This window comes from Micromonospora sp. NPDC005215 (assembly GCF_040607915.1).
GTDB lineage: Bacteria > Actinomycetota > Actinomycetes > Mycobacteriales > Micromonosporaceae > Micromonospora.
Genome location: NZ_JBEXHQ010000061.1, coordinates 1 through 40532, shown reverse-complemented (window position 1 = coordinate 40532; position 40532 = coordinate 1). Strand labels below are relative to the sequence as shown.

Annotated in this window: 40 protein-coding genes; 19 read left to right on the top strand and 21 right to left on the bottom strand. The window is 71.7% G+C overall.

The features are described 5' to 3' along the window. Window positions 1-560, top strand: a 560-nt coding sequence (locus tag ABZU25_RS30920) for a sigma-70 family RNA polymerase sigma factor (RefSeq protein WP_025620284.1), incomplete at its 5' end; no start/stop codon positions are given. A gap of 245 nt (window positions 561-805) precedes the next feature. After that, window positions 806-1039, top strand: a complete 234-nt coding sequence (locus ABZU25_RS30915) for a hypothetical protein (RefSeq protein ID WP_007456919.1) — start codon at window positions 806-808, stop codon at window positions 1037-1039. 355 nt (window positions 1040-1394) lie between these two features. On the opposite strand, the gene ABZU25_RS30910 is transcribed toward ABZU25_RS30915, so the two are convergent. From ABZU25_RS30910 to ABZU25_RS30900, 3 genes are all read right to left on the bottom strand, one after another. Beyond that, entirely contained in the window at window positions 1395-3128 is a 1734-nt protein-coding gene (locus tag ABZU25_RS30910) for a DEAD/DEAH box helicase (RefSeq protein WP_355032872.1), read from the bottom strand. A gap of 168 nt (window positions 3129-3296) precedes the next feature. Continuing rightward, window positions 3297-3959, bottom strand: a complete 663-nt coding sequence (locus ABZU25_RS30905) for a trimeric intracellular cation channel family protein (RefSeq protein WP_355032871.1) — start codon at window positions 3957-3959, stop codon at window positions 3297-3299. A 40-nt stretch (window positions 3960-3999) separates the two neighbouring features. After that, window positions 4000-4218, bottom strand: a complete 219-nt coding sequence (locus tag ABZU25_RS30900) for a DUF3039 domain-containing protein (protein ID WP_007456912.1) — start codon at window positions 4216-4218, stop codon at window positions 4000-4002. Window positions 4219-4306: 88 nt separating this feature from the next. Here ABZU25_RS30900 and ABZU25_RS30895 point away from each other — a divergent pair, with 88 nt between their 5' ends. Then, on the top strand, window positions 4307-5242 hold the full coding sequence (locus tag ABZU25_RS30895; protein ID WP_355032870.1) for a pseudouridine-5'-phosphate glycosidase: 936 nt from the start codon (window positions 4307-4309) through the stop codon (window positions 5240-5242). Beyond that, a complete protein-coding gene (locus tag ABZU25_RS30890) occupies window positions 5239-6138 on the top strand; it encodes a PfkB family carbohydrate kinase (protein WP_355032869.1) in 900 nt (299 codons plus the stop codon). Before ABZU25_RS30895 ends, ABZU25_RS30890 begins: the two co-directional genes overlap by 4 nt. Before the next feature lie 27 nt (window positions 6139-6165). On the opposite strand, the gene ABZU25_RS30885 is transcribed toward ABZU25_RS30890, so the two are convergent. Beyond that, entirely contained in the window at window positions 6166-6525 is a 360-nt protein-coding gene (locus ABZU25_RS30885; RefSeq protein ID WP_355032868.1) for a DUF3099 domain-containing protein, read from the bottom strand. Window positions 6526-6629: 104 nt separating this feature from the next. Between ABZU25_RS30885 and ABZU25_RS30880 the strand changes: the two genes are divergently transcribed. Next, entirely contained in the window at window positions 6630-6929 is a 300-nt protein-coding gene (locus ABZU25_RS30880; RefSeq protein WP_355032867.1) for a hypothetical protein, read from the top strand. A gap of 2 nt (window positions 6930-6931) precedes the next feature. Beyond that, the gene (locus ABZU25_RS30875; protein WP_355032875.1) at window positions 6932-7243 is read left to right on the top strand and encodes a hypothetical protein; all 312 of its coding nucleotides are present in this window, start codon (window positions 6932-6934) and stop codon (window positions 7241-7243) included. A 9-nt stretch (window positions 7244-7252) separates the two neighbouring features. On the opposite strand, the gene ABZU25_RS30870 is transcribed toward ABZU25_RS30875, so the two are convergent. Next, window positions 7253-7843: an HhH-GPD-type base excision DNA repair protein gene (locus ABZU25_RS30870; RefSeq protein WP_355032874.1), complete on the bottom strand. Its 591-nt coding sequence runs from the start codon at window positions 7841-7843 to the stop codon at window positions 7253-7255. Window positions 7844-7938: 95 nt separating this feature from the next. Between ABZU25_RS30870 and ABZU25_RS30865 the strand changes: the two genes are divergently transcribed. Both ABZU25_RS30865 and dtd read left to right on the top strand, forming a co-directional pair. Continuing rightward, window positions 7939-9423, top strand: a complete 1485-nt coding sequence (locus ABZU25_RS30865) for a methyltransferase (protein ID WP_355032866.1) — start codon at window positions 7939-7941, stop codon at window positions 9421-9423. Next, window positions 9423-9845: a D-aminoacyl-tRNA deacylase gene (gene dtd, locus ABZU25_RS30860; RefSeq protein ID WP_355032865.1), complete on the top strand. Its 423-nt coding sequence runs from the start codon at window positions 9423-9425 to the stop codon at window positions 9843-9845. Before ABZU25_RS30865 ends, dtd begins: the two co-directional genes overlap by 1 nt. Before the next feature lie 105 nt (window positions 9846-9950). On the opposite strand, the gene ABZU25_RS30855 is transcribed toward dtd, so the two are convergent. Then, window positions 9951-10739, bottom strand: a complete 789-nt coding sequence (locus ABZU25_RS30855) for a sporulation protein (RefSeq protein ID WP_355032864.1) — start codon at window positions 10737-10739, stop codon at window positions 9951-9953. Between the two features lie 241 nt (window positions 10740-10980). Here ABZU25_RS30855 and sigB point away from each other — a divergent pair, with 241 nt between their 5' ends. Together sigB and ABZU25_RS30845 are read left to right on the top strand one after the other, a co-directional pair. Further along, entirely contained in the window at window positions 10981-11985 is a 1005-nt protein-coding gene (gene sigB, locus ABZU25_RS30850) for an RNA polymerase sigma factor SigB (RefSeq protein WP_355032873.1), read from the top strand. A 101-nt stretch (window positions 11986-12086) separates the two neighbouring features. Beyond that, window positions 12087-12494 (top strand): VOC family protein, encoded by a 408-nt coding sequence (locus tag ABZU25_RS30845; RefSeq protein ID WP_355032863.1) that lies wholly within the window; start codon window positions 12087-12089, stop codon window positions 12492-12494. Between the two features lie 10 nt (window positions 12495-12504). Here the strand turns inward: ABZU25_RS30845 and ABZU25_RS30840 are convergent, their stop codons facing one another. Genes ABZU25_RS30840 through ABZU25_RS30830 form a run of 3 tightly spaced genes read right to left on the bottom strand, consistent with a single transcriptional unit; the run spans window position 12505 to window position 17175 of the window. Next, window positions 12505-15060: a GNAT family N-acetyltransferase gene (locus ABZU25_RS30840; RefSeq protein WP_355032862.1), complete on the bottom strand. Its 2556-nt coding sequence runs from the start codon at window positions 15058-15060 to the stop codon at window positions 12505-12507. Between the two features lie 24 nt (window positions 15061-15084). Next, the gene (locus ABZU25_RS30835; RefSeq protein WP_355032861.1) at window positions 15085-16266 is read right to left on the bottom strand and encodes an acetoin utilization protein AcuC; all 1182 of its coding nucleotides are present in this window, start codon (window positions 16264-16266) and stop codon (window positions 15085-15087) included. A 48-nt stretch (window positions 16267-16314) separates the two neighbouring features. After that, on the bottom strand, window positions 16315-17175 hold the full coding sequence (locus ABZU25_RS30830) for a sulfurtransferase (protein WP_355032860.1): 861 nt from the start codon (window positions 17173-17175) through the stop codon (window positions 16315-16317). Window positions 17176-17349: 174 nt separating this feature from the next. On the opposite strand from ABZU25_RS30830, the gene ABZU25_RS30825 reads away from it, so the two are divergent. After that, window positions 17350-18039 (top strand): metal-dependent transcriptional regulator, encoded by a 690-nt coding sequence (locus tag ABZU25_RS30825; protein ID WP_355032859.1) that lies wholly within the window; start codon window positions 17350-17352, stop codon window positions 18037-18039. 19 nt (window positions 18040-18058) lie between these two features. Here the strand turns inward: ABZU25_RS30825 and ABZU25_RS30820 are convergent, their stop codons facing one another. Together ABZU25_RS30820 and ABZU25_RS30815 are read right to left on the bottom strand one after the other, a co-directional pair. Further along, window positions 18059-18607, bottom strand: coding sequence for a hypothetical protein (locus ABZU25_RS30820; RefSeq protein ID WP_355032858.1), 549 nt, complete (start codon window positions 18605-18607; stop codon window positions 18059-18061). Window positions 18608-18705: 98 nt separating this feature from the next. Beyond that, entirely contained in the window at window positions 18706-18960 is a 255-nt protein-coding gene (locus tag ABZU25_RS30815; RefSeq protein WP_355032857.1) for a DUF5522 domain-containing protein, read from the bottom strand. Window positions 18961-19119: 159 nt separating this feature from the next. Here ABZU25_RS30815 and ABZU25_RS30810 point away from each other — a divergent pair, with 159 nt between their 5' ends. Beyond that, on the top strand, window positions 19120-19683 hold the full coding sequence (locus tag ABZU25_RS30810; RefSeq protein ID WP_355032856.1) for a dihydrofolate reductase family protein: 564 nt from the start codon (window positions 19120-19122) through the stop codon (window positions 19681-19683). Window positions 19684-19730: 47 nt separating this feature from the next. Beyond that, entirely contained in the window at window positions 19731-20672 is a 942-nt protein-coding gene (locus tag ABZU25_RS30805) for a MerR family transcriptional regulator (RefSeq protein WP_355032855.1), read from the top strand. 34 nt (window positions 20673-20706) lie between these two features. Here ABZU25_RS30805 and ABZU25_RS30800 read toward each other — a convergent pair whose 3' ends face one another. Further along, entirely contained in the window at window positions 20707-21642 is a 936-nt protein-coding gene (locus ABZU25_RS30800; RefSeq protein WP_355032854.1) for a DUF2332 domain-containing protein, read from the bottom strand. 137 nt (window positions 21643-21779) lie between these two features. Here ABZU25_RS30800 and ABZU25_RS30795 point away from each other — a divergent pair, with 137 nt between their 5' ends. Continuing rightward, complete coding sequence (locus tag ABZU25_RS30795) at window positions 21780-22892, top strand: FAD-dependent monooxygenase (RefSeq protein WP_355032853.1); 1113 nt, start codon at window positions 21780-21782, stop codon at window positions 22890-22892. A 43-nt stretch (window positions 22893-22935) separates the two neighbouring features. Here the strand turns inward: ABZU25_RS30795 and ABZU25_RS30790 are convergent, their stop codons facing one another. Both ABZU25_RS30790 and ABZU25_RS30785 read right to left on the bottom strand, forming a co-directional pair. After that, complete coding sequence (locus ABZU25_RS30790; RefSeq protein WP_355032852.1) at window positions 22936-23901, bottom strand: CU044_5270 family protein; 966 nt, start codon at window positions 23899-23901, stop codon at window positions 22936-22938. Between the two features lie 17 nt (window positions 23902-23918). Continuing rightward, window positions 23919-24488 (bottom strand): sigma-70 family RNA polymerase sigma factor, encoded by a 570-nt coding sequence (locus ABZU25_RS30785; protein WP_355032851.1) that lies wholly within the window; start codon window positions 24486-24488, stop codon window positions 23919-23921. A 73-nt stretch (window positions 24489-24561) separates the two neighbouring features. Between ABZU25_RS30785 and ABZU25_RS30780 the strand changes: the two genes are divergently transcribed. Then, window positions 24562-24900: an NIPSNAP family protein gene (locus ABZU25_RS30780; protein ID WP_355032850.1), complete on the top strand. Its 339-nt coding sequence runs from the start codon at window positions 24562-24564 to the stop codon at window positions 24898-24900. Window positions 24901-25111: 211 nt separating this feature from the next. Next, window positions 25112-26005 carry a bifunctional 5,10-methylenetetrahydrofolate dehydrogenase/5,10-methenyltetrahydrofolate cyclohydrolase gene (locus ABZU25_RS30775; RefSeq protein ID WP_355032849.1) on the top strand — a complete coding sequence of 298 codons (894 nt, stop codon included), beginning with the start codon at window positions 25112-25114 and terminating at the stop codon, window positions 26003-26005. 667 nt (window positions 26006-26672) lie between these two features. Here the strand turns inward: ABZU25_RS30775 and ABZU25_RS30770 are convergent. Together ABZU25_RS30770 and nrdR are read right to left on the bottom strand one after the other, a co-directional pair. Continuing rightward, on the bottom strand, window positions 26673-29570 hold the full coding sequence (locus tag ABZU25_RS30770) for a vitamin B12-dependent ribonucleotide reductase (protein WP_355032848.1): 2898 nt from the start codon (window positions 29568-29570) through the stop codon (window positions 26673-26675). 34 nt (window positions 29571-29604) lie between these two features. Continuing rightward, the gene (gene nrdR, locus ABZU25_RS30765; protein WP_355032847.1) at window positions 29605-30105 is read right to left on the bottom strand and encodes a transcriptional regulator NrdR; all 501 of its coding nucleotides are present in this window, start codon (window positions 30103-30105) and stop codon (window positions 29605-29607) included. Between the two features lie 541 nt (window positions 30106-30646). On the opposite strand from nrdR, the gene lexA reads away from it, so the two are divergent. Continuing rightward, window positions 30647-31432, top strand: a complete 786-nt coding sequence (lexA, locus tag ABZU25_RS30760; RefSeq protein WP_030489395.1) for a transcriptional repressor LexA — start codon at window positions 30647-30649, stop codon at window positions 31430-31432. 68 nt (window positions 31433-31500) lie between these two features. On the opposite strand, the gene ABZU25_RS30755 is transcribed toward lexA, so the two are convergent. Together ABZU25_RS30755 and hflX are read right to left on the bottom strand one after the other, a co-directional pair. Then, a complete protein-coding gene (locus ABZU25_RS30755) occupies window positions 31501-33246 on the bottom strand; it encodes a hypothetical protein (protein WP_355032846.1) in 1746 nt (581 codons plus the stop codon). A 50-nt stretch (window positions 33247-33296) separates the two neighbouring features. After that, the gene (gene hflX / locus ABZU25_RS30750) at window positions 33297-34751 is read right to left on the bottom strand and encodes a GTPase HflX (RefSeq protein WP_355032845.1); all 1455 of its coding nucleotides are present in this window, start codon (window positions 34749-34751) and stop codon (window positions 33297-33299) included. Between the two features lie 183 nt (window positions 34752-34934). Here hflX and ABZU25_RS30745 point away from each other — a divergent pair, with 183 nt between their 5' ends. Then, the gene (locus ABZU25_RS30745; protein WP_355032844.1) at window positions 34935-36401 is read left to right on the top strand and encodes an NAD-dependent malic enzyme; all 1467 of its coding nucleotides are present in this window, start codon (window positions 34935-34937) and stop codon (window positions 36399-36401) included. Between the two features lie 138 nt (window positions 36402-36539). On the opposite strand, the gene dapF is transcribed toward ABZU25_RS30745, so the two are convergent. Genes dapF through ABZU25_RS30730 form a run of 3 tightly spaced genes read right to left on the bottom strand, consistent with a single transcriptional unit; the run spans window position 36540 to window position 39089 of the window. Beyond that, the gene (dapF, locus tag ABZU25_RS30740; protein ID WP_355032843.1) at window positions 36540-37394 is read right to left on the bottom strand and encodes a diaminopimelate epimerase; all 855 of its coding nucleotides are present in this window, start codon (window positions 37392-37394) and stop codon (window positions 36540-36542) included. Window positions 37395-37401: 7 nt separating this feature from the next. Beyond that, window positions 37402-38325, bottom strand: coding sequence for a tRNA (adenosine(37)-N6)-dimethylallyltransferase MiaA (gene miaA / locus ABZU25_RS30735; protein ID WP_355032842.1), 924 nt, complete (start codon window positions 38323-38325; stop codon window positions 37402-37404). Beyond that, window positions 38322-39089: a class III extradiol dioxygenase subunit B-like domain-containing protein gene (locus ABZU25_RS30730; protein WP_355032841.1), complete on the bottom strand. Its 768-nt coding sequence runs from the start codon at window positions 39087-39089 to the stop codon at window positions 38322-38324. The genes miaA and ABZU25_RS30730 overlap by 4 nt, the downstream gene beginning before the upstream one ends. 150 nt (window positions 39090-39239) lie before the next feature. Between ABZU25_RS30730 and ABZU25_RS30725 the strand changes: the two genes are divergently transcribed. Continuing rightward, window positions 39240-40448, top strand: a complete 1209-nt coding sequence (locus tag ABZU25_RS30725; RefSeq protein WP_355032840.1) for a DUF349 domain-containing protein — start codon at window positions 39240-39242, stop codon at window positions 40446-40448. The last annotated feature ends 84 nt before the right edge of the window (window positions 40449-40532 follow it).

Here is a 40532-nt window from a genome sequence, read left to right as displayed (position 1 = left end):
TCTCCACGTACGCCACCTGGTGGATCCGGCAGGCGATCACCCGCGCGATGGCCGACCAGGCCCGCACCATCCGCATCCCGGTGCACATGGTCGAGGTCATCAACAAGCTCGGCCGCATACAGCGCGAGCTGCTCCAGGATCTGGGTCGCGAGCCCACTCCGGAGGAGCTGGCCAAGGAGATGGACATCACACCCGAGAAGGTGCTGGAGATCCAGCAGTACGCTCGGGAGCCCATCTCTCTGGATCAGACCATCGGTGACGAGGGCGACAGCCAGCTCGGTGACTTCATCGAGGATTCCGAGGCTGTGGTCGCGGTCGACGCGGTCTCGTTCTCGCTCCTGCAGGACCAGCTCCAGCAGGTGCTGCAGACGCTCTCCGAGCGTGAGGCGGGTGTGGTACGCCTGCGCTTCGGCCTGACCGACGGCCAGCCACGGACGCTGGACGAGATCGGCCAGGTCTACGGGGTGACCCGGGAGCGGATCCGGCAGATCGAGTCCAAGACGATGTCCAAGCTGCGTCACCCGTCCCGGTCGCAGGTCCTCCGGGATTACCTGGACTGAGCGGGTTTCGTCAACCGAACGTGTCGTTTTGATCACCTGGTGTGCAACGCCAGATGGTGATCGTCTGGATGTACGAATGTGATCGTTGACGTGGCACCCTGGGTGCACGGCACACTGTCCCTGCCAGGTGTGACCTCGGTCCCCCGCGGGCACACAGGGAAGGCACTGCCTAGTAAGGGTGTTGCACGATAGGTGAGCAACGACCGAAGAGATTGTTCATCGGTGACGACCAGAGGAGGAAGGCGATGAACTCGACCCTCACGCCGCCGCCCGAGACGGTGGCGCCCCCAGCCGCCGATGAACGGTGCGACCGCTGCAATGCTGCCGGCAAGCTCCGGATCACCCTGGTGGGTGGGAGCGAGCTGGTGTTCTGCGGGCACCACGCGAACAAGTACGCGGAGGATCTCGTGAAGATCACCGAGCGGTTCGCAACGGAGCCCGATTTCAGCTGGCGTGGCGCCGATCTGATGGCGAACTAAATCCGCAAACCGACATAGCCGACCGGAGACACCCCGAGGGTGTCTCCGGTCGGCTTTTTCCTGTCCAAACGCCCCACGCCAAACGCCCCACGCTCCCTGCCCCGCAAGCCCGCCCTGCACCTACCGCCAGCCCGGTGCCGACCCCGGGTGCACGCGCCGCCTGAGGTTCGCCAAGATCCGCGCAACTTCGGTGATGTTGCTGCCTCAGACGCCGGCGAGGCAGCAACATCCCTGAAACTGCGCGGAGCGCCCGCGTCCCGCGTCCCGCGTCAAGGCGCGATCTTGGCGCATTGCAGGCGACTTGGCGGTCGCGGTGGCCCGGGGCCAACGGCGTGTGCCGGTGCGGCTCGCGAGGTCAGAGGGTCTGGACGGTGGCGATGCGTTCCTCGAGCTGCTCGATGGTGGCCTGGGCACTCGGTGGGCCACCGCAGAGTCGGCGCAGCTCGGCATGGATCTTGCCGTGCGGCTGGCCGGTGCGGTGGTGTCGGGCAGCCACCAGAGCGTTCAGTTGGCGCCTGAGCGCCACGCGACGCTGGGCGGCGCTCATGGGTGCCGGTGGTGCCGCGGTGGGCGCAGCGGCCGGCTGAGCGGCCGCGTCGGCGGTACGGCGGCGTTGGGCGGCAAGTTGGGAGGCCTGCCGCTTGGTCAGCAGCAGGGAAACCTGGTCGGCGGTGAGTAGGCCGGGCAGGCCGAGGTATTCCTCTTCTTCGGGGGTGCCGGCCTGGGCCGCGGTGCCGAACGACGCGCCGTCGAAGATCACCTGGTCCAGCTCGGCGGTGGCCGACAGCGCGGCGAACCGCTTCTCCAGCTCGCCGCTGGCCTGGTCGTCGCGCTGCGCCCGTTCCAGCAGGTCGTCGTCGAAGCCGTCGGATTCCTTGGGTTTGCCGAGCACGTGGTCCCGCTCGGTCTCCATCTCGCTGGCCAGGCCGAGCAGGTGCGGCACGCTGGGCAGGAACACCGAGGCGGTCTCCCCGGGCCGGCGGGCCCGGACGAATCGCCCGATCGCCTGGGCGAAGTAGAGCGGCGTGCTGGCGCTGGTGGCGTAGACCCCGACCGCGAGCCGGGGGATGTCCACCCCCTCGGACACCATCCGCACCGCCACCAGCCAGCGCTGGTCAGACGCCCCGAACGTCGCGATCCGGGCGGACGCGCCCTGGTCGTCGGAGAGCACCACGGCGGCCTTCTCGCCGGTCACCTGCTCGATCAACTTGGCGTACGAGCGGGCGGTCTGCTGGTCGGTGGCGATGATCAGACCACCGGCGTCGGCCATCCCCGCCTTGCGGAGCACGGTGAGTCGGGCGTCGGCGGCCCGCAGCACCTGCGGCATCCAGTCCCCGGCCGGGTCCAGGGCGGTACGCCAGGCCTGCGCCACCAGATCCTGCGTCATGGGCTCGCCGAGGCGGGCGGCCAACTCCTCCCCCGCGTTGGTCCGCCACCGGGTCTCTCCCGAGTACGCCAGGAAGAGCACCGGCCGGACCACGCCGTCGCGCAGCGCGTCGGAGTAGCCGTACACGGAGTCGGCGCGGGAGCGCAGCAGCCCGTCCCCGCCCCGCTCGTAGCTGACGAAGGGGATCGGGTTGTCGTCGGAGCGGAACGGTGTCCCGGTGAGCATCAGCCGGCGTACGGCGGGTTCGAAGGCGTTCTTCACGCCGTCGCCCCAGGACCGGGAGTCGCCCGCGTGGTGGATCTCGTCGAGGATGACCAGGGTGCGCCGGGTCATCGTGCGTCGGCGGTGCACCTGCGGGGCCATGCCGACCTGGGCGTAGGTGACCACCGCGCCGTGGAAGTCGGCCGCGGAGTGCAGGTCGGCGTTGCGGAAGGCGGCGTCGAGTTGGATGCCCACCCGGGCCGCGGCGTCGGACCACTGGTTCTTCAGGTGCTCGGTCGGGGCGACCACGGTGACCGCCTCGATGGTGCCGTCGGCGAGCAACTCGGCCGCGATCCGCAGGGCGAAGGTGGTCTTGCCGGCGCCTGGCGTGGCGACCGCAGTGAAGTCGTCGGTACGCCGACGCAGGTATTCCACAAGGGCCTTACGCTGCCAGGCGCGTAGTGCCGGGAACGTCTCGAGCACCGGCGTCCGGGCTGCCACGCGAAGCTCCTCTCCGACCGCACGATGGCGGACCCCGGGCGAGGGCCACGAGTCCCGCCGCCCATGAAAACGCCTCCGCGCAGTAGCTGCCGCGAAGGCCGACTCAGCATAACCAGCGCGGGCCCCACGGCCCAGGCGACGCCACGCCTGTCACATCCGCCGACCCGTTCACCACTGCCGGTCGGTACGCGGATCCGCCCCACCGGTGCGCGGCGGGCGCAGCGTCGCCACCGGGGCGGACCAGCGTCGACGCAGGGCGATCAGGCGCAGCCCGAAGACCAGGACGGCGGCGGCGGTGAGCGGCGCGGGTCCGGTCTGCCCGGTGACGTACAGCAGCGCCACGGTGACCGAGCCGGCCAGCGCGGCCAGCGCGTAGATCTCCCGGCGCAGTACGACGGGAATCTCGGCGGTGAGCAGGTCGCGGGCGAGCCCGCCGCCGATCGCGGTGAGCATGCCGATGAGGCAGGCGCCGACGGCCGGCACCCGGGCGTCGAGCGCCTTGAGCGTGCCGGTGACGGTGAACAGCGCGAGGCCCGCCGCGTCCAGCACCAGCACTGTGGTGCGCAGTCGGGCCAGTTGTGGGTGCAGCCAGAAGACGGCGAGCGCGGTGATCGCGGCGGTGGCCACGTACCGCCAGTCGGCGAAGGCCAGCGGCGGCACCTCGTCGATGACCAGGTCCCGGAAGATCCCACCGCCGAGGGCGGCCACGAACCCGACGAACGCGACGCCGAACAGGTCCAGCCGTTTGGCCACCGCCGCCGAAGCCCCGGAGGCGGCGAACACCGCGACGCCGGTCAGGTCGGCGAGGAGCAGGGCGGTGGAGGTGGTCACCGCCGCAGGCTACGTCGCCGGCCGGGACGCCAGCCGAGGTTCACTCGCGGTACGAGTCGTAGATCTCCTTGCACTTGGGGCAGACCGGCGAACCCGGCTTGGCCGCCTTGGTGACCGGGAACGTCTCGCCGCAGAGCGCGACGACGAAGGTGCCCATGACGGCACTCTCGGCGATCTTCTCCTTGCGGACGTAGTGGAACATCTCGGGACCGGTGTCGGCGTCCTTCAGTTCTGGACGCTCGAGAACCTCTGTGCTCACGTCTGCACCTCCAACCGTCAAGTTTGGCAGGTCATCACGGCCGGGTCCACCTGAGGCCGACCGCAGCCCGACCCCGTACGGTGCCCGGGTGACTGACTTTCACCTCAGCTACGGCACCGAGGTCACCGAAGCCCTGCGCGACGGCCGGCCCGTCGTCGCACTGGAGAGCACCATCGTCTCGCACGGGCTCCCCCGGCCGGAGAACCTGCGGGTGGCCAGGGAAATCGAGCGGGCGGTCCGGGACGCCGGGGCCGTTCCCGCGACGATCGGCATGATCGGCGGCAAGCTGGTGGTCGGCCTGGACGACGCGCAGCTGACCCGGCTGGCCACGGTCGACGGAGTGACAAAACTCTCCGTCCGCGATCTCGCGGTGGCGGCGGCGACCGGCGTCGACGGCGCCACCACGGTTGCCGCGACCAGCGCCGTGGCCGCCGCGGCCGGAATCGGGGTGTTCGCCACCGGCGGGTTGGGCGGGGTGCACCGGGAGGCCACGCACACCTTCGACGAGTCGGCCGATCTGGTCACCCTGGCCCAGACCCCGATCGTGGTGGTCTGCGCCGGCGTCAAGTCGATCCTCGACGTGGGCGCGACGTTGGAGCGCCTGGAGACCCTCGGGGTCGCCGTGCTCGGTTACCGCACCCGCCGGTTCCCCGGTTTCTATCGCACCGACGCCGGCTTCGACCTGGACTGGTCGGTGGACTCGCCGGAGCAGGTCGCCGACGTACTCGCCGCCCGGGACGCGCACGCGCTGCACACCGCCGGCCTGCTCGTCGCCAACCCGCTGCCGGTCGACGAGCAGCTCGACCCGGAGCTGCACGACCGGACGCTCGCCGACGGTCTGGCCCTGCTGGAGCGGAACGGGATCACCGGAAAGGCCGTCACCCCGTACCTGCTGGCGCACTTCCACTCGGCCACCGACGGCGCGAGCCTCACCGTCAACGTCCGGATCATTCTGCGCAACGCGGACCTGGCCGCGCGGATCGCGGTGGCCGTGGCGGCCCGCGACACCGCCGCCGCGGTATGACCCGACCGGCCCGGGTGGTCGTCGTCGGGGACGTGATCACCGATGTGGTCGCCGTGCTGTCCGGGCCGCTCGCGGCCGGCTCGGACACCGGAGCCGCGATCAGTGTCGGCGGCGGCGGTCAGGCGGCCAACACCGCCGCGTGGGTCGCCGCGCAGCGGGTCGACGTCACGCTCGTCTGTGCCGTCGGTGACGACGACGCCGGGCGGGACCGGGTGGCCGAGTTGGAGCGGGCGGGTGTCGACTGCGCGATCGAGCGGGTCGAGGACGTGCCGACCGGCACGGTGATCGTGTTGGCCACCGACGACGAGCGCACCATGGTCAGCCAGCGGGGCGCGAACGTGCGGCTGAGCGTCGCGCACGTCGAGCGGGCCCTCGCGGCGGTGCCCGACGCCGGGCATCTGCACCTGTCCGCGTACACCCTGCTGGACGCCGGGTCGCGCGACGCCGGGCTGCGGGCGTTGGCCGCCGCCCGCGAGCGTGGGCTCACCACAAGCGTCGACGCGGCCTCCGCGGCGCCGCTGCGGCGGGTGGGCGCGGCGGCGTTCCTGAGTTGGGTACGCGATGTCGACCTGCTGCTTGTCAACGCGGACGAGGCCACGGTGCTGGCCGGCGGACTGGACCCGGCGGCGCAGGGGCGGGCGCTGTCGGCGACGGCCTGGCGGGTGGTGGTGAAGCGCGGCGCGGCCGGCGCGGTCTGGGTCGACCGCAGCGCGGCGGTCTGGGTGGCTCCGGCCCGGCGGGTGGCGGTGCGGGACGTCACGGGGGCGGGCGACGCCTTCGCGGCCGGCCTGCTCACCGCCTGGCTCGCCGGCGCCACCCCGACCGTGGCGCTGAACCGCGCCACCGACCTGGGGGCGCTGGCCGTCTCCACCGTCGGCGCACGGCCACAGCCGTGACCGGTCGGACCCCGGCCTGCCCGCGGGTCAGGGTTCGGCGTCGATGACCTTGTGCGGGCGCTCCTCGGCGGTGAGGCTCATCGGCGGGGTGTCGTCCTGGTGCCGAGGGTGGAACCGGTTGGCCAGCCGGTGCTCCTCCTTGGGCGGCCGGTCGTTGGCCAGCAGCACGGCCAGCCAGGGGATGAGCACCATGCCGAGGGCGCACAGCGGCAGCCACAGCCAGAGCAGTGGGGCGTTCGCACCGACCAGGATCGCGCCGACGATGATGCACAACACCCGGATGCCCATCATCAGGACATAACGGCGCTGGCGACTGGTGAGCTGATCGTCCTGGCTGCGCGAGGCGTCGGTGATCAGAAGCGGCTGGTAGGCCTGACGCTTCACCATGGACCTCCTCGAGGGGATTACGCCTCATCCTGTCACCGCAGGGCCGTGATCAGCGAAATTCGACTCATCCCATTACGTGTTACGCCCGTGGTACGCTCCGCGACGTGGGCAGCAGGTTCAGCTTCACCGACGAGGCGTTGGCCAACCTGAGGGTCTACGACGTCACGCCCGGGGAAGTCTGGGAGGCGCTGCACAGCGCCCGACGGGTCATCCGCCACCTGGGCGACGACGTCATGGTGGTCTACGCCGCCGCCCGTCGGGGCCGCCGGCTGGCGGTGCTGCTCGCCGAGGCCGATGGCACCGACAACGACTGGGACATCCTCTCCGCGCGCGAGTTGAGCGACGTCGAGTCCAAGCGCTACGACGAGGCCGTGCGGAGATCTCGGGAGATGAGGAGGCCGTGACGATGCACCGTGACGACGCGACCAAGCAGTTCCACAACGGCGGCGACCGGCTCGCCGAGCTGATCGACGAGAGCCCGGCGGTGGATCTCCCCACCCCCGACACCGACGTGCCGATGGTGAGCCGATCGGTCCGGCTGCCGCTGGAGACCTATGAGCGGGTGCGGGCCGCCGCCGACGCCCGGGGCATCGGGGTTACCACGCTGATGCGCCAGTGGATCGAGGCCGGTCTGGCCGACCTGGACGATTCGGCGACCGTCTCGCTGGCCGACGTCCGGCGCGCGCTGGCCTCGCTGGCGCACCCCACCGCCGCCTGACCGAACGGGTCAGCTGCCGGTGGCCTTCGCCTTGGCGGCCGCCTTCACCTGCTGCTTGAACTCCCGCACCCGACGCAGCGAGTCGGCGTCGGTGACGTCGGCCACCGACCGGTACGCGCCCGGGTCGCCGTAGTCTCCGGCCGCCTTCCGCCAGTCCTGCGGGGTGACCCCGAAGCGCTTGCCGAGCAGGGCCACGAAGATCTGCGCCTTCTGCCTGCCGAAGCCGGGCAGCGCGGAGACCCGGCGCAGCAGCTCCGGCCCGTCGGCGACCCCCGACCAGAGCAGCGCCGCGTCACCGTCGTAGCGCTCCACCAACACCTGGCAGACCTCCTGCACCCGGGCCGCCATCGCCTTTGGGAACCGGTGCAGCGCGGGCGGCTGGGCGAAGAGCGCGACCAGTGCCTCCGGGTCGTACCCGGCCAGCTCCGCCGCGTCCAGCTCATGGCCGAGCCGCTGCGCCAGCACGTACGGCGAGGAGAACGCCTTCTCCATCGGAATTTGTTGATCAAGGACCATGCCGAGGAGCAGCGCCAGCGGGCTGCGCTCCAGCAGCCGGTTGGCCTCCGGGTCGATGGGCAGCACAAGCGTCATGCGGACCATCCTGCCTGGCGCGCTGATCCGGGCGGACACCGACGCTCCGACACCAACCGGCGGGTGACGCTGACCCGGGACGCAACGGGGGGCAGGATGTCGGGGTGGACGAACACGACATGCTGCTCTCCCCCGCCGGCGTCGACGCGCTGCGCACCGCGCTGACCCGGACCGGTTTCACCAGCCAGGGCATCGCCCAGCGGCTGGGCGCCCAGGCGACCACCGCGGTCGCCCGCAACGACTACCGGGCGGCGCTGCGCGCCACCGGGGACGGCGACCCGCTCGGCACCCTGATCCGGGTGTTCATCTGCGACCAGACCGAGTCGGAGGCCGCGGTGGCCGCCGCGCTGGCACCGCTGAGCCTGGCGGAGGCGCTGGCCGGCGGGCTGGTCGAGCGCTACGGCGACGGCCTGCGTGCCGGCGTCGACCTGGAGCCGTACGGCGAGGACTGGTGGGTGCTCGCCGACGTGTCGGCGAGTGCCCGCCCGGGTCGCCCGCTGCACGCCGAGCACGTCCTCGGCATCGGCGGGGCCACCCAGACCCTGATCGGCGCGACCATGCGCCGTCCGGTCGAGACCGCACTGGACCTGGGCACCGGCTCCGGCGTCCAGGCCCTGCACCTGGCCACCCACGCCAGCTCGGTGACCGCCACCGACCTCTCCGAGCGGGCGCTGCGGTTCGCCGCGACCACCGCCGCCCTCAACGGTCAGGACTGGGAGCTGCTCCGCGGCGACCTGGTCGCCCCCGTGGCCGGTCGACGGTTCGACCTGGTGGTGAGCAACCCGCCGTTCGTTGTCGGCCCGGGCACCACCACGCACGTCTACCGCGACTCGGGTCGGGTCGGTGACGCGATCGGCGCCGAGCTGGCCGCCGCCGCCCCGGGCCTGCTCACCGAGGGCGGCACCATGCAGTACCTGGCGAACTGGGTGCACGTCGCCGGCGAGGAGTGGGACGAGCGGGTGGCCGGCTGGTTCGCCGGGTCCGGCCTGGACGCCTGGGTGATCCAGCGCGAGGTGGCCGACCCGATGGCGTACGTCGACCTGTGGCTCACCGACGTCGGCGAGACCCCCGACCCGCAGCGGATGGCCGTCTGGCTGGACTGGTTCGACGCGCACAAGGTGGAGGGGATCGGCTTCGGCATCGTGTCACTGCGCCGAAGCGGGCACGCCGACCCGGTGGTCCGGGTGGAGGACCTGCGCCAGCGGGTGCAGCCACCGCTGGGCGACCACATCGCCGCCTGGTTCGACCGCCAGGACTTTCTCCGGGTACGCGACACCGAGGCGTTGCTCGCCGAGCGCTACCGGGCCGCCGAGGGCCTCCAGCTGCGGCAGGAGGCAACAATGGGTGACGAGGGCTGGGCGGTGGACCGGCAGGTCCTGGCGATGCCGCACGGCCTGCGCTGGACCGAGGAGATCGACCCGCTGGTGCTGGCGCTGGTCGGTGGCGCCGACGGCCGGCTGCCGCTGCGTGACCAGCTCGCCCTGCTCGCCGCCGCGCACGACGTCGAGCCCGACGAGATGGCCGAGGCCGCCGGCCCGATCGTGGCGCACCTGGTGGAGCGCGGCTTCGTCGAGCCGGTGACCGCCTGATGCGGGCGGTGGTGCAGACCGTCGGGCGGGCCAGCGTGACAGTGGACGGCGAGGTGGTCGGCGCGATCGAGAACGGACTGCTGGTGCTGCTCGGAGTGACCCACAGCGACACCGCGGAGACCGCCCTGACGATGGCCCGCAAGGTGCATGAGTTGCGCATCCTGGACGACGAGCGGTCCGCCGCCGACACCGGCGCGCCGATCCTGGTGGTCAGCCAGTTCACCCTTTATGGCGACGCGCGCAAGGGCCGTCGTCCAAGCTGGACGGCAGCCGCCCCCGCCGAGGTGGCCGAACCACTGGTGACCGCCGTCGTCGACGCGCTGCGCCAGCGCAACGCCCCGGTGGAAACCGGCCGCTTCCGCGCCCACATGCTTGTGGAAAGCACAAACATCGGCCCCCGAACCCTCCTCCTGGACCTCTAACCCCCACCCATCCCAGTGGTGATCAAGAGGTTGGCGTCAAAATTCGGCCTCTCCATGACGCCAACCTCTTGATCACCGGGGAGGGTGGGAGGGGGTGGGGTGGGGTTAGGAGAAGAGGCCTCGGCGGGACAGGGACTGGCGGAGCCAGTTGTCGAGTTCGGCGGTCCAGTCGGTGCGGTCGGCGGTGGCGTGGTCGACGGTGAACCGGCCGAAGGCGTCCCGCCCCTCGCTGAAGACACCGCCGCGCTTGTCGACCTCCAGCACCACCTGCATCTGCTGCGCGTCGGCGATGAAGGTGACCTCCAACTGGTTGATCGAGCGGGCGTACTGCGGCGCGGGGCTGAACTCGATCTCCTGGTAGAACGGCAACGTCTGTCGTACGCCGTAGATGTGCCCACGCTCCACATCGGCACGGGCGAACCGGAAACCCAGTCGCAGCAACGCGTCCAGTAGTCGTTCCTGGGCGGGCAGCGGGTGCACCGACACCGCGTCCAGGTCGCCCTTGTCCACCGCGCGGGCAACCTCCAGCTCGGTACGCAGCCCCATCGTCATGCCGTGCAGGTGCTGCCCGTACAGCTCGGTGACCGGTGTCTCCCACGGCACGTCGAAGCGGAACGGGATGTCGTGGCGCTGCCCCGGCTCCAGCCGGAACGCGCCGGTGACCTGCTGGCGGTGGAACTCCTGGGTGGTGTCGTAGTCGTTGTCGCCGCTCTCGACCTCGACCCGGGTGACCAGGCCCAGGGCAACGTGGTCGATGTCGACCTGGTGGTCACCGCCGACCACCTGGATGCGGCCCTCCAACTGCCCGCCCGGGCGGCAGTTCGGGTTGGCAAGCACCGTCTCCACCGACGGGCCACCGACCCCCATCGCCTTCATGAGCCGCTTGAAGACCACGCCGTCCTCCAACTGTGTCAGTGCCGGCCGAGGTGGCCGACCGTCCGCAACGTAGCTGTGGCGGGCAAGCACAGACCGGGACGACACTCCGCACAAACGATCCGACCAATTCCTGTCGGGTGCCCGATCGCCTCACTCCCGTTTTACGCCCTGCCCGCCAAGCTGTGTCTCACACCGGCACCACTGGGCCGGAGACACGGCACAGACGTGGAAACGGGGAGAGACAGAGATGGTCCTGCAGATGACGGAACACCGGATGCGCCCGGCCACCACGACCGACACCGACGGGACCTCCGAGGTCCTCGCCGACCTGGACGCCACCGACGAGCGTGGCATCTCCACCGACCTGGTCCGGGCGTACCTCAACGGGATCGGCCGGACGAAGCTGTTGACCGCCGCGCAGGAGGTCGATCTGGCCCGGCGGATCGAGGCCGGCCTGTTCGCGGACGAGAAGCTGGCCACCTGCACCCCGGTCTCCGAGGAGTTGCGGGCCGACCTGGAAGTCGTCGTCGCGGAGGGCCGGGCGGCCAAGGACCATCTGCTGGAGGCGAACCTGCGGCTGGTGGTCAGCATCGCCAAGCGCTACACCGGACGCGGCATGGCGTTTCTCGACCTGATCCAGGAGGGCAACCTCGGCCTGATCCGGGCGGTGGAGAAGTTCGACTACGCCAAGGGCTACAAGTTCTCCACGTACGCCACCTGGTGGATCCGGCAGGCGATCACCCGCGCGATGGCCGACCAGGCCCGCACCATCCGCATCCCGGTGCACATGGTCGAGCAGGTCAACCGGATGGTCCGGGCCCGCCGCGAGCTGGCGGTGACGCTGGGCCGCGAACCGACAGTCGCCGAGGTCGCCCGCGCCCTGGAAATCCCCGAGATCCAGGTCATCGAGCTGATCTCCTACGACCGGGAGCCGGTCAGCCTGGACCAGGCCGTCGGCGACGACGGGGAGAGCGCGCTCGGCGACTTCGTGGCCTCGGTGGATCCGCGCACCGAGCCGGCCGACGCCGCCGCCCAGGGCGAGCTGCGCAACGAGGTCAGCATCGTGCTGGCCACCCTGTCCCAGCGGGAGCAGGCGGTCATCCGGTTGCGGTTCGGTCTGGACGATGGCCGGCAGCGCACGCTCGACGAGGTCGGCCGGGAGTTCGGCCTGTCCCGGGAGCGGATCCGGCAGATCGAGAAGGTGACGCTGCTGAAGTTGCGCGCCCCGGAGCGGGCGCAGCGCCTGGAGGCGTACGCCTGCTGACGCACCCGGTTCCCACGGAAGGCCCTGGCGGTTCGCCGGGGCCTTCCGTGCTGTAGTGGTGCTGCGTGCTGTGATCGGTGACGACAACGAGGAGAGCGACAATGAACTGGACGTTGGAAGTGGTGATCGTGCCGGTCTCCGACCTGGACCGGGCGAAGGCGTTCTACGCCGGCCAGCTCGGCTTCAATGTCGATCACGACACGGTGATCAACGACGAGGCGCGGATCATCCAGCTGACCCCGCCCGGCTCCGGCTGTTCGATAGTGATCGGCAAGGGCGTGGTCCCGGACATGCCACCGGGCTCACTCAAGGGCCTGCAACTGGTGGTGCCCGACCTGGAGCGGGCTCGCGAGGAGCTGATCGAGCGGGGTGTGGACGTCAGCGAGATTCAGGTGGTGGGTCAGAACCCCCGGCCGGTGCCGGACCCGCTGGACAACGTCGGCTTCGTCTTCTTCACCGACCCGGACGGCAACTCGTGGGGCGTCCAACAGATTTCCAGCCGGCCCTGACCGGGCACCCTCAGAGGCGGCGGGGGCCGGTGTCCGGGCGGGCAGCCACGCCGCCCACCTGGACCTGGGCGTGCAGGACCGCGATGCCGTCCGGACGGGCGAGCACCGGGTTGAGGGTCAGCGACCGTACGCGAGGCTGTTCGTCGGCGAGCTGGCCCACCCGCAGCAACAGGTCGGCCAGGGCCGTCCGGTCGACCGGGGCGGCACCCCGGTGCCCGCGCAGCAGCGGCGCCGCCCGGGGCTCGTCGACCAGCTCGGCCGCGTCGGTGTCGGTCAGCGGCACCGCCCGCCAGGCCCGGTCGCCCAGCAGTTCGGTGGCGACCCCACCGAGACCGAAGCCGACCACCGGCCCGAACGCCGGATCCTCCACCAGCTCCACCACGCAGGCCACCCCGGGCGGGACCATCGGCTGGACCAGCGCGTCCGCGCCGAAGGCCGTGGCCAGCTCGGCGTACGCCCGGCGGAGCGCCGGCTCGTCGGGCACGGCGAGCCGGACCGCGCCGAGGTCGAGCCGGTGCCGCAGCCCGGGGGCAGCCGCCTTGAGCGCCACCGGGTAGCCCAGCAGTGCCGCCGCGCCGACCGCCGCGCCGACCGAGTCGACGGGCACCGACGCCACCACGTCGATCCCGTACGCGGCCAGCAGCGCACCGGAGTCGGTGGTGTCGGCACGGAACGCGGCCTGCGCGGCGACCCGATCGATGCCGGGCAACTCGGGCACCACCCCGGGCGGGCGGCGTAGCCACTCGGCGTACCGGTGCACCCGGGCGAGAGCCCGCACCGCCTCCTCCACTCCCCCGTACGCAGGCACGCCCGGCGGCAGCCGCCCGACCAGAAACGTCGCCACTGTCGGCTTGCCCAGCGCGAGGGCCGCCGGCAGGGCGGCGGTCACGTCGGCGTCCACATCGGTCCGCTGGCCGGGCAGCGGCGGGGCGAAGACCACCACCAGGGCGTCCACCTGGTCGTCGCGGGCCGTGTCGGCGAGAGCGGCGGCGAACTCGGCGGCACCGGCGCTCGGCCCGACGTCGCGGGGATAACCGTCGGCAACCGTCAGGCCCTGCCCGACGCACGCGGTGGCGGCCAGGCCGGTCAGGGCCGAGGAGTTGCCCACCACACCGACCCGGCCGCCGACCGGCAACGGCTGGTTGGCCAGCAGTACACCCACGTCGAGCAGCTCCGGCACGGTGTCCACCCGGATCACCCCGGACTGGGCGAAGAGCGCGGCCACCGCCACCTCGTCCGGCCCGGCGGTGTCACCGACCCCCACCGGGCGGGCCGGCGAGGCGAGCGCGACGACCGGTTTGGCCCGGCCGATCCGCCGGGCCAGTCGGGCGAACTTGCGCGGGTTCCCGAAGGTCTCCAGGTACAACATGATCACGTCGGTGCCGGGATCGTCCTGCCAGAACTGCAGAAGGTCGTTGCCGGAGACGTCGGCCCGGTTGCCGGCCGAGACGAAGCTGGACAGCCCGAGGCCACGCCGGTCCGCCTCGGCGAGCAGCGCCACCCCGAACGCTCCGGACTGGCTGAAGATGCCCACCCGGCCCGCCGGCGGCAGTGCCGGGGCGAGGGTGGCGTTGAGGCGTACCGTCGGGTCGGTGTTGGCCACGCCGAGACAGTTCGGGCCGACCACCCGCATGCCCGCGGCGTGCGCCGCGCGGACCAGCGCCCGCTGCGTGGCAGCGCCCTCGGCCCCGGCCTCGGCGAAGCCCGCCGAGATGACCACCAGACCGTGCACCCCCGCGGCGGCGGCGTCGGCGACCACCGCGGTCGCCGCCTCCGGCGGGACCGCCACCACCGCCAGGTCCACCGGCGTGCCGGCGTCGACCGCCGACGGGTACGCGGGCAGGCCCGCCACTGTCGACGCGCTCGGATGCACAGGCACCACCGCGCCGGTGAAACCGCCGTCCCGCAGATGCCCGAGCACCGCCGCGCCGACGCCCTGGCCGGTGGCGCTGGCACCGTAGACGGCGATGCCACGTGGGGCGAGCAGCCGGGCGATCGAACGGGCCTCGGTGCGGTGCTCCCGGCCACGCTGCACCTCCAGCGTGGCCTCGGTGGGCGCGATCGGGAAGCTCAGGTGCACCACACCGTCGGCGTACTCGCGCTGGACCTGGTAACCGAAGTCGGCGAACACCCGCAACATCGTCCCGTTGGTCGGCAGCACCTCGGCGACGAAGCTCATGATGTCGTTGCGGCGGGCGGTGTCGGCCAGGTGCTCCATCAGCACCGAACCGATGCCCCGGCCCTGGTAGGCGTCCTCCACCACGAAGGCCACCTCCGCGTCCGGCGCCTGCGGGCCGAGCCGCTCGTACCGGCCGACCGCGACGATCCGGTCGGCGGCCAGCACCACGAACGCCTCCCGGTCGTGGTGGTCGACGCTGACGAACCGGATCAGGTCCCGTTCCGGGATACGCGGGTACGGCGAAAAATACCGGAGGTAACGGGTGCGCTCGGAGAACCGGCTGTGCATCGCCACGATGCCCGGCGCGTCAGCCGGCTCGATCGGACGCAACTGGACGGTGCTGCCGTCGCTGAGCAGCACGTCCACCGGCTGGCCCACTGTCGTCACCGGCGCAGTCCTCCCCCGCCCGGCTCAGTCCCGCGGATCGTGCGGATCGAGCCCGAGCAGCGGAAAGACCGCCTTGCGGGTGGCCACGATCGCCCGGTCCACCGCGTTCGGCTCGCCGGTCGGCTGCCACGGCTCGTACGACGGGTCCGCGTCGTCGGTCATCCGCAGCGGCACCTCCCGGCCCAGACGGCGGGAGGCGACCAGCTCCCGCCAGGCCGGCGGGGTGAGCGTGGCCGGGTCGATGGGGTCACCGGTGGCCACGGCCAGCAGGTGACTCCAGGCCCGGGGCACCACCTCGACCAGCGCGTACCCGCCGCCGCCGGTGGCCACCCAACGGCCGTCGCACAGCTCGTCGGCGAGTGCCCGCATCGCCAGGTAGGTGGCCCGCTGCCCGTCCACTGTGAGGTTGAGGTCGGCGAGCGGATCCAGTCGGTGCCCGTCGGCGCCGCACTGGGTGACAAGCACCTGCGGTCGGAACGCACGCAGCACCGACGGCACGATCGCGTGGAACGCCCGCTGCCAGCCGGTGTCGTCGACACCCGGCGGCAACGGCATGTTGACAGCGGTGCCCTGCGCGCCCGGCCCACCCGTCTCGTCCGGGAAACCCGTGCCCGGGAAGAGCGCCAGCGGGGTCTCGTGCACGCTGACAGTGAGCACCCGGGGGTCGTTCCAGAAGATCTGCTGCACACCGTCGCCGTGGTGCACGTCGACGTCCACGTACGCGATCCGCTCCGCGCCCAGGTCGAGCAGGCGGGCGATGGCCACCGCGGGGTCGTTGTAGACACAGAAGCCGGACGCGCGGGCGGGCATCGCGTGGTGCAGGCCGCCTGCGACGTTCACCGCTCGCCGGGCGTCGCCGCGCCAGACCGCCTCGGCTGCGGCCACCGTCGCACCGGCGATCAACGCGCTGGACTCGTGCATCCCCTCGAAGATCGGGTTGTCGGACGTGCCCAGCCCGTACCCGGCGAAGAGCGGATCGCGGGGCGCGGCCCGCACCGCGGCCAGGTAGGCCGGGTCGTGCACCCGGGTGAGCAGGGCGTCGGCGGCGGGCTCCGGCTTGACCATGCGCACCCCGGGCCGATCCAGGATGCCCAGCTCGCGGGCCAGTGCGACGGTCAGCTCCACCCGAACCGGGTCGAGCGGATGGTCACCCATGTCGTAGGCGAGCAGCGACTCGTCCCACACCACCACCGTGTCGTCGGACATGAGCCCATCGTCGCACGAGGATCGTCGCCGACCCACCGCACGCGCTGGTCAGTGCCCAGATGTCGGCCCGGGGGCGACCGGGCGCGTCGGGTCGGCCACCCAGTTGCTCCACGATCCAACGTAGAGAGCCGCGTCCGTGCGACCGGCCAGGTGCAGCGCGAGCACCGCCTGCGCGGCGGTCACCCCGGAGCCGCAGTACGCCCCGACGGCCCGCGCGCCGGTCACCCCGGCGGCGGCGAACCGTTCACTCAGCGCGTCGGCGGCCAGGAAGCGTCCGTCCGGGCCGACATACTCTCCGGCGGGCAGGTTCGCCGCTCCCGGCACGTGCCCGGCGACCGGGTCGATCGGCTCGACCTCGCCCCGGTAGCGAGGCGCCGCCCGCACGTCGAGCAGCACCGCGTCGTCCGCGGCGGCCAGTTCGGCGGCCTGTCCCGCGTCGAGCACCGGAAGATCGCCGGGGCGGACCACGACATCGCCGGGCGTCGGGGCGGGCGCGTCGGTGCAGACGGGCCGGCCGGCGGCGACCCAGGCCGGGTAGCCACCGTGCAGCAGGCGCACCGGTCGGTGCCCCGCCCAGCGCAGCGTCCACCAGGCCCGTGCGGCGGCCAGGCCGTCGCCGCCGTCGTACACCACCACTGGGTGATTGGCGCGGACGCCGGCGGCCCGCAGCGCGGCCTGCAACGCGGCCGGGTCGGGCAGCGGGTGCCGGCCGCCGGCGCCGGGCGGCCCGCAGAGCGCGGTGTCCAGGTCGACGAAGACCGCGCCGGGCAGGTGGCCGGCGCGGTAGTCGTCACGGCCGGGTGGGCCGACGAGCCGCCAGCGAACGTCGAGCAGGGTGGGCGGATCGGCCTGGTCAAGCTCGGCGGCGAGCCGATCGGCCTCGACCAGCGGCTCCTGGGTACCGGACATGGCGACCATCCAACACCATTCGCGTCGACGGCACGCGGTTCGGCGTCGGCCGCCGGCCACCGCCCGAGGTACCATCGTGCACCGGAGGGCCGCTGACGTTATGAAGTCTCACGACCTGGTCGACACCACTGATCGCGAAGCTACCTTCGCTGCCTTCGGAAAAAGGGGGCGAAAGTGAAAAGCCATGATTTGGTGGACACGACCGAAATGTACCTGCGCACCATCCTCGAACTGGAAGAGGAAGGTGTGCCGCCGCTGCGCGCCCGGATCGCCGAACGGCTGCAACAGAGCGGCCCCACCGTGAGCCAGACCGTCGCCCGGATGGAGCGCGACGGCCTCCTCACCGTCGAGGGCGACCGACACCTGACACTCACCGTGCAGGGCCGAGGCAGTGCCGTGTCGGTGATGCGCAAGCACCGCCTCGCCGAGCTGCTGCTTGTCAACGTCATCGGGATGCCCTACGAGGAGGCCCACGAGGAGGCCTGCCGCTGGGAGCACGTGATGAGCGACGCGGTCGAGAAGCGGGTGTACGACCTGCTCAACCGGCCGACCCGCTCCCCGTACGGCAACCCGATCCCGGGGCTACAGGAGCTGGGCTCGCCGGCGGCGGAGGCCACCGAGGCCGTCGAGGGCGAGCGCAACCTGGCCTTCCCCGGCCTCTCCGGGCCGGTCGTGGTGCGCCGGATCTGCGAGAGCGTGCAGAAGGACGCCGACGTGCTGCGTCAACTGCACGCCGCCGGTGTCGACCCGGGCGCCACGGTGACCGTGGCGCAGGAGCGCGACGGGGTGTCGATCGACCGGTCGGGCGACCGGGTGCGACTGCCCCGCGAGGTCGCCTCCCGGGTCTTCGTCGCCGCCAACTGACCAACCGGCCACCCGGGCGTCACAGCGCCCGGGTGTCCACCTTCTTGGCCAGTGCGGCCAGGTCCCCGGTCACCTTCTCCGCCGCCGTGCGTTCGCTGCCGCGCGCACCGGTCCAGCTCAACGTGGCCAGCCGCCCGTCGGTGGCCAGCCAGCCCACCTCGGCGACCGGCCCGTGCCCGCTCGCCGCGGCGGTGGTTCGCCGGTACGCCTGCTGGCCCAACCCGGTGATCTTCGCCGCCTTGTCCGGCACCACGTCCGCGCCGAAGGTGGTCTTGTCGATCGTGGTCACGGACACACTCAGCGTCAGCTCCGGCAACGCCGCGCCTCCGGTGCGCACCACACAGGTGTGCGTGTCGCCCTGCTCGCTGGCCGCCGCCACGTCGAAGCGCACCTGCACCAACTCTTCGATCACCGCGAAGTCCAACAGCCGGCAGGCGCCGCCCGAGGAGGCCGCCGCCACGTCCACCGCGATCGGCACCGGCGGCGGCACCGCCACCGGCTCGGCCTCGGCGGCGCAGCCGCTCACCAGCAGCCCCGCCAGCCCTCCGACCACGATCCGCCCGCGCACGCTCCACCCTCTCGCCGACCGACGGCGGAAGGCGCCCGCCGGATGTCCGTCGGAAACCGTACGGGGTGTCGGTGTCGGGCGAAAGCCCTCGCTGACGCCTATCCGGACGGTGGATCGTCCACGTACGGGCAGTGTCGACAACCGCGCCCGCAGCAGGTGCCGCGCCGGGCCAGGAAACCGGCGCTGAGCACGAAGAGGCCCGTCGCCGGGTCGAGGTAGCCGGCTTCGCCGGCGGTCAGCGCTTCGGCGTGCCTGGCGAGGATCCGGGCCCGGTCGGGGTGCGCGGGCGACAGCCGGGACGGGTGCGGCTCGGTGAGCGGCCGATCGGCAAGGGGTCGTCGCTCTCCGGTCACCCGCAGCAGTCTAGGGACGACCTGCGGCTGCGGCTCAACCATGCCGGACCAACGCCGGTCTGCTCCCCGCTGCGGCGAATGCGGGACACGCCGCCGGTTTCGTCGTAGGGTCCGACGATGCTCGGGATCGATCGCTGTGACGAGCACTGAGGAGACGCGATGCGGAAGATCGTTGTGCAGATGAGTGTGTCGCTTGACGGGTTCTTCGAGGGCCCGGGTGGCGACATCGGCTGGCACCAGGTCGACGAGGAGCTGCACAGGCACTTCAACGACGTGATCGCCCCGATGGGCGGGTTCCTCAGCGGCCGCGTCAGCCACGAGCTGATGGCCGCGTACTGGCCGACCGCCGACCAGGACCCGACCGCCAGCGACCCGGAGCGCGAGTTCGCCAGCATCTGGCGGGACATGCCGAAGATCGTCTACTCCCGCACCCTCGAGCACGCCGACTGGAACGCCACTGTGATCCGCGAGGTGGATCCGGAGGAGGTACGGCGACTCAAGGCCGAGCCCGGCGGTGACCTGGCGCTCGGCGGGGCCGACCTGGCCGCCACCTTCGCCCGGCACGACCTCGTCGACGAGTACCGGATCTACGTCAACCCGGTGCTGCTCGGTCGGGGCCGCCGGCTCTTTCCCGACAGCGACGTCCCGACCGGCCTGCGGCTGGTGGAGAGCCGTGTCTTCGGCAACGGCGTGGTCCTGCTCCGCCACGAGCGGGCTCGCTGACGTCTGTCGCTTGAGTCTCCACCGGGGGGAGACAGCAGGGTGGGGGCATGAGCGGTGAAGCGCACCACACGATCGGCGACCTGGCCCGCCGTACCGGCCTGAGCGTCAAGACCATCAGGTACTACGCCGACACCGGAATCGTGCCGCCGACCGACCGGAGCCCGACCGGCTACCGCCTCTTCGACGCCGAGGCGGTGGCCCGGCTGGACCTGGTCCGGACGCTGCGCGACCTGGGCCTGGACCTGGCCACCATCCGCCGGGTGGTGGACCGCGAGGTGCCCCTGCCCGAGGTGGCCGCCGCGCACGCCGAGGCGCTGGCGGTGCAGATCCGGGTGCTGCGGCTGCGTCAGGCGGTGCTCACCGTGGCGGCGCGCCGCGGATCGGGCCCGGCCGAGGTGGACGACCTGCGCCGGCTGGCCCAGCTCACCGCGCGTGAGCGGGGGCACCTGGTGGGCGCCTTCCTGGCGACTGTCTTCGAGGACCCGGACGACAAGCACCCGTACCGGGGCGTCCTCGTCTCGATGACCCCGGAGCTGCCCGACGACCCGAGCACCGAGCAGGTGCAGGCGTGGCTGGAGCTGGCCGGGTTGTGCCGGGAGCCCACCTTCCAGGCGTCCATGCGGCGGATGGTCCGACAGCACGCCGCCGATCACGACGTGCCCGGGTTGCCCCGCCCGGATGCCGTCGCGGTGGTCCGGGACGGGGTGGCCGACGCCCTGGCCGCCGGTCTCGATCCGGCCGGCCCCGAGGCCGAGCCGGTGGTTGCGGCGGTCACCGCCCGGTACGCGCGCCTGCACGACCTCCCCGACGACGCCGACCTGCGCCGCCGCCTCCTGGACCGGCTGACAGTGGCGAACGATCCCCGCCGGGACCGCTACCTCGACCTGCTGTCGGTGATCAACGGTTGGTCGGGCGGCGGCGCGGTCGCGCCGGCGGTGGACTGGTTCAGCCGAGCGCTGAGTGCCCGACTGCCGGAGGCGGCTCGCTGAGCTGTCGGTGCCGGCTGCCGAAGTCGCTCGGCGGTCAGGCGAACCAGCTCATCGCCTGACCGTGCCCCCGGGTCCAGGCCAGCGGCTCACCGTCCAGCGCGAGGACGTTGTGCAGCGCCTCGCTAAGCGGGTCGGGCAACCCGTCGTACGGCAGCACCTCCGGTGCCTCGTTCGCGATCCAGTGCCCCGGCAGCTCACGGACCAGCCGGACGAACGCCTCCCGGCGCGGCGGCGGCACCTGGTAGAGCACTGACGTGTGGAAGACCACAAGCGTCGCGCCGGCCGGCGCGCGGGCGGCCAGCGCCGGCAGGTCGTCCACCAGATCGCCGCGGACCAGCAGCGGAGGGTCGGCGGCGGCGACCCTCGCCGCGGCCCGCAGCCGGGTCCGCCGGTGCGCGTGCTCCGGCCAGATCAGGGCGTCCAACCAGGACACGTCGCCGGGATCGGTCACGTCGAGCGGGTTGAGGTCCAGGCCGGCCCGCCACACCACCCGGGGTACGCGGGCCGGCGGCACCAACCCGTCGGCGGCGCACTCGAGGACCGGCTCGCCGGAGCCGACCTCGTGCTCGCCGTAGCGGTACGCGTACCGGTCGGGGTAGAGGCACAGCCCGGCGGACGCGCCGACCTCCAGCAGGGCGAGGGGCTGCGGCAACGCGGCGAGCACCGGCAGCAGGACCGCGCACCGGCCGCTCTCGTTGGTCTGGGTGGCCCGGGTGCGCAGCTCCGCCTCGATGGCCGGCCAGTGCGTCACCACGTAGTCGTGGAACGCGACCGGGTCGTCGACCGGGCCGCCGAACCAGCGCACGACACCGAACAGCAGATTCGGTTGTCGTTTGCCGGGCGGGAGCGCGTCGAGCAGGGCCAGCAGGGCGTCGTCCTGGGCGATGGCCGTCGACAGACGCTCGTAGGTGGGCGACACCCCACGCGCCTCGCGGCTGCCGAACTCCGCGTACGCCTCAGCGGTCGTCATGCCCTCATCGTCGCAGCCCATTCCCCGGTAATTCAGCCCCCGTACCCGTGCGCTGACTCACCCGCCTTCTAGAGTGCTGCGGCGGCCGACCGTTGAGCAGCAGCTCAACCGGCCTGGGCGACGGGGAGGAACGTGTCGTGCGGGGTAACGATGTCCGGGTACTGATCGTCGGTGGCGGTGTCGCCGGGTTGGCGACGGTGGCTGCCCTGCGCGACTGGGGCGCGACGGTCGACGTGGTGGAGCGGGCCTCCGGGCCGACCGACTCCGGCGCCGGCATCTACCTCACCGGCAACGCGACCCGCATGCTCGACGTGCTCGGCCTGCGGGAACCGATCGCCGACGTGGCCGTGGAGATCACTCGACAGCGCAGCGCCAACCAGCGCGGTCGTCGCCTCTTCGACATCAACGTGGCCGCGCTGTGGCGGGGCGTCGGGCCGTGCGTGTCGTTGCCCCGGGCTCAGCTGCACCGGGCGCTGCTCGCCGGCGTCGGCGACGCCCCGATCCGCTGGGGTCGCCAGCCGGTCGCGCTGGCCGAGGAGGGCGACCAGGTCGCCGTCGAGTTCGACGACGACAGCACCGAACGGTACGACCTGGTGATCGGCGCGGACGGCGTGAACTCGACGGTCCGCCGGCTCGCCTTCGACGGTCAGGTGGTCCGTAGCCTCGGCCAGTACGCGTACCGCTGGGTGGCTCCCCGCATCGACGATGAGCCGGTCTGGTCGGTGCAGTTGGGGCGCGGGAGGCAGTTCCTGACGATCCCGATCAGCGCCGAGCAGACGTACTGCTACTACAACGACGGCCCGGTGGCCGACCGGCCGGGCTGGCGCGAGGAGCTACGGGCGACGTCCACCGAACCGGCCGCCACCATGCTCAAGGCCCTCGACTACGACGACAGCACCCTGCACGCCGGGCCGAACCAGGAGGTCGTGCTCGACTCCTGGTCCCGGGGGCCGGTGCTGCTGATCGGCGACGCCGCCCACGCCACCTCGCCGAACATGGCCCAGGGCGCGGCGATGGCCCTGGAGGACGCGTTCGTGCTCGCGTCGTCGTTGGCCACCGCCGACTCCCTTACCGAAGCCCTGCGCGGGTACGAGGCGCGGCGCCGCCCGCGTACCGACTGGGTCCTCGGCCAGACGCATCGCCGGGACAGGGCCACCGGGCTCCCGCCCGCGCTGCGCGACCTGGTGATGCGCCACCTCGGCGAGCAGATGTTCCGCTCGAACTACGGGCCCCTGTTCGCCCAGCCCTGACCGGTCCGACGTGACCGGTCAGGGCTGGGGGTGCCACCATCACTCAGGGCAGCTGGCCCGGACGGTCGACGATGGCGAGCCGGACCAGCGCGACAGCCGAGTACAGGGACTCCTTGCCGTTGCGCACCACCGACCCTCGGCGGCCGAGGAAGACGTGGGTGTCCCGGTCGAAGAGGAAGTCCTCGTTGCCGCCGATCACGCCGGGCATCCGAATCGCCACCCCATGTCGGCCGGCGGCGTCCACCACATCGCCCGATATGACGACCGCCCCGGGCTCCCGTGCCAGCAGTTCGAACAACGCCGCCAGCGCTCGGGGCGGTACATAACCGTCGAGCATGGATCGCGCGGTGGTGTACGTCATGCTCTCGTCCCCGTAGACGGCCTGCTCATCGGCGCCTTCGGACAGGTGCAGGTCGATCGGGTGGTCCCGAAGGTAGCGCAGCAGCTCGTCCGGATCGGAGGGCAGGTCGCCGTGGTACGCGGGCCACGGAAACACATCGAGTTCCTTCTCGGGGTCGTCGGGATCATCGATGCGGAGCACCCTCAGCTCGCCCCACCCATTCGGATCGGTCTCCGGTCGGTAACGAGCCTGCGTGTGTGCGACTCCCCCGGCCGATTGCCACAACTGCACCCTGGTCGTGGTGTACGGGCCACTGTCCGGTTGATCCCGCAACGTCGCCAGGAGTTCCGTGAAGACGTACTGATCGGGTCCGGCGGTGAGCTCGGGCTGCTGCCGGGCGGCGTCGGCCGCCATCCGAAGGATCTCCGACGCGGTTGCCGTGGACGGCGGCCGGTCGCCCACCCTCATCGTCTGGACCGCCAACGCACCGGCGGTCAGGACGACTGCCAGCCCGAACGCTCCGGCGAGACGCCAACCGCGCAGGAACCGGGTACGGAGTCCGGCGGGACGGGCCGCCGACGCCAGCTCGGCCCGGCGGGCGACGTGGGCGGTCAGATCCCTGAGCAGCTGCTCCTCGAAACCCTGCGGCGACTCTTCGATCCTGTTCATGGGTCAGCTCCGTCTCATCAGGCGAGGGTGGTGGCCGGGCGGGCGAGCACGGCGCGGACGACGCGACGGGCACGATGCAGGCGGACCCGAGCGGCGACCGGTGACATCCCGAGCACTGTCGCCGCCTCCGCGACGGTGAGGCCGTCCACGGCGACGAGTTCGACAAGCGTTCGGGAGCCCTCGGGTAGCTCGCTCAACGCCCGACAGGTGCGGCGGGCCGCCGACTCGGCGTCGATCCGCTCCTCGATGCGGGCGATGTCGTCGGGGCCCAGGTCCCGCCGTCCGGCCAGTCGGCCGGTCACCCGCAGCCGTTGGGCCGCCCGACGCCGCTCGTCACCGATGACGTTGCGGGCCACCCCGTACAGCCAGCCGACCTGGCTACCCCGGTCCGGCCGGTAGCCGGCCGCCGACTCGATCACCGCCAGGAACACGTCGGCGGTCAGGTCGGCGGCGAGGTGTGGGTCGTCGACCCGCCGCGCCACGAACCGGCCCACCGCCTCCAGGTGCCGCCGGTAGAAGACCTCGAAGGCCACCGGATCGGCCCCGATGCCGGAGATGTCACCCTCCGCTCCGCTGGGCTCATTCACAGGCTGTCCTCTCTCGTAGCCTCCACACCCCTTCTTCGTCAGGCGGAGCACCGGTGTTACCGAACCATCCGACATGACCACCGGCCCGTATGGTGACGCCGTGATCACCTGCGTCGTGCACTACACCATCGACCCCGCCCAGATCGATGTGTTCGAAGACTTCGCTCGAACATGGATGCGGCTGGTGGCCAAGCACGGCGGCGTGCACCACGGCTACTTCCTGCCCGCCGAGGGCGCCAGCGACAAGGCCGAGGCGCTGTTCAGCTTCGAGAGCCTGGCAGCTTACGAGCGGTACCGCGCACTGTTCGGCAACGACCCGGAGTTCCTCGCGGCTGATCGCATCCGCGACACCTCGGGTTGCGTCGTGCGGTACGAGCGAACGTTCATGCGCCCGCTCCTGCCGACTGATTGAGCCCCGGTGCCTGCGCGGTCGGCGGGCACCAGTGCCGACGAGCGGCAGCACGCCCCCGGCGCTGAGGGCGGCGCTGCTGGTCCGGTTGGGCAGCTGCCCTGGTAGTGCGGCATTATCGAAGCACCGGCGACTGGCGGCACGGGGATGGTGGAACCATCGGGAAGCCTCTCGCGGGCGTCGACCGCCTGGGCGCCTGCGTCGAGGGACCGTCATGACCAGCGAATCCGCAGAGCACCACACCGCGTCGGGCCCGGCCCGGCTCCTGCCGGGCGCACCCGTCGCCGAAGCCGTCCTGGCCGAGACCGCCGCCGCTGCCGCCCGCCTGCGCAGCCGCGGGATCACACCGAGCCTCGCCACCATTCTCGTCGGCGACGACGACGCCAGCGCCGGTTACATCGCCATCAAGCAGCGGCAGGCGGCCGAACTCGGGTTCGCCTCCCCGCACGTGCACCTGCCCGCCACCGTCGACCAGGCGGATCTGCACCGGGCCATCGCCCGCTTCAACACCGATCCGGCCGTGCACGGCATCCTCGTGCAGTACCCCGTTCCGGGGCATCTGGACTACGACGCGGCGCTGCAGACAATCGACCCGGACAAGGACGTCGACGGCATGCACCCGCTGAACATGGGGCGTCTCGCCGTCGGTCTGCCCGGCCCGCTGCCGTGCACCCCCGCCGGCATCGAAGCCCTCCTGGCGTACTACGAGATCCCCGTCGCCGGCCGGGAGGTCGTCATCCTCGGCCGGGGCGCCACCCTTGGCCGCCCCCTGGCGATGCTGCTCGCCCAGAAGCGCCCGACCGCCAACGCCGCCGTCACCGTCGTCCACACCGGCGTGCCCGACTGGGCCCGCTACACCCGCCGCGCCGACATCCTCGTCGCCGCCGCCGGCGTACCCGGGATCGTGCGGCCTGAGCACGTCAAGCCAGGCGCCGTCGTCATCGGCGCCGGTGTCCGCTACGACGGGCGGCGCCTCCTACCGGACGTGGACGAAGCGTGCGCCGAGGTCGCCGGCGCCATCACGCCCCGGGTCGGCGGGGTCGGTCCGACCACCGTCGCAATGCTGTTCCGCAACGCCGTACGCGCCGCCGAACGCGCGAGCCGGTAGCCCGGTTCACCGCCATCGACAAGATCACTTGATGCTGAGTAGTCAGAGCGGATTGTCCACACCTACTCAGCATCAAGTGATCGAGCCGGCTTCCTGCGCGTCCCGCCGGATGAGCTTCACCGGACCCAGCCCAGAAAACGCCGGTGCAGCAGTCTGGCGGGCACCCAGGTACGGGCCTGGCGAGTTGGCCGCCCTGTTCAACGTGTCGCGGCAGCGGGTACTGCAGATCACCCGCCGTCCAGGCTTCCCTGAGCCGATGGCCCGCTTGATCGGGACGACCATCTGGGACGCGGACGAGGTAGACGAGTGGGCCAAGCACAACCGCCCGCCACGCCCAACCGAGGGCGACGAAGACCACTGATCCGGTGCACTATCTACGGCCCGACGAGCTTTTCATGATCAAGTGATGAAAAGTAGGTCCCAGGGTCAGCTTTGACCTACTTCTCATCACTTGATCATGTCCAACCGCGGGCTGACCGGCCAGTCAGCGCAACTCGGCATCAGTCCGGTCGTCGGCAAGCCACTGTTGGGTACGCGGCCCCGGAGCGTCGCTCCAAACGCCGGAACGGCCACTCGGTCCAGTGGGCTACGTCATGACGAGCATCTGGAAACGGCGCTGCCCCGACCTCCACGAAGGAGGCCGGGGCAGCGCCGCGTTACACGTTGGTCAGCTGCAGCCGCTGGTGGAGCCGCAGCCCTCACAGACGTAGCAGCTACCGGCGGGGCGCATCTTCGTACCGCAGGTGAAGCAGAGCGGCGCGTCGGCGGCCTTGCCGATCACGGCCTCCAGCAGTTCGGTGCTGGAACCCACGCTCGGCGCCGGCTTGGCGGCGGCCACGTCAGCCATCTCCTGGGCCGGCTGGGCGACGGCCTCCGGCTTTGCCGGGGCCTCCACCGGTGCCGAGGAGGCCATGGCGGTGAGCTCCGCGCCCATCGCCGCGGCGCTCTCCGCGTCGGCCTCGGCCCGCAACTGGGCGGCCCGCTCCGAGGCGGTGAAGATGCCCAGCTCGGCGCGGCGCTCGTGCGGCAGGAAGTCCAGCGCCAGGCGACGGAAGATGTAGTCCATCACCGAGGCCGCCATCCGCACGTCCGGGTCGTCCGTCATGCCGGCCGGCTCGAAGCGCATGTTTGTGAACTTGCTGACGAACGTCTCCAGCGGCACGCCGTACTGCAGGCCGATGCTGATGGCAACCGAGAAGGCGTCCATCACGCCGGCCAGGGTCGAGCCCTGCTTGGACATCTTCAGGAAGACCTCGCCGAGGCCGTCGTCCGGGTAGGACGACGCGGTGAGGTAGCCCTCGGCGCCACCGACGGAGAAGCTGACCGTCTCGGACGGGCGCTTCTTCGGCAGGCGCTTACGCACCGGCCGGTACTCGATGATTTTCTCCACGGCAGCCGGCGCGGCCTCGACGGCGGCCGGCGCGGTGGTCTTGTTGGACTTGGCCACCGAGAGCGGCTGGCCGACCTTGCAGTTGTCCCGGTAGATCGCCAGCGCCTTGAGGCCGAGCTTCCAGCCCTCGAAGTAGATCTTCTCGACGTCCTCGACGGTGGCCGCCTCCGGCATGTTGACCGTCTTGGAGATGGCGCCGGAGACGAACGGCTGGATGGCCGCCATCATCCGCACGTGACCCATCGGGGCGATCGTCCGCTCCCCCATGGCGCAGTCGAAGACCGGGTAGTGCTCCGGCTTGAGGCCGGGGGCGTCCACCACGTGGCCGTGGTCGGCGATGTGCTCGACGATCGCCTCGACCTGCTCCTCGGGGTAGCCGAGGCTGCGCAGGGCGCGCGGCACCGTCTGGTTGACGATCTGCATCGAGCCGCCGCCGACCAGCTTCTTGAACTTGACAAGCGCCAGGTCCGGCTCCACACCGGTCGTGTCGCAGTCCATCATGAAGCCGATCGTGCCGGTCGGGGCGAGGACGCTGGCCTGGGCGTTGCGCCAGCCGAACTTGTCGCCGATCTTGTTGCCCTGGGTCCACTGCTTGGTCGCCTCGCGGACGATCGCGGTGGCCACCGGGCTGGTCGGCTTGATCTCGTCGTTGGCGGCGGCGTGCTTGCGCATGACCCGCTTGTGCGGCTCGGCGTTGCGGGCGTAGCCGTCGTACGGGCCGACGACACCGGCCAGCTCGGCCGAGCGGCGGTAGGCGGTGGCGGTCATCAGCGACGTGATCGACGCGGCGACCGAGCGGCCCTGCTCCGAGTCGTACGGCAGGCCGGTGGCCATCAGCAGGGCGCCCAGGTTGGCGTAGCCGATGCCGAGCTGCCGGTAGGCGCGGGAGGTCTCACCGATCTTCTCGGTCGGGAAGTCCGCGAAGCAGATCGAGATGTCCATCGCGGTGATGACGAACTCGACGGACTTGACGAACTTTTCCACCTCGAAGCCACCGTCGGCGCGGAGGAACTTCATCAGGTTGAGCGAGGCCAGGTTGCACGAGGAGTTGTCCAGGTGCAGGTACTCCGAGCACGGGTTCGACGCGGTGATCCGGCCGGTCTCCGGGCAGGTGTGCCAGTCGTTGATCGTGTCGTCGTACTGCAGGCCCGGGTCCGCGCACTCCCAGGCGGCCTGCGAGATGGTGCGGAACAGCTTCTTGGCGTCGACGGTGTCGATCACCGAACCGTCCAGCCGGCCACGCAGGTCGAAACCGCCGCCGTTCTCCACCGCCGACATGAACTCGTCGGAGACCCGGACCGAGTTGTTGGCGTTCTGGTACTGCACGCTGACGATGTCGGAGCCGCCGAGGTCCATGTCGAACCCGGCGTCGCGCAGCGCGCGGATCTTGTGCTCCTCGCGCGCCTTCGTGACCACGAACTCCTCGATGTCCGGGTGGTCCACGTCGATGATGACCATCTTGGCCGCGCGGCGGGTCGCGCCGCCGGACTTGATGGTGCCGGCCGAGGCGTCCGCGCCGCGCATGAAGCTGACCGGGCCCGAGGCGGTGCCGCCGGAGGAGAGCAGCTCACGGGACGAGCGGATCCGCGACAGGTTGACCCCGGAGCCGGAGCCGCCCTTGAAGATCAGCCCCTCCTCCTTGTACCAGTCGAGGATCGAGTCCATCGAGTCGTCGACGGCCAGGATGAAGCAGGCGCTGACCTGCTGCGGCGACGGCGTGCCGACGTTGAACCAGACCGGCGAGTTGAAGCTGAACACCTGGTGCAGCAGCATCCAGGTCAGCTCGTGGGCGAAGATCTCGGCGTCCGCCGGGCTGGCGAAGTAGCCGTACTCCTCGCCCGCGGTGCGGTAGGTGGCGACCACCCGGTCGATCAGCTGCTTGAGCGACCACTCCCGCTCCGGGGTCCCCACCGCGCCCCGGAAGTACTTCGTGGTGACGATGTTGGCCGCGTTGACGCTCCACGACTGCGGGAACTCGACCCCACGCTGCTCGAAGTTGATCGAGCCGTCCCGCCAGTTCGTCATCACGACGTCGCGGCGCTCCCACGCGACGTCGTCGTACGGGTGGACCCCCTCGGTCGTCCACACCCGCTCGATCTTCAGCCCCGCGCCTGCCTTGCTCCGTGAACGGCTAGTTGTCACGCCGTCGCCCCCCTCGTCTGCGCGGTCACCCACCGCGCGTCCCAATCTCTCGAAAAACTGTGCAGATTCAGCTGGTACGGCCCGCGGCCTCAACCGCGTCGGCCCGGCCCTGCTCCCGGTCTCGCGCAGCAGCCCGCAACGTCTCGATCTCGCGCTCGAAGTCGGCGAGCGAGTCGAAGGAGCGGTAGACGCTGGCGAACCGCAGGTAGGCGATCTCGTCCAGGTCACGCAACGGGCCCAGGATCGCCAGGCCCACGTCGTGACTGGGAATCTCGGCGGCCCCCTTGGCCCGGACGGTCTCCTCCACCCGCTGCGCGAGCAGCGCGAGGGAGTCGTCGTCCACCGGCCGACCCTGGCACGCCTTGCGAACCCCGCCGATGATCTTCGTCCGGCTGAACGGCTCGGTCACCCCGCTGCGCTTGACGACCGCGAGGACCGCCTCCTCGACGGTGGTGAACCGCTTACCGCACTCCGGGCAGGACCGCCGCCGTCGAATGAGCTGGCCGTCGTCGGCCTCCCGCGAGTCGACCACCCGAGAGTCAGCGTGTCGGCAGTACGGACACCGCATCGCCCACCTCCTTCAAAATGATCAACTGCGCCCCGCACCGAGCACCCCGGGCACGACCCACCGCGACGGTGCCATCCTCGGATGACGCCCGCCGTGATCGACGTTACGGGAGTGCGGTCGGTAGTCAGACCCAACCTGTGGGCAACTTACGCCCGTGTCACTACTACATCTAGGGGTCGACCGTATGTCGCCGGGGAAGCCGGGTCAAGTTGATCGGCGTGTCCGGCGCGTCACGGACCATCCGGTCACCAACGCCCACCAGCAGGTCCGAAAACCCCAACGCCGAGACGTCGCCCGGGTTACCGACCGGCCGGCCGGAGTAGCCCGGAAAACGGTCGAGGATCGAACACCAGTGCTATCCGACGTACCATTTATCAGAACATCCGTACGACGGGAGCGGTTTTTCACCCCGACACGCCGGTGAGAGGTCGTACAGATGTTTGAAAATGACCGATCTCACCTATACGGTCATGAACAACGTGGCACCACCGCACGCACCACGAGCCGACGAGGCACCCAGCGCCGACCAGGGAGGACGGACGTGACCGAGGACCGGGCCAGCCGGCCGAAGAGCCCGCAGCAGATCACCGAGGCGGGCCCCCCGGCCACCCGACGCCGCAGCGCCGCACGCAGCCGGACGGGTCAGCCCGCCGTACGCCCGGTCACCCCGGTCGTCAGCGCCTTCCCCGACCCGGCGACGGTCGACCTGACCGCCCGTCAGCGTCGCATCCTGGAGTTCATCCGCAACTGGGTGGAGCGGCACGGCTACCCGCCCAGCGTCCGGGAGATCGGCGAGGCGGTTGGCCTGGTGTCGCCGTCCAGCGTCGCCTACCAGCTCAAGGAGCTGGAAAAGAAGGGCTTCCTGCGCCGCGACCCCAACCGGCCGCGCGCGGTGGACGTCCGCGCCCCCAGCGAGGCCATCGACGACGAACTGTCCCGGGCACAACGACCGACCCCGGCGTACGTGCCGATGCTCGGTCGGATCGCCGCCGGTGGGCCGATCCTCGCCGAGCAGGCCGTGGAGGACATCTTCCCTCTCCCCCGCGAGTTGGTGGGCGAGGGCGAGGTCTTCATGCTCCAGGTCAAGGGTGACTCGATGCTCGACGCGGCGATCTGCGACGGCGACTGGGTGGTCGTCCGGCAGCAGCCGACCGCCGACTCGGGCGAGATCGTGGCCGCCATGCTCGACGGCGAGGCGACGGTCAAGACCTACCGGCGGCGCGACGGGCACGTCTGGCTGATGCCACAGAACCCGGCCTTCGACCCGATCCCCGGTGACGACGCCACAATCATGGGGCGGGTCGTGGCGGTGTTGCGCCGCATCTGACCGATCGGCGGGTGGGTGCCCACGGGCGCTCACCCGCGTCGGTTGTCACCGGGGCGAACGAAAGCCCGTCAGTAACGGTCGCCCCGGTGGCCGCGACCGCCCCCGGGATACTGCCCGTACGGGTCGACGGGCGCGTCGTCGTCACGGCGACGGCCGGGTCGCTGGCCCCGCGGGTCGGGCTCCTGCCCACCGCGTCGGGGCGGTTCCGCACGACCGGTGCCGGGTTGGCCGCCGTCACCGCCGTACACGCCGCTGCCCGGACGACCGCCCCCGCCCGGTGGAACACCACCGGCACCCTGCGGACGGCCACCGCCCCCGCCAGCACCCTGGGGACGACCGCCACCACCCACCGGAGGGCGACCGCCGCCTTGGGGGCGACCACCACCGGCCGGAGGACGGGGGCCGCCACCGGCCGGAGGACGACCGCCGCCGTACACACCGGCAGCGCCGCCGTCCGGTCGTGCCGCTCCGTAGCCACCGTCGGGCGCGGAGGGTCGGCCACCGCCATACACGGCACCACCCGCCGGAGTCGGGCCACCGCGACCCGCGCCACCGCCGTAGGCGCCCGCCGGCGCGCCGCCACCGTAGACACCGCCCTTACGGTCACCCACCGCTGGGGAACCATCGACGGCACGACCGGTGCGCGGGTTGAACGACTCGCCGTCCCGGTCCGACGTCTCCGACGCGTCGGCGGCCGGCAACCGCCGGCGGGCCCGGACGATGCCGACGATGCCGGCACCGACCAACAGCAGGCCGATCAACCCGACCGCGCCGACCAGATAGGTGATGTCGTCGAAGTCCAGCCCGGCCGCCCAGGATTTCGACGCCGCCTGCTTGCCGCCCCCCGCCCCCGCCGCGAGTGGCACCGCGGTGGAGGTGGACGGCGTGTAGCTGAGGATGTCGAGGGGCTCGTCGTCGGCGAACCGGAACGCGTCGGAGACGGTCAGGAACGACTTGCCGTCCGTGGTGTAGCTGATGGCCTCACCGAACGGGTCCGCCAACGCCGTCACCCGGGGCTTGCCGGTGGTGAGCGCGCCGACGATGTCACCGCCGCTCACGTCGTACTCGAAGGCGTCCGCGTAGGTGCGCAGGACCACCCGGGAGCCGTCCGGCGACCGCGCCGCGCTGGTGATGGCGATCCGGCCGAACGTGTTGAGCGGGTTCTCCGTCTGCGTCTTCGGCAGCGTGATCTCGCCGGCCTTGCGCATCGGCACCGCCTCGTCACCGTTGCGCAGCGCTGCCGTCGGCGCGTAGATCTCGGCCTTGCCGCTTGTGACCTTCGTGATGATCAGCGGTTTTCCGTCGTCGCCGATGAGCAACGCCTCGGCGTCGTGCGGCTTACCCTCCGGGTAGGAGATCCGGTGCAAGGTTGGCTGCCTCGCACCGGTGACCGGCATCGACCAGAGCGCGACGCGCGTGCGGCGCTCCTTCGCGTCGGCGTTGTCACCGGTGTCGGCGATCCACAGGGTGTCGCCGTCCTTGGAGAGGGCGAGATCCTCGGTGTCGACCGGGCCCTGCCCCGCGTACCGGACCGGCTCCTTCGAGACCTTGCACTTGGTGTCGAGGAAGAAGATCCGCTCGCGTGCCGCGATGTCGGTGCTGTCGTTGATGACGATGTAGCCACTCTTGGTCGCTACCAGACCGGACAGCTCCCGCAGCCGCTCGTCGGCGATCGTGCACCGCTTCTGACCGGCGGTGGCGGCGGGCGGCTCGGACGACCCGGGGGCGGGAGCCGCTGCGGCGACTCCGGCGAGCGCCACGGTTGCCCCGAGCAGGCCGAGGACAACCGTGACCGAGGAAACAACGCGGCGCATTCGGCCAGTGTCGCATGCCACGCGTTTCCGGCGGATAACACCGTGGCCGCTCAGGAGCGGCTGACGGCCGCCTGACCCTGTCGCTCGACGTCGAACGGTGCCAGCTCCGCGGCGAGGTCCGCAGCGACGCGGACATGCAGCAGGGTGCCCTCCGGCAGGTGCGCCGTGCTGAGCACCTCGCCCGTGCGATGGACCCGGGCAACCAGGTCACCGCGGTCGTACGGCAGCACGGCCCGGACCTCCACGGCCGGTCGCGGCAGCCGCTCCTCGATCGCCGCGCGCAGCCCGTCGATGCCCCGCCCGGAGTGCGCGGAGACGAAGATCGCGTCCGGCCAGAGCCGCTTGAGCCGCAGCAGAGTGTCCTCGTCGGCCGCGTCGGTCTTGTTGACCACCAGCAACTCGGGAAGCCGCTCCGCGCTCACCTCGGCGAGCACCGCGTGGACCGCCCGGACCTGCTCCTCCGGATCCGGGTGGGTGCCGTCCACGACGTGCACCACCAGATCCGCCCCCGCGACCTCCTCCAGCGTCGAACGGAACGCCTCGACGATCTGGTGCGGCAGGTGCCGGACGAAACCGACGGTGTCGGAGAGCGTGTAGAGCCGGCCGTCCGAGGCGGTCGCCTTACGGGTCGTCGGGTCCAGTGTCGCGAACAGCGCGTTCTCCACCAGCACGCCCGCGCCGGTCAGCTGGTTGAGCAGGCTGGACTTGCCGGCGTTGGTGTAGCCGGCGATGGCCACGGCGGGGATGGAGTTACGGCTGCGTCGGGCGCGCTTGGTGAGGCGTACCGTGCGCATGCTCTTGATCTCGCGGCGCAGCCGGGAGATGCGGTGACGAATCCGCCGCCGGTCGGTCTCCAGCTTGGTCTCACCGGGACCACGCACACCCACACCGCCGCCGGCGCCGCCGCCACGGCCGGAACCACCGGTCTGCCGGGAGAGCGTTTGACCCCAACCGCGCAGCCGGGGCAGCAGGTATTCGAGCTGGGCCAGCTCGACCTGGGCCTTACCTTCCTTGCTCTTGGCGTGCTGGGCGAAGATGTCGAGGATCAGCGCGGTCCGGTCGACGACCTTGACCTTGGTGCGCTGCTCCAGGTTGCGCAGCTGCGACGGGGACAGCTCACCGTCGCAGATGACCGTGTCGGCGCCGCTGGACAGCACCACCGCGCCAAGGTCGTCGACCTTGCCGCGGCCGATGTACGTGGCCGGGTCGGGTCGGCTGCGGCGCTGGATGAGCCCTTCGAGCACCTGCGAACCGGCGGTCTCGGCCAGCGCGGCGAGCTCGGCCAGCGAATTTTCCGCGTCGGCCGCCGTGCCCTCGGTCCAGACGCCCACCAGGACGACCCGCTCCAGCCGCAGCTGGCGGTATTCCACCTCGGTGACGTCGGTGAGCTCGGTTGACAGGCCCGGGACGCGTCGGAGGGACTGTCGCTCCGACAGATCCATCTCGCCGGTGGTGACGTCGTCGAGCTCGTCCTCGACGGGGACAAAGCTCTCCTGGTCTCGCAAGCGGTTCTCCTGTCCGTTTTGATGAGTGGAACGTAATCCTGACATGACACAACGCCGAACGCACCTGCTATATGCCCATGCTCAGGGTCGCCAAAAGTGGGGGCGAATGCTGGTCGGCTGCGACAACCCGGTAGAAATGCGGGCGGCGGCCGACTGGCCGCACAGCCGTGACGGAGGGATCCCGTGGCCATCACCCGACTGCCGAGCGCCGGATTTTCGATCACCATCCGGATCGCCGTGACCGCGGACGCGTCCTCGATCGGCCGGCTCACCACCTCCGTCGGCGAGGCCGGCGCGATCGTCACGGCGTTGGACGTGGTGGACTCCGACCCGACCAACGTGATCGTCGACCTGACCTGCGACACCGCCGACGCCGGCCACGCCGACCAGGTGGTCGACGCGCTGACCGCGCTGGACGGCGTGGACGTGCGGAAGGTGTCGGACCGGACGTTCCTCCTGCACCTGGGCGGCAAGATCGAGGTGACGTCGAAGGTCGCGCTACGCAACCGCGACGAGTTGTCCCGGGCGTACACCCCGGGGGTGGCCCGGGTCTGCATGGCGATCGCCGAGAACCCGGCGGACGCCCGGCGACTGACCATCAAGCGCAACACCGTCGCGGTGGTCAGCGACGGCTCGGCGGTGCTCGGCCTGGGCAACCTGGGTCCGGCCGCCTCGCTGCCGGTGATGGAAGGCAAGGCCGCGCTGTTCAAGCGCTTCGGCGGGGTGGACGCCTGGCCGGTGGTGCTGGACACCCAGGACACCGACGAGATCGTGCAGATCGTGAAGGCGATCGCGCCGGCGTACGGCGGGATCAACCTGGAGGACATCGCCGCGCCGCGCTGCTTCGAGATCGAGGCCCGGCTGCGCGAGGCGCTGGACATTCCGGTGTTCCACGACGACCAGCACGGCACCGCGATCTGCGTGCTGGCCGCGCTGACCAACGCGCTGCGGGTGGTGGGCAAGCAGTTGGAGGACGTCCGGGTGGTCGTCTCCGGCGCCGGCGCGGCCGGGACCGCGATCATGAAGCTGCTGCTGCGCCAGGGCGTCGGCGACATCATCGCGTGCGACCGGGAGGGCGCCCTGCACCGTGGGCTGACCGGGCTCAACTCGGCGTGGCAGTGGCTGGCGGACAACACCAACAAGGAGAACTACTCGGGCGACCTTCCGGGTGCGATCCGGGGTGCCGACGTGTTCATCGGGGTGAGCGCGCCGAATCTGCTCACCGGCGACGACATCGCCCAGATGGCAAAGAACTCGATCGTCTTCGCGCTCGCCAACCCGGACCCGGAGGTCGACCCGCGGGAGGCGCGTAAGCACGCCGCCGTGGTCGCCACCGGCCGCTCGGACCAGCCGAACCAGATCAACAACGTGCTCGCCTTCCCCGGGGTGTTCCGCGGGATGCTGGACGCGCACGCCGAGGAGTTCACCGAGGAGATGGCGATCGCGGCCGCCCGGGCCATCGCCGACGTGGTCGGCGAAGAGAAGATCAACCCGACGGTGATCGTGCCGAGCGTCTTCGACTCCCGGGTCGCCCCGGCGGTCGCCGCCGCCGTCCGCGCCGCCGCGAACAACCCCAGCCCGCTGCCGGCCGCCGACCCCGGCCCGGCCGACCTCCCCGAGATCGCGGCGAACGCCAGCGCCACCCCGTAACACCCGACCCGGGTTGATCAAGAGGTTAGCGTCAGGATCCGAGCAGTTTCTGACGCAAACCTCTTGATCAACCCGGGTGCCGGGTCAGGGCCGGGTGCTGGGTCAGGGCCGGGTGCTGGGTTAGGGCCGGGTGCTGGGTTAGGGCCGGGTGCGGGTTAGGGCGGAGAGGTTGACCTCGCCTGTGGCCACCAGGACGGCGGGGCCGGACAGCCAGCAGGCGTCCGCCGTTACCGTCACCGTGAGGCGGCCACCGGGCACGTCCACGGCGACCACGCCGGTGTCCCGGCCGGCGTCGCGCAGGGCCACCGCACCCACCGCGCAGGCACCCGTGCCGCAGGACAGGGTCTCTGCGCTACCACGCTCGTACACCCGCATCAGGGAGTGCTCGTCGGTGCCGTCGACCGGATCGCCCGCCACGATGAACTCCAGGTTCACCCCGCTCGGGAAGACCGTCGGGTCGAACCCGGGCGCGACTGTCAGGTCCAGCGCCGACAACTCCACGCCGGCCGGCAGGACACAGACCAGGTGCGGATTGCCAAAATCCACAGCGGTGCCCGGCAGGGTCAGCCCACCCAGGGTGGCGGTCGACGTGTCGTACACCCGGGGTCGGCGCATCTCGACGGACACGGCGTCGCCCTCGACCAGCGCACGCACCACGCCGGCCCGGGTGGCCACCGGCAGCGCCGCGCCGGCGGGCGTCGCCAACCCGGTGTCGAGCAGGTAGCGCACGAAGACCCGGGCGCCGTTGCCGCACATCTCGGCGAAGGAACCGTCAGCGTTCCAGTAGTCCATGAACCACTCGGCCTCGCCGGCCAGCCCGGCGCCGTCCGGATGCTTGGCCGCCCGGACCACCCGCAGCACGCCGTCCGCGCCGATGCCCCGCCGCCGGTCGCAGAGCGCCGCGACCAGCTCCGGGGTCAGGTCGAGCTGACCGTCCGGGTCGGGAAGGAGGACGAAGTCGTTGCCGGTGCCGTGGCCCTTGGTGAACTCCACGCAGCCATTATCGCGTCTCGGCCGGCACCAGACGCAGCGCGGCCCCGATCAGGTCCGGAGCGGCCGAGTCCAGCCAGTGGGTCCGCGGGTCGCGCCGGAACCAGGACCGCTGCCGGCGGACGAAGCGCCGGGTGGCCCGGACCGTGTCGTCGTGCGCCTGCGGGTCGGTCAGCTCACCGGCCAGCAGGCGCAGCACCTGCTGGTAGCCCAGCGCCCGACTCGCCGTCCGCCCCTCGGGCAGCCCCCGCCCGACCAGCTCACGGGTCTCCGGCACCAGGCCGTCAGCCCACATCCGGTCGACCCGCAGCGCGATCCGCTCGTCCAGCAGCGCGGTGTCCAGGTCGACGCCGAGCTGCACGGACGGGTAGTACGGCGTCGGCTGCGGCAGCGACGCGGCGAACGGCGCGCCGGTGAGCTCGATCACCTCCAGGGCCCGGACGATCCGCCGACCGTTGCCGGGCAGGATGCCCTCCGCGGCCACCGGGTCGGCGGCGCGCAGCCGCGCGTACAGCGGCGCCGGACCGACCTCGGCCAACTCCCGTTCCAGCCGCTCGCGCAGCGCCGCGTCGGTACCGGGGAACTCGAAACGCTCCAGCACCGCCCGCACGTACAGCCCGGACCCACCGACAAGCAGCGGCACCCGCCCCCGGGACAGGATGTCGTCGACGGCCGCGCGGGCCAGCCGCTGGTATTCCGCGACGCTCGCCGGCTCGGTGACCTCCCAGATGTCCAACAGGTGGTGCGGCACCCCGTCCCGCTCGGCGGGGGTCAGCTTGGCGGTGCCGATGTCCATGCCGCGATAGAGCTGCATCGAGTCGGCGTTGACCACCTCACCGTCCAGCGCGTGCGCCAACGCGATGCTCAGCGCCGACTTGCCCGCCGCGGTCGGGCCGACCACGGCGACGACAGTGCCCCCCGCGCCGCTTGTCACACCCGCTCCCAGGAGGCCACGAAGTAGGCGACACCGTAGGGGGCCGCGTCGTGCAGCAGCTCGCCGCGCCAGCCGCCGCCGGCCGAGCCGGCCGCCCTGGCGAGCACCTGCCAGGGCGCGCGGCCGGCGGCCTTCAGCTCCGCCGACAACACCGGGTCGAGGTCGAGCAGAACGTCCAGGTCCGCCTCGGCCAGCGCAGTGGCGACCCGCTGGTCGTACGGGCGGGCGCGCGGGTCGTCGTAACCGGGGGCCTTCTCGCCCCGGCAGGCCGACCCGTCCCCGAGTACCAGCAACGCCACCCGGTCACCCGCGGCCCCGACCTCGTCCGCGAGCGCGGCCAGCTCGGCCGGGCCGGCGTCGGCCGCCACCTGGACGGCGGTCACCGACTCTCGCGCGTCGTGCCGGGCCAGCAGCCACGCGCCGATGGTCAGACTCAACGGCAGCACCGCACCCCGGTCGGGCTGGCCGGGGACCAGCGGCACGTCCAGGTCGACACCCCACGGCTGGAGGGAACCGGTGGCCGGGGGGTGGATCAGGCCGGTCACCGGGCCGGTGCCGAGCAGCACCACGGTGTCCGGGTCGACGGCCAGCAACCGGCGTACGGCCGTGTCGCAGGCCGCCCGCAGGTCGTCCAACTCCGGGGCCGCGGAGCCGGCCACCTCGGGCACGAGCAGGGGCGGATGGGGGCAGACGGCAGCGGCGACCAGTGGCACCCATTCACCGTAGCGGGAATCGTCGGTGCGTCTCCGCGCCGATCCGGTCATTCGGCCCCTAGGACACCGTATGGTCACGGTCGGCGATAGGCGCTCGACGCGGACCGGGTCGGACCTGTGACAATGCCGGAAGCAACTTGGCTGCGCCGTGGCGGCGACGGGGGATCGATCCCTCGACGCCGGGAGAACGAGGATGGGCACATGAGCGACTGGACTGCCTTCGGACGGGTGGACGCGGACGGCACCGTGTACGTCAAGACCACCGAGGGCGAGCGGGTTGTCGGATCCTGGCAGGCGGGAGCACCGGAGGAGGGCCTGGCACACTTCGCGCGCCGCTTCGCCGATCTGGTGACCGAGGTGGACCTGACCGAAGCGCGTCTCAAGTCGGGTGCGGCCGACGCCGGGCACTCGCTGAGCACGATCCGGCGGATCCGTGCCACGCTGCCCGAGGCCAACGTGGTTGGCGACATCGACGCACTGGCCGCTCGCCTGGACAAGCTGGCCACCCTCGCCGAGGAGAAGGCCGGCGAAGCGCGCGCCGCCCGGGACGCCGCTCGCGGCGAAGCCCTGGCCCGCAAGACCGCGCTGGTCGAGGAGGCCGAGAAGCTCGCCGCCGAGTCCACCGGTTGGAAGACCGCCGGCGACCGGCTCAAGGAGATCCTCGACGAGTGGAAGACCATCCGTGGGGTCGACAAGAAGGCCGACGGAGAGCTGTGGAAGCGCTTCGCCGCCGCCCGGGACGGTTTCACCCGACGCCGGGGCGCCCACTTCGCCTCCCTGGACTCCCAGCGCAAGCAGGCGCAGACGGTCAAGGAGGAGCTGGTCGCCGAGGCGGAGAAGCTCCAGGAATCCACCGACTGGGCCGCGACCGCCAACCAGCTCAAGGATCTGATGACCCAGTGGAAGGCCGCGCCGCGCGCTTCCAAGGAGGCCGAGCAGAAGCTCTGGGAACGGTTCCGGGGCGCGCAGGACTCGTTCTTCAGCCGGCGCAGTGAGGTCTTCTCCGCTCGGGACAACGAGCAGCGCGGCAACCTGGAGCGCAAGCAGGCCCTGCTCGCCGAGGCCGAGGCGCTGGACATCGACGCCGACCCGAAGGGCGCCCAGGCCAAGCTGCGGGAGATCCAGGCACAGTGGCACGAGGCCGGCCGGGTGCCCCGCGAGGCAGCCGCCGGGCTGGAGCGCCGGCTGCGCGTCATCGACGACAAGGTCCGCGACGTGATGGACTCGGCGTGGCGCCGCACCACCAAGGAGGACAACCCGCTGCTCGTCCAGATGCGGGCGCAGGTGGTGGAGGCCGAGGAACGGCTGGCCCGGGCCCAGAGCGCCGGGGACGCGCGCCGGATCAAGGACGCCGAGCAGGCACTCGCAGCGAAGCGGCAGTTCCTCCAGCTCGCCGAGCAGGCCGGCTGAGCTGACGTCTTCCGGGAGCCCCCGGTCCCTCGACGGGACCGGGGGCTCTCGCGCGTCCGGCGCCCCGCGCCCCGCGCCCCGCGC

What these genes read in the sequence shown, in the direction of transcription:
- ABZU25_RS30915 (WP_007456919.1), top strand. Translation starts at nt 806, where the DNA reads ATGAACTCGACCCTCACGCCGCCGCCCGAGACGGTGGCGCCCCCAGCC.
- ABZU25_RS30890 (WP_355032869.1), top strand. Translation starts at nt 5,239, where the DNA reads ATGACCCGACCGGCCCGGGTGGTCGTCGTCGGGGACGTGATCACCGAT.
- ABZU25_RS30885 (WP_355032868.1), bottom strand. Translation starts at nt 6,525, where the DNA reads ATGGTGAAGCGTCAGGCCTACCAGCCGCTTCTGATCACCGACGCCTCG.
- ABZU25_RS30875 (WP_355032875.1), top strand. Translation starts at nt 6,932, where the DNA reads ATGCACCGTGACGACGCGACCAAGCAGTTCCACAACGGCGGCGACCGG.
- ABZU25_RS30870 (WP_355032874.1), bottom strand. Translation starts at nt 7,843, where the DNA reads ATGGTCCGCATGACGCTTGTGCTGCCCATCGACCCGGAGGCCAACCGG.
- dtd (WP_355032865.1), top strand. Translation starts at nt 9,423, where the DNA reads ATGCGGGCGGTGGTGCAGACCGTCGGGCGGGCCAGCGTGACAGTGGAC.
- sigB (WP_355032873.1), top strand. Translation starts at nt 10,981, where the DNA reads ATGACGGAACACCGGATGCGCCCGGCCACCACGACCGACACCGACGGG.
- ABZU25_RS30845 (WP_355032863.1), top strand. Translation starts at nt 12,087, where the DNA reads ATGAACTGGACGTTGGAAGTGGTGATCGTGCCGGTCTCCGACCTGGAC.
- ABZU25_RS30835 (WP_355032861.1), bottom strand. Translation starts at nt 16,266, where the DNA reads ATGTCCGACGACACGGTGGTGGTGTGGGACGAGTCGCTGCTCGCCTAC.
- ABZU25_RS30830 (WP_355032860.1), bottom strand. Translation starts at nt 17,175, where the DNA reads ATGTCCGGTACCCAGGAGCCGCTGGTCGAGGCCGATCGGCTCGCCGCC.
- ABZU25_RS30810 (WP_355032856.1), top strand. Translation starts at nt 19,120, where the DNA reads ATGCGGAAGATCGTTGTGCAGATGAGTGTGTCGCTTGACGGGTTCTTC.
- ABZU25_RS30805 (WP_355032855.1), top strand. Translation starts at nt 19,731, where the DNA reads ATGAGCGGTGAAGCGCACCACACGATCGGCGACCTGGCCCGCCGTACC.
- ABZU25_RS30800 (WP_355032854.1), bottom strand. Translation starts at nt 21,642, where the DNA reads ATGACGACCGCTGAGGCGTACGCGGAGTTCGGCAGCCGCGAGGCGCGT.
- ABZU25_RS30790 (WP_355032852.1), bottom strand. Translation starts at nt 23,901, where the DNA reads ATGAACAGGATCGAAGAGTCGCCGCAGGGTTTCGAGGAGCAGCTGCTC.
- ABZU25_RS30780 (WP_355032850.1), top strand. Translation starts at nt 24,562, where the DNA reads ATGACCACCGGCCCGTATGGTGACGCCGTGATCACCTGCGTCGTGCAC.
- ABZU25_RS30775 (WP_355032849.1), top strand. Translation starts at nt 25,112, where the DNA reads ATGACCAGCGAATCCGCAGAGCACCACACCGCGTCGGGCCCGGCCCGG.
- nrdR (WP_355032847.1), bottom strand. Translation starts at nt 30,105, where the DNA reads ATGCGGTGTCCGTACTGCCGACACGCTGACTCTCGGGTGGTCGACTCG.
- ABZU25_RS30755 (WP_355032846.1), bottom strand. Translation starts at nt 33,246, where the DNA reads ATGCGCCGCGTTGTTTCCTCGGTCACGGTTGTCCTCGGCCTGCTCGGG.
- ABZU25_RS30730 (WP_355032841.1), bottom strand. Translation starts at nt 39,089, where the DNA reads ATGACCGGATCGGCGCGGAGACGCACCGACGATTCCCGCTACGGTGAA.
- ABZU25_RS30725 (WP_355032840.1), top strand. Translation starts at nt 39,240, where the DNA reads ATGAGCGACTGGACTGCCTTCGGACGGGTGGACGCGGACGGCACCGTG.